The following is a 55,066-nucleotide window of genomic DNA, read 5'->3' as shown; positions in this document are numbered from 1 at the left end:
CAGGAAGAGCGACTGGCTCGCCTGCGCCGCATAGTCCTTGAAGCGCGTGTAACGGCTGGCCCGGTGCATCGCTGCGATGCCGCGGATGCCGTGCGGCGGATAGCGCAGCGACTGGACGGCGCGGGCGGCCTCCTCCGGCGTCTGCACGAAGGGCAGCATCAGCGTGGCGATGCCGGCGTCGAGATGCTGCTTGATCAGCAGCGGATCGTTCCAGAGCAGCCGCACGATCGGGACGGTCGGCGTCGCGGCGATGGCGCGGCAATGCGCCATCGCGTCATGCAGCGAGACCGGCGCGTGCTCGCCGTCGACGAGCAGCCAGTCATAGCCCGACCAGCCGAGCGCTTCCGTGGCATCGACGCTGTTCAGCATCGACCAGATGCCGACGAGCGGGCGGCCCTGGCGCATTGCCTCGCGGAACGGGTTGGGCCGGGTGGCGTGGCTGTCGCTGGCGGTCATGGGCGTCTCTCCCGGGGATGGCGAGGTCTGGTCGATGGATATGAAAAAGCTGGCGCAGGGCCTTTGGTGCGGTTTAAGCCCGCGTGAGGACGAGCCGGAGTGCTGAAGACATGGCCTACCCGTCGGATGAGGTCGTCATCACCGCCGTCAGGGCGATCGCGGTGCGCGCGCCGATCGAGACGCATGTGCGGACCTCCTTCGGCATCATGCGCGATCGGCCGGCCGTCTTCGTTGAGGTCGAGGACTCCAGCGGCAATCGCGGTCTCGGCGAGGTCTGGTGCAACTTCCCTTCGGTCGGCGCCGAGCACCGGGCGCGCCTCGTGCTGGAGACGGCCGGGCCACTGCTGCAGCAGCTCTCGCCACTGCCGATCGGCGAGGTCTTCGCGCGGCTGATGGACAAGCTGCATGTCCTCGCCATCCAGTCCGGCGAATGGGGGCCGCTGCGGCAGGTCTGCGCCGGGCTCGACATCGCCTGCCATGACCTTGCGGCGCGGCGCGCTGGGCTGCCGCTCTATGCCTATCTCGATGGGCAGGCGTCGGGCTCGGTCGGCGCCTATGCGAGCGGTATCGGCCCGGAAGCGCCGGCCGCGGTAGCAACGCGCGAGCTCGCCCAAGGTCATGAATGCTTCAAGCTGAAGGTCGGGTTTGGTACGGAGACCGACACCCGCTCGCTCGACGCGATCCGCGGCGCGATCGGCGAACGCCGCCTGATGATCGACGCCAACCAGGGCTGGGCCCTCGACCAGGCGATCGCGCACGGGAAGCGCTTTGCCGATTACCGGCTGGGCTGGCTGGAGGAGCCCTTGCGGGCTGATCGCCCGCTCGATGAATGGCTCGCTCTGCACGAGGCGATGCCGATCGCGATCGCGGCCGGCGAGAACATGAACGCAGTCGCGGAATTCGACGCGGCGATCGCCTCGGGACTCTTCCGTTTCATGCAGCCGGACGCGGCGAAATGGGGCGGTCTCAGCGGCTGCCTGGCAGTGGCCAGGGCCGCGCGCGCGGCCGGTCTCGTCTACTGCCCGCATTATCTCGGCGGCGGCATCGGCCTGCTCGCCTCGGCCCATCTGCTGGCGGCGGCGGGCGGCGAAGGCCTGCTGGAGATCGACAGCAATCCCAACCCGTGGCGCGACAAGCTCATCGCCGGCCTGATGCCGCTCTCGGGCGGCAAGGTGACGCTGAGCGAACGGCCGGGCATCGGCCTTGCCGGCGATCTCGATGATATCGTCGCGCGCGCGGCGTAGGCGCAGAGGCGAGCTCACGTGCTGCCCCGTCTCACCAGCTCGAAGCCGAGATCATGGACGCCGCCAGTCGGCAGGCGGCCGGCGATGCGCTCGCGCAGCACCTCGGCGATCTTCAGGCCGATCGCCCGCCGCGGCAGGCTGACCGTGCTGAGGCCAGGCTCGCAGGCGGCGGCGAAATCGACATCGCCGACGCCGCAGATTTTCAGCCGGTCCGGCACCGACCAGCCCAGCCGCTGCGCCTCGAACAGGGCGCCGAGCGCGACGATATCGTTGGTGCAGAGCACGGCATCGACATCTGGATGGCCCGCCATCAGCTCGGCGAAGGCCTTGGCGCCTCTGACGGAGGTCGGCAGGCCGGGAAGCTGCACCTCCGCCGGCGCCTCGTAGCCGATGCTCTGCGCGGTCTCGAAGAAGCCGGCGCGCCTGGAGTCGGCGCGATAGTCGCGCTGGTGCATGGCACCGACGAAGCCGAGCCGGCGGGCGCCGCGCTCCTTGAAATGCCGGGCGACCGCGACGCCGATGTCGCGCTGCGAGAAGCCGATCGCGGTATCGATCGGGTTGTCGGTCAGCTCCCACATCTCGACGATCGGCACGTCGGTGTCGAGCAGAGCGCGCATCGCGCCGCGGCTGTGCCGGCAGCCCGTGACGACCAGTGCGGCTGGCGACCAGGCCAGCATCGAGGTGATCAGCCGCTCCTCGGTCTCCAGCTCGTAATGGCTGTTGCCGATCAGGAGCTGGTAGCCGGCGCCGGCCAAGCCTTCCTCGATCGCTTCGAGCGTCACCGAGAAGAAGGCGTTGATCATTGAGGGAATGATCACGCCGATCGTCTTGCTGCGGGCGCTGGCGAGCGCGCCGGCCATCAGGTTCGGTCGGTAGGAGAGATGCTCAACCGCCGCCGCGATCTTGCCGCGAACCTCCGGCGAGACGAGCTCGGGCTGGCGCAGCGCGCGCGAGACGGTCGCTGTCGACACGCCGGCGATGCGCGCGACATCGGCCATGCGCGGGCGCGCCGTGCCTGACCGCTCACGCATGGCGGGCGCCGGCCTGGTCTTCTCCGCTTCCTTGCCGCCTTTCATCAGAAGATGCCCGGTTCGGCCGTCGGCGGACCCTGTTCGAGGAAGTCGAAATCGCAGCCCTTGTCGGCCTGCGTCACCGTCCGCTGGAACAGCATGCCGTAGCCGCGGCCATAGAGCGGCGGTGGCTCCTTCCAGGCGGCCCGGCGCCGGGCGAGCTCGGCCTCGTCGACCAGCATGTCGAGGCGCCGGTTCGGCACGTCGAGGATGATCTCGTCGCCGGTCTGGACCAAGGCGAGCGGGCCGCCGACATGCGATTCCGGCGCGACATGCAGCACGCAGGTGCCGTAATGGGTGCCGCTCATGCGCGCATCGGAGATGCGGACCATGTCGCGCACGCCCTTGGCGAGCAGCTTCTTCGGCAAGGCGAGGGCGCCCCATTCCGGCATGCCGGGCGCACCGACCGGGCCGGCGCCGCGCAGGATGAGCACGCTGTTCTCGTCGACGTCGAGATCGGGGTCCTCGACGCCTCTGGCGAGGGCGGCGGGGCTGTCAAAGACGACCGCGCGGCCACGATGGACCAGTAGCTCCGGCGTCGCGGCCGAGGGCTTGATGACGGCGCCGTTGGGAGCGAGGTTGCCACGCAGCACGGCTATGGCGGGCATCGCGCTGACCGGGTTGGAGAGCGGGCGGATGATGTCCTCGTCGACGATCCGCGCTCGCTCCAGTGCCTCGCCCAGCGTCTGGCCGAGGATGTTGCGGGCAGACAGGTCGAGCCGATCGGACAGCCGTGACATCAGCCCGCCGAGGCCGCCGGCGAAGTAGAAATCCTCCATCAGGAAATTCCCGGCCGGGAAGACATTGGCGAGGATCGGCGTCTCCCGGGCGATCGCGTCGAAATCGTCGAGCGAGATCGACAGGCCCGCGCGCCGCGCCATGGCGATGAGATGGATTGCCGCATTGGTCGAGCCCGACAGGGCGACATCGACATGCAGCGCGTTGCGCACCGAGCCCTGTGTCAGGATCTGCGAGGGCTTGAGGTCCTCCCAGACCATCTCGACGATCCGCTCGCCGGAGGCCGAGGCCATGCGGGTATGGGCCGAATCCATGGCGGGAATGCTGGAGGCGAACGGCAAAGTCAGCCCGAGCGCATCGGCGATCGACGTCATCGTCGAGGCCGTGCCCATGGTGTTGCAGGTGCCGGGCGAGCGCGTCGAGATGCCCTCGATCTCGACCAATTCGTCTTCGCTGAGCTTCCCGGCCCGGTACTCGTTCCAGTATTTCATGGTGTGCGTGCCGGCGCCGACGCGCGTACCGCGCCAGCTGCTGTTGAGCATCGGTCCGGCCGGGCAGAAGATCGCCGGCAGGTCCATGCTGAGCGCGCCCATCAACAGCCCGGGCGTGGTCTTGTCGCAGCCGCCGAGCAGCACGGCGCCGTCGATCGGGTGCTGGCGCAGCAGTTCTTCCGCCTCCATGGCGAGGAGGTTGCGGTAGAGCATGGTGGTCGGCTTCACCATGACCTCGCCGAGCGACAGGGCCGGCAATTCGACCGGGTGGCCGCCGGCGCGGATGACCCCGCGCTTCACCGCCTCGGCGCGCTCGCGCAGATGCGCATGACAGGGTGAGAGATCGCTCCAGGTGTTCAGGATCGCGATCACCGGCCGGCCCATGAACTCCTCGCGGCGCAGGCCCATCTGCTGCATGCGCTGGCGATGGGCGAAGGCGCGCATGCCCTCGGCCGAATACCAGCGCGCGCTGCGCAATTCTTCAGGGCGGCGGGACGGCAACGGCATGAACTCCACGGCAGGGCGATGCGTTAGATGACATCGCTTTCATAACCCTGTCAATCGAACGAAATGCGCTGAAAGTTACATATAAAAGGGAAATATGTGCGGGCTCCGAGCTGTCTTGACCAGTTGAATGTAACCGCTATCATTGCTGTCGAAGCTCGTCCGAAGAGACGAGGCGCCAGATCATTCAGGGAGGGCGGCATGGACCGCAGAACACTCATCAAGAGCGGCCTGGCTGCGGCGGGAACGGTCGCGATGCCGGCCTATCTGCGGGCGCAGTCGAACCGCAAGCTCAGCATCCTGACCTGGAACATCGCCGACCAGGAGGCACTGTTCAAAGAGGAGTTCGCCGACTTCAAGGCGCAGAATCCGGGCGTTGAGATCGAGTGGCTCGACAAGAAGGGGCCGGAGCTGCCGGCCTTCTACCAGACGCAGCTCGTCGCCGGCACGGCGCCCGACATCATCGATCTCCAGGGCGCGATCTGGGTGGAGTGGGCGGCGAACGGCGCCCTGCTCGACCTGACGCCCTATATGCAGAAGGAGCCGGACGTCGCCAAGCTCTACAACCAGGACTACCTGGCGAGCTTCGTCTACGACAAGAAGAACTTTGTCGTGCCCTTCTACATCGCCAAGACGCTGCTGTTCTACAACAAGACGATGTTCAAGGAGGCCGGCCTGACGGATGCGCCCAAGTCGTTCGACGAGATCGTCAATTTCAGCCAGGCGATGGCCAAGGGTGAGAAGACCGGCTTCCTGACGCTGAATTTCGACTGGCTCTATTGGCCGCTGATGCAGATGAACGGCGTCGAGCTGCTGAAAGCGGACATGAAGACGCCGGCCTTCAACACGCCGAAGACGATCGAGGTGCTGGAGAAGCTGGCCAAGGCGACGGCCTCGGGCGGGATCAACAAGATCGCCTGGACCGGGCGCTGGGTCGAGCCCAACGGCGCCTTCGCTTCCGGCAATGTCGGCATGCTGCAGGCCCATTCGGCCTCGTATTTCTTCGTCAAGGGCCAGGCGCCCTGGGTCAATCCCGATACGCTCGGCGCGGCCCAGAATCCCGGCAACTGGTCGACGCCGACCAATCACGGCTTCGCCATCTCGAAATCGTCGAAGAATCCGGATCTCGCCTGGGCCCTGGTCAAGCACATGACCGGCAACAAATGGGCGACCGAGTTCTCGGTGCGCCGCCGCATCCTCACCGGCAATCTCGCCGCCGACAAAATCGGGCTGGAGAAGGTCAAGGCCGAGGATCCGCTGGCCCATGCCGTGCTGCTGACGCAGCTCGAACACACCGACAAGATGTGCGGCAACTGGCCCCTGCCGAACGATGCGCAGGTCAAGGACGTCTTCTGGGCCGAGATCCAGAACGCCGTGCTCGGCCGCAAGGATGCCAAGACGGCAATGGCGGATGCAGAGCGCGCGGTCACGCGCGTCATGCGCCGGTCCTGAGCGGGGAGCGGCGCCGGTTATGGCAATGGCTATGTCCGCCGCGCCCGAACGGCGGCGTACCTCCTTCCTGCGCAGGGCGACGACGCGCCAGGCCATCCTGGTCTGGTGCTTCCTCTTGCCGTCGCTGCTGATCTTCCTGCTCTATCGCATCCTGCCGCTGGCCTGGAACATCCTGCTCTCCTTCCAGGCCTGGTCGCCGCTGAAGCCGGCAGTCTTCATCGGCCTCGAGAACTACGAGGAGATGCTGACGGACGAGGTGTTCTGGCAGTCGCTCTGGAACACGGTCTTCATCATCCTGTCGGCGCCGGTCGGGATTGCGATGGCGCTCGGCCTGGCGCTGCTGGTCAACTCCAACATCAGCGGCCGCAACATCTATCGCACGCTGATCTTCCTCTCCTATCCGCTGATGACGGTGGCGGTCGCGATCATCTGGCGCTGGATGTACGACGAGCGCGTCGGCCTGCTGAACTATGTGGCCAGGCTGCTGCACCTCACCGACACGCCGATCCCGTTCCTGAACTCGTTCTTCTGGGCGCTGCCCTCGGTCGTCGTCGCCAATATCTGGCAGATGCTCGGCTTCTACATGATCATCCTGTTGACCGGGCTGCAGAACATCCCGAGCTCGCTGTTCGAGGCGGCCGAGATCGACGGCGCCACTGCCAGCGACCGCTTCTGGCGCATCATCCTGCCGCTGCTGCGCCCCTCGATCTTCCTGTGTTTCGTCATCGGCATGCTGAACTCGGTGACCAGCTTCGACCTGGTCTATGTCATGACCGGCGGCGGTCCCGGCCGCGCCACCGAGATCCTCGTCACCTACATCTACAAGCTCGGCTTCGTGCAGACGCGCTTCGACTATGCGGCTGCGGTGACGGTCGTGTTCTTCATCTTCCTGATCACGGTCGCCTGGGCGGCGAACCGGCTCTCCGGCGGGAATGCCGGCGCCAGGGACATGGAATGATGCGCCGCTCCCCGACCTGGCCGATCCATCTGGCGCTGATCGCCGTCTGCTTCGTGATGCTGGTACCCTTCTACTGGGTGCTGAAGACATCCGTCTCGGGCGAGAACATCTTCACCTTTCCGCCGAGCATCATCCCGCGCAACCCGCACCTCTTCTATTATGTCGATGTCTGGTACGCGATCCCGTTCGCCCGCTACTTCCTGAACAGCGTCATCGTCTCGGTCATCACCATCGCCGCCAATGTCGTCTTCAACGCGATGGCGGGCTATGCGCTGACCCGCGAGTTCCGGGGCAAGGGCTTCATCCTGATCCTGTTCCTGTCCTGCATGATGGTGCCGTTCCAGGCGACGATCATTCCGGCCTATCTGATCACCGGCCAGCTCGGCCTGCTGAATTCCTATGTCGGCCTGGCCCTGCCGCAGTTCTCGACGATCATCTGCATCTTCGTGTTCAAGGCGAGCTTCGACGCGATCCCGGGCTCGCTGATAGATGCCGCGAAGGTCGATGGCCTGCCGGAATGGCGGATCGTCTGGACGATCATGCTGCCGCTGGCCAAGTCCGCCATGGCGACGAACGTGATCCTCTCCTTCATCTGGTCCTGGAACAATTTCCTCTGGCCGCTGATCATGACGCGGACGCCGGAAATGCAGACGCTGCCGCTCGGGCTGGCGCGCTTCCTGTCCTATCAGGAGGATACGACCGGGGCGCTCTATGCCTTCTGCATCATGGTGCTCGCACCCGGCATCCTGCTGTTCCTGCTGGCGCAGAAGGAGTTCATCCAGGGCCTCACCTCTGGCGCGACGAAGGGTTAGGCGATGGAAGCTTACTCCAGCGGCCGGCCAAGTGGCTGGCGGAAGTGGCTGCTCAACCGCTTCGTCCTGGTCCCCGCCGCCATCCTCGCCGTCGCGGCCGCCTGGAACCTCTATGCCTCGACCCATGATGACGGGCTTGTGCTCGGGCAGGTGCTCGACGCGCAGGGCAAGCCGGTGGAAGGGGCCCAGGTCACGCTCTGGGTCTTCAGCTTCACCACCTTCGCCGAAAATCGCAGCGTGAAGACCGGAGCAGACGGCAGCTTCCGCATTACGGGAAACCCGTCGCACCATATCCAGCTCAGCGCGGTGAAGCCGGGCGTCGGCTCGTCCGAGCGCATCCCGATCCGGCTCTTCTTCCGTTCGCAGAACACGACGCTGGCGGCTCCGCTCGTCCTTTCGGGCAGAGGATGAGTCCTGGCAGCCGCCAAAACGAAGCGCCGTCCCTTTTGACCTATCAAGATGAAACGCGTGTCGTCCCGGGCGACCGCAGGGAGACCCGGGACCCATGCCTGAGCTTGTCCGATTGAGGCTCAGGCATGGGTCCCGGATCGGCGCCGCCGAAGGCGGCTTGTCCGGGACGACCCAGATTTTTGCGCCGACAACTCGGTCGGCCGATCTCGACGACTCCTGTATCACCCCGCGAACATCGGCTCCGGCAGGCCCTTCACGCCGAGGCCGTGAATGGCGAAGAGGTTCCCGGCCTGCGGCGTACGGGCTCGCTCCTCGTCGCTCAGCATTGAGGCGGCGCTGGTGACGTAGAGCACGTCGAGTCCGTCGCCGCCGAAAGTGCACATGGTCGGATGCTTGATCGGCATGTCGATCAGCCGGTCGAAACGCCCCTTCGGATCGACCCGGGCGATCTTGCCGCCATGCACCAGCGCGCACCAATAGAAGCCCTCAGCGTCGACCGTCGCGCCGTCGCAGCGTCCCTCGATCTCGCCGGTCGAGAAGAAGACGCGGCGGTTGGAGATCGCGCCGCTATCGATGTCGAAATCATAGGCGAAGACGGTCTCGGCCCGTGAGTCCGCGAAATACATGGTGCGGTCGTCGGGCGAGAAGGCGATGCCGTTGGAGACGATGAAGCCCTGGTCCATCTGGTGGGCGCTGAGATCGGGATCGAGGCGATAGAGCGCGCCATTCGGGTCCGTCAGCGCGCCGTCGCGCGAGCCGCACCAGAACCGGCCGCGTCTGTCGCATTTGCCGTCATTGAGGACGTTGGCCGGCTTCTCCGGTTCGGGATCGACCAGCGGCGTCACCGCGCCGGTTGCAAGATCGACCGTGGCGAAGCCGGTCTGCAGCGAGGCGATCAGCCCGCCGCTGCGCCGGATCGCGAAGGAGCCGACGATCGCCGGCATCGCCCAGGTGGCAAGCCCATTCGCCGGATGCCAGCGATGGATCGCCGGCCTGAGCGCATCGACGAAATAGAGCGCGCCTTCGCCGCCATGCCAGCACGGGCCTTCGCCGAGGGCGAAGGGGCCGGGCAGGACGGTCTCGATCTCGGGCTTCATGGTATCACCAGGGCAAAGGCTGATCGTGATAGGTCTGGAAGATGCCGGTGTGGTGCCGCCCGGCGCGATGGATCACGCCGCGCATGCCGGCGACGCTCTCCGCGACCGGCACGCGCCCGCCCGGTTCGGTCGCGGCCCAGCCCGGATGCAGGGCAATGACGCTGATATGGCGCGGTGCCAGGTCGACCGCGAGGCCTTTGACCACCATGTTCAGCCCCGCCTTGCTTGAGCGGTAGGCATAGGAGCCGCCGCTCTGGTTCAGCGCAATCGAGCCCATGCGGCTGGAGACGAAGGCCATCATCTTCAGTTCGCTCGCCGCGACGTTCTCGACCAGCGTCTCCACCAGCTTCATCGGGCCGATCAGATTGGTTTCGAGGATGCGCCGCCAATTGGCGTAGTCGGTCTCGCCGAAGGGCGGGTGCGGCCGGCCGATGCCGGCATTGTTGAGGAGGATGTCGACCGGCCGCCCGCCGAGCGAAGCAGCGAAGGCCGCAATGCCGGCATGGTCGGTCATGTCGAGTTTTTTGACCTCGACATCGCCTACAATCGCGCGGGTCTCGTGTGCGGTCTCTGGCGAAAGGCAGGTCGCGAAGACCTTGTGCCCCTCGGCCGCGTATTGCCGGGCGAACTCGACGCCGAGGCCGGTGTCGCACCCGGTGATGACGATCGTTGCCATGTTGCTCCGCTAGAGGCTGGATGCGAGGGGAGTGGAGGCGCCGCCGGCGGCAGAGCTTTCGAGACAGGCCATGACGAAGGCGAGGCCGGCGACGCCGTCCTCGATCGAGGGCGTCAGCCTGGCCATGTCGGTGGCGGGCCTGAGCCCGCGCCGCGCCAGGATGAGGTCGGCGAAGCCGATATAGAGATTGGCGATCGCCTCGATCAGCCCCTCGGGATGGCCGGGGCGCGACAGCCGGGTTGCATCCCGCGCCGCCGCAGAGAGGTCGGGCCGGCCGGCGCCGGTCACGACGATGTCGCCATTGAGCCGGCCCAGCAGCAGTTCATTGGGCGCGCCATGGCTCCAAGCGAGATAGCCGGTCTCTCCGAAAATTCGGATGGTGAAGAGGTTTGACGCGCCGGCCGCGGCATTGCTGAGCTCGATCCGGCCGCGGGCGCCGCCTGCCTGCCGGAAGCGGATCTGCGCGATGTCGTGGACCTTGCGGCCGGGCACCAGCGTGCCGACCTCGGCGGAAACGCTCGCCATCGGCTCGCCGGTGACGAAGCCGACGAGATGGTGGGCGTGGGTGCCGATATCGCCGAGGATGAGCGAGGGGCCGCTGATCTCGGGGTTGAGCCGCCAGCGCGCGGCGCCTTCCGGCGTCGCCTCGACCAGCGTCGCATTGCCGCCGGCGAGGTAGTCGATCTGAATGAGACGCACGGCGCCGATCTGCCCGGCCAGGATGCGCGCGCGCATCTCGCGCAGCATCGGATAGCCGGAATAGGTGTGTGTCAGCGCCACTGCGACGCCGCTCTCGCGCGCCAACGCGGCGAGCTCGCGCGCCTCGCCGAGATCGTTGCACAGCGGTTTCTCGACCATGACGTCGAGCCCGGCCGCGAAGGCCGCCTTGCAATAGGCGGTGTGGCTGTCGTTGGGGGTGATGATGGCGAGGGCCTCGACGCCGTCAGGGCGCGCCTTCTCCCGCGCCAGCAGTTCATCGAGCGAGCCATAGCAGCGCTCTTCGGCGAGGCCGATCGCGAGCCCTTCGCGACGGGAGCGCTCCGGCTTCGACGACATCATGCCGGCGACGAGGCTGAAGCGGCCGTCGAGCGCAGCCGCCATGCGATGCGCTGGGCCGATCATCGAGGGCGGGGCGCCGCCGAGAATGCCCAAGCGGATCGGCCGCCCGAGGGCGGTGAAGACGGGATTACCTTCGCTCATGGTTTCAGCCCCAGAATGCGGTCGAGCTCGTCAGGCGGCGCGGCGCGGCGCATGCCTGCGTCGAAGTCGCGCTGCGTGGTCTGGATGATGTGGTCGGCGATGAAGCGCGCCCCCTCGCGTGCGCCGTCGAAGGCGTTCTTCAGGCAGCACTCCCATTCGAGCACGGCCCAGCCGTCATAGCCGTAGCGGGTCAGGCTGCTGAAGATGCCGGCAAAGTCGATGTCGCCGTCGCCCGGGCTGCGGAAGCGGCCTGGGCGGTCGATCCAGTCGCCATAGCCGCCATAAACGCCGCGATCCGGGCTCGGGCGGAACTCGGCATCCTTGACATGGAAGGCGGCGATGCGGCTGTGCCAGCGGTCGATGAAGCCGAGATAGTCGAGATGCTGCAGCCTGAGATGGCTGGGGTCATAGAGCAGCCTGGCGCGAGGATGGTGGTCGACGCGGTCGAGGAAGACGGCAAACGTCGCGCCGTCATGCAGGTCCTGGCCCGGATGCAGCTCGAAGCAGATGTCGACATCGAGGCTGTCGGCGTAATCGAGCAGTGGGCGCCAGCGCGCCGCCAGCGCCGCAAAGCCGCGCTCGATCAGGCCGGGCGGGGCCGGCGGGTAGGGATAGAAGAACGGCCAGAGCAGGCTGCCCGAAAAGGTCGCGAGCTTGCCGGCGCCGATGCGGGCCGCGAGCGTGATGGCGCGCCGCAACTCCTGCTCGGCCCATTGTTGGCGCGCCGCCGGGCTGCCGCGCAGCTCGGCGGGCGCGAACGCGTCCATGACTCCGTCATAGGCCGGATGGACCGCCAGCAATTGGCCGGCGCGATGCGCCGCGATCTCGCTCACCACCAGGCCGTGGCGCTCGATGATCGCGCGCCAGTTGTCGATGTAACCGCTGTCTTCCAGGCGCTCAGTGTCGATGATCGCGCTGTCGTGGACCGGCACCTGCAGCGCCTTGAAGCCTTCCTGTATCGCGAAACGGGAAACGCCATCAATATTGGAAAAGAACGGAGCCGGGCCGAGATATTGGGCGATGAACAGGCTCGGGCCGCGAATTGCTTTCAACGGCGTCACACCCCGATGCCTCCATGCAGAGAAGGGATGATAGCGCTTACACTGAGCAGGGCAAGTGAGTTTACCGCCTCGCTACTCCGGGCGCAAAGCGGCTACGCACGCGAAGTCATGAGCTGCGCCGCCTTCTCGGCGATCATCACAGCCGGTGCGTGGGTGTTGCCCGAGACGATCGTCGGCATGATCGAGCAGTCGACGACGCGCAAGCCTTCGAGACCGTGCACGCGTAGCTCAGGATTGACCACCGCCATCGCATCGATGCCCATTTTCGCGGTTCCGACCGGATGGAAGATGGTGGTGGCGATGTCGCCTGCTGCCTGCGCAAGTTCGGCAGGCTCCTGAACGGCGATGCCGGGCTTGAGCTCTTCCGGCTTGAACGCCTGCATCCGCCCTGTCGCCATCAGGCGCCGCGCCGCCGTGATCGAGGCCGCGGCGACCTCACGATCGCTGTCGGCCGAGAGATAATTCGGCGCAATGTTCGGATGCGCGAAGGGATCCGCCGAGACGATCCGGACGTGGCCGCGCGAATCCGGCCTGAGATTGCAGACCGAGACCGTGATTGCCGGAAAGGCGTCGAGCGGCTGGCCGAAGCGCTCCAATGAGAGCGGCTGGACATGGAATTCGATGTTGGGCGTGGCGAAACGCTCATCTGAGCGCATGAAGATGCCGAGCTGGCTCGGCGCCATCGCCATCGGCCCCGAACGGCGCAGCGCATATTCGAGTGCGATGCCCGCCTTGCCCAACAGGCTCGCCTGGCGCTCGTTCAGCGTTCTCGCGCCCGTGATCCTGAAGACGGTGCGGATCTGGAGATGGTCTTGCAGGTTCTCGCCGACGCCGGGCAGTTCATGCCTGACATCGATGCCGTGCTGCGACAGCAGCGCGCCCGGCCCGACGCCGGAGAGCTGCAGCAATTGCGGCGTGCCGATCGCCCCCGCCGAGAGGATCAGCTCGCCGGCGGCGTCGAGCTGGACGGGCTCGCCCTTGAGACGCAGCTCGAGCCCGCTGGCGCGCTTGCCGGAGAAGACGATGCGCTCGGCCTGCGCCTGCGTCAGCACCGTCAGATTGCTGCGATTGCGCACCGGGCTCAGGAAGGCGCGCACCGCGTTGAAGCGGAAGCCGGCCTTCTGGTTCACCTCGAAATAGGCCGAGCCGAAATTGTCGCCGGCGTTGAAATCGTCGATCTTCGGCACGCCGATCTCCTCGGCGGCCTCGCGCACGGCATCGAGGATCGGCCAGGACAGGCGCTGGCGCTCGACCCGCAGCTCGCCTTCCTGGCCATGGAACGGTCCGGTCAGATTGTGATGCCGCTCGGATTTGCAGAACAGCGGCAGGACCTCGTCCCAGCCCCAGCCGGGATTGCCGAGCTGGCGCCAGCCGTCATAGTCGGCCGCCTGCCCGCGCATGTAGATCATGCCGTTGATCGACGAGCAGCCGCCGAGGACCTTGCCGCGCGGATAGGCGAGGACACGCCCGTTGAGGCCCTTTTCCTGCGCCGTGCTGTAACCCCAATCGGTTCTGGGGTTGCCCATGCAGTAGAGATAGCCGACCGGGATATGGATCCAGTGGTAATTATCCGAGCCGCCGGCCTCGAGCAGCAGCACGCGCTTGCGCGGATCGGCGCTGAGGCGGTTGGCGAGCACGCAGCCCGCCGAACCCGCGCCGACGATGACATAGTCCCAGGAACCGAGATGGCGACGGATGCTCAAGCGACCTCCGATCGACAATGCTGCCATTGCGCTGTGATCGTCGTAGCAAGATCGTCATGGAGCCGGTAGCGCGCATCGCTCAACGTTCCGTCTGGGCGAAAGCGCGCTGCGGACCTTGGGGCCGGTCTTCTCGCTCAACGAGCCGACGATCTGCCCGATCTTGTCGGGCTCGAGGGTGCTGAAGTCGGTCAGCCTCTCTTTCAGAGCCTCGGTCGGAGCCGGACAGCGCCGGTTCTCCTTCATGCCTATGTCAGCGGCCTGCTCGCGCAGACCCAGCCGTCAGCCGAATTGCGGGCAACTGCGTCCTCGATTGTCGGGTTCTTTCGCTGGTCAGGCTGCGATGATCGGAGACGCAGCATAGGCCGGCTGGCGCAAGGGTATGCCCTCGAAGACGGTCCCTTCCTCGAACCAGCTCTTCGGCGCGGGAGCGCCCCACAGGGTCTGGCGCTGCGGATCGCGCAGGTCCCAGCGGATCGGTTCGTGGTCGGGATCGATCGTCTGATAGTCCGAGCAATAGATCTCGATGCGATGGCCGTCGGGGTCGCGGACATAGAGGAAGAAGGCGTTGGAGATGCCGTGGCGACCCGGGCCGCGCTCGATATTGCCGACATAGCCGGTGGTCGCCATCAGATCGAGCAGATCGATGATGCTGAGCGGCGTCGGCACCCAGAAGGCGACATGGTGCAGGCGCGGCCCGATGCCATGGGTGAAGGCCATGTCGTGGACGCCGCCCTTGCGATGCATCCAGGCGGCCCAGAGCCGGCTCCGGTCCTCGTTCTCGGTGTATTCGGTCACCCGGAAGCCGATCTCGTTGTAGAACGCGACCGAGGCGTCGACATCGTCCGAGAAGCAATTGAAATGGTCGATGCGCAGGGGCTTCACCCCCTTGTAGAGCGCGTATTTCTGGTGGACCGACGGCAGCTTGTCCATGCGGAAGTAGAATTCCAGCGGTACGCCAAGCGGATCGGCCGTGCGCAGGGTCCGCCCCTGATAGGGCTCCTCGACGAACTCGGCTTTGAGGCCTTTGGCCCGGAAGAAGTGCTGGGCTTTGTCGAGGTCTTCCTCGGAGAAGACCTTGAAGCCGAGATGACGGGCGCTGGGCTCGGCCGCCTTCTCAAGGACGATGCAGTGATGGCCGCGCTCCTCCATCGCCCGGAAATAGAGCCGTTCCGGCGTCTCCTGCGTGAGCTGCAGGCCGAGCGTATCGCCCCAGAACGCCTTGGCGGCGGCAAGGTCACACACCGTCAGCACGACATGGTTCAGCCGCACGACGTGAAAGGGCGGGTTGAGGACGCTGGACGGGACGGGCATGGTTCCTCCTGGAGATCGTTCTTTGCTGTTTTCTTGGCCGCAGCGTCAGGCTCCCAGCCGCGGCACCTGGTGGGTATCGAAGGCCACGGCGACGTTCTTCGTCTCCATGTAGAAGTCGAAGGAATAGTCGCCGCCATCGCGGCCGATGCCGGATGACTTCACTCCGCCGAACGGCGTCGGCAGATGGCGGACATTCTCCGAGTTGACCCAGATCATCCCGGCTTCGAGATCGCGTGCGACGCGATGGGCGCGGCCGACATCACGGGTCCAGATATAGCCGGCGAGCCCGTACTGGACGTCGTTGGCGATGGCGATCGCCTCGGCCTCGTCCTCGAATGGGATCATGGTCAGCACCGGCCCGAAGATCTCCTCCTGCGCGATCCGCATGCCGTTGCCGGCATTAAGATAGAGCGTCGGCTCGACATAGTTGCCGGCGCCGTCCAGCGCGCGGCCGCCGCCGCACGCGATGCGGGCACCCTCCCCCTTCGCCAGAGCGGGATAGGACAGCACCTTGTCGGCATGGCGGGGATGGATCAGCGGCCCGATCTCGGTCACCGGATCGAGCGGATGCCCGACGCGCAGGCGCTTTACCCGCTCACTGACCTTGGCGGAGAAGGCGTCGTAGATCGAACGCTGGACGAGCGCACGTGAGGACGAGGTGCAGCGCTCGCCATTGAGCGAGTAGATCATGAACAGGACGGCATCGAGGGCACGGTCGAGATCGGCATCCTCGAACACGATCACCGGGTTCTTGCCACCGAGCTCGAAATGGACGCGCTTCAGCGTCTCCGCCCCCTGACGCATGATGTGCTGGCCGGTCGTCGTCTCGCCGACGAAGGCGACCGCCTTGATGTCCGGGTGCTCGGTCAGCGCCTTGCCGGCGCTCTCGCCGAGACCATGGACGACGTTGACCACGCCGGCCGGAAAGCCATGGGCGCGGATGGTCTCGTCCATGATCTCGCCGAGCAGCGTGGCTGACAGCGGCGACCACTCGGCCGGCTTGTGGACGACCGTGCAGCCGGCGGCGAGCGCCGGCGCGATCTTCCAGGTCGAGAGCATGAACGGCGTGTTCCAGGGCGTGATCACGCCCACCGGGCCGATCGGCTGGCGCAGCGTGTAGTTGATATGGCCCTCATCCGGCAGCGACAGGCCGTTGCCGGCTTCCGGCGCGCGGTCGGCATAGAAGCGGAAATTCTCGGCCCCGCGCAGCGCCGCCTTCGCCATGAAGCGGATGGCCTGGCCGCTGTCGCTGCTCTCGACCAGAGCGATCTCCTCCGCCCGCGCCTCGATCGCATCGGCGATCGCGTGCAGTACGGCGCGGCGCTTGGCGCCCGAGGCGTTCTTCCAGGCGGGGAATGCCTTGCGTGCTGCTGCTGCGGCGCGATCGATTTCCGCCCTGTCGCCGGCGGCAACGATGGCCTGACGCTCGTTGGTGGTCGGATCGAGCGTCTCGAAGGTCGCGCCAGAAGCCGAGAGAACGGTCTCGCCGGCGATCAGATGCGGCACGGTCCCGCGCGTGAAGCGCGCCATTGCCTGGCTCGCCTTTGCGAGGTTGGCGGTGAGCTTGGTGTCGGTCGCGGTCATGGCTTCGCCCTCGCTTTCAGGCGGTGGTGCAGGTTGTTGGTCTTCAGCGACGCGGTTCCGTCGATCTCGGCGACATCGAGGCTGAGCGCGAGGCCACGGCGCTGGAACGTTTTGGCGGTCTCGCGTTCGAGTACCGCCATCAGGACATCGGCGACGCGCCGGCGGGTCGCGGCGTCGCGCCCCTCGCCGATCCGCACGCTCACGGCGATGAAGATGTGATCGGGGTCGCCATCGGCGATCCGATAGAGTTCCCGCCGCTCGGCGCGGGTCCTGAGGCCGGCCAGCGGGAAGACGCCGGTCTCCAGCGCGGCGGCGTGCAACGCCTCGACCAGCCGCATCGGGGCGAGCTCGTCCTCCAGATTGGCGGAGTATTCGATGACGATATGGGGCAAGCGCACCTCCCAATGCCCAAATTAGATAACATGTTAAATTAATGCACGCAAGCGCGGTTCGACTGCGTTTGGCGTGGACCGTCGGGCGGGCTAGGGTGCCGGCGACTCACGCTGGATTTCAGGTTTGACCGACGACAAGACCGCAGGCGCCAGCAGCCCCGCCGCGACCCGGCTCAGGCTGCGCCACTTCTCCAAGTCGCTGCCGATGTCGCTGCTGCGGGCGCGCGAATCGGTCATGCGGCATTTCCGCAAGTCGCTGCGCGAATTCGGCGTCACTGAGCAGCAATGGCGCGTGCTGCGCGCGCTCAGCACCAAGCCGCAGATGGAGGTGGCGGAGCTGGCGCGGGCGACCTTCCTGCTCGGCCCCAGCCTGTCGCGGATCCTTGTCGATCTCGACCAGCGCGGCCTGATCCGGCGCGAGCCCGATCCGGCCGATCTGCGCCGCTGGATGATCTCACTCAGCCCCTCCGGTACCGAGTTGATCGACACTGTCACGCCGGTGTCGGAAGCGATCTACCGCGAGATCAGCCAGCGTTTCGGCGAGGACAGGCTCGGCCAGCTGCAGGACCTGCTCGCCGAGCTCGAGGAGGCCATGGCCGGCATCGGCAATGACGGGCCGGACGCGCCAGCCGATTGACAGGCTGGGCTGCCAAGGCATCCGCTGCCTGACGATATGGGTTTGCGGATACCCTCCGCCGATCCATGTCGGCGGCCTAGCCGGCCGCCATTGGAGGCGTCGGCGGGAAGCTGGAGAAAGCTGTGATCGGAGCGCCTATCAGGGCAATGCGGCCCAAGGCGAACTGCGCCGCCCGGCTACACCGGGCGGGCGGCAGCTCATCGACGATGCGGAAGGAAACATCTTCCGTCTCAAGGGCTTGGTAGAACCCTCGAGAAAAATGGTGCCCAGGAGAGGACTCGAACCTCCACGCCCTTGCGAGCGCCAGCACCTGAAGCTGGTGCGTCTACCAATTCCGCCACCTGGGCAACGGCGGTTCGTTTACGGGGGCCGAACGCACCTGTCAACGGGCGAAGCCGGCTTTTTGACAATAGTGCATCGGCCGCGCTGCGGGCGGCGTCGCGCCGCCTTCACAGCCGCGCTGCGATGAACTAGGACAGGCATAATAGAGCCAGTTTTCAGCGCTTCCAAACGGAGCTTCGCGTCACCATGACGGTCCTGCCTCCCGCTTCGCAACTCGTCACGGTCTTCGGCGGCTCGGGCTTCCTCGGGCGCCATGTCGTGCGGGCGCTGGCGCGGCGCGGTTATCGCGTGCGCGCCGCGGTGCGCCGCCCGGACCTCGCCGGCTTCCTGCAGCCGCTCGGCATCGTCGGCCAGGTCACCGCGGTCCAGGCCAATCTGCGCTATCCCGATTCGGTCGCGGCCGCCGTCAAGGGAGCCGACGCGGTGATCAACCTCGTGGGCATCATGCGCGAGAAGGGCCGGCAGAATTTCTCCTCGGTGCAGGCGCAGGGCGCCCGCACGGTCGCGCAGGCCTGCGCGCAGTTCGGCGTCGACCGGCTGATCCAGGTCTCGGCGCTCGGTGCCGACGCTGAATCGACATCCGCCTATGCCCGCAGCAAGGCGGAGGGCGAGGGGGCCGCCCATGCCCTGGTCAAGCAGGCGATCGTGCTGCGCCCCTCGGTGATGTTCGGGCCGGAGGACACCTTCTTCAACCGCTTCGCCTCGCTGGTGCGCATGCTGCCGGTGCTGCCGCTCGCCGGTGCCGAGACGAAGTTCCAGCCGGTCTTCGTCGGCGACGTCGCCGAGGCGATCGCGCTCGCCGTCGACGGCAAGGTCGAGGCCGGCAAGGCCTACGAGCTCGGCGGTCCCGAGGTGAAGACGCTGCGCGAGTTGGTCGACTATGTCTGCGAGGTCACCGGCCGCAAGCGCCTGATCGCGCCGATGCCCTTCGGCCTCGCCCGCCTGCAGGGCCAGGTCCTCGAACTCGCCGACATGCTGACGCTTGGTCTGCTGCCGAACGAACTCATCCTGACGCGCGACCAGGTCAACCTGCTCGGGAGCGACAATGTCGTCTCGACGACGGCGGAGAAGGAAGGCCGCACCTTGCACGGGCTCGGCATCACGCCGGTCTCGGCCGAGGCCGAGGTGCCCGGCTATCTCTGGCGCTTCCGCAAGTCCGGCCAGTTCGCCACCGCCCGCGCCAGCTGAGCCCCGTCAGGGCAGCAGCACCAGCTTGCCGGCGGTTTGCCGGCTTTCCAGCGCTGCATGAGCGGCGCTCGCCTGTGCCAGCGGAAAGCTTTGGCCAGGCAGCAGCCTCAGCTCGCCCGAGATCGTCAGCCTGAACAGCTCGCCGAGCTCGCTTGCGAGGCGCTCGGGCGCCAGATGGGGCAGCAGCGAGAAGCCGGCGATCGTCCGGTTGCCGAAGATCAGGGCCTTCAGTGCCTCGGCATCCGGCCGGAAGTCGGCGAGCGACAGCGGACCGTAGAGCACGAGCCGGCCGAACGGCGCGAGCAAGGCGAGGCATTGCGCCGGGATGTTGCCGCCGGATGCGTCGAAGACCAGATCGGGACCCGCACCGTCGGTCAGGGCGCGGACCTGCTCGGGCCAATCGGCTTTCGTATAGTCGACGCCGGCATCGGCCCCGAGTTCCTGCGCCAGCGCCAATTTCTCGGCCGAGCTCGCCATGGCGATGACCCGCCTGGCGCCGCCACGCTTGGCCAGCTGGACCACCAAGCTGCCGACGCCGCCGGCCGCGGCGCTGATCAGGACAGTCTTCCCCGCCGCCGGGTGGCTGCGCAGCAGATGCAGCGCGGTCAGCCCCTGGACCTGCAGCGCCGTGGCGGCCGCAAAGGAGATCTCGTTCGGCAGGCGCACGACCACGTCGGCGCGGATCGCGACCTGTTCGGCATAGCCGCCGCTCGGCACGCCGGCGACATAGAGCGCAGCGGCGACGCGGTCGCCGACCGAGAGGCTGGTGACGCCTTCGCCGAGCGCGGCGATCGTGCCGGCGATCTCGACGCCGGGAATGAAGGGCAGCGGCGGCGTCACCGCATAACGGTCCTGCCGCATCATCACCTCGAAGAAGTTGACGCCGACGGCGCCGACCGTGATCAGCACCTCGCCGGGACCGGGCGAGGGCGCCGCGATCTCGACGATCTCGAGCACGTCGGGGCCACCGAAGCGGCTGTACTGGATGGCTTTCATGGCAGGCCTCACGCGAAGGGGATGAGCGTGGGCTGCGTTCTGGGCTAGGATGCCGGCCGGTGACTACACACCGATTTGTTTGCAGCAGACAAAGAGGTGAGCATGGCCGATCCGATGAAGCGCCTGCCGATGCTGCCGGTCGAGCGGGCGCTCAAGGTGATCTCCGGCCGCTGGAAGGCGGTGATCCTGTACCAGCTCTTCGACGGCCCCAAGCGCCTTTCGGAGCTGCAGAAGCGCATTCCGCCGATCACCCAGAAGGTGCTGATCCAGCAATTGCGCGAGATGGAGGAGCACGGGCTCGTCAGCCGCGAAGTCTTCGCGCAGGTGCCGATACGCGTCGATTATACGGCGACGCCACTCGGCCAGAGCCTCGCCCCGGTGATCGCGACCCTGTGCGACTGGGGCCGCCGCCATGCAGCCGATCTTGGCGAGCTCGATGCCCTGTCGGAATGCCGCTACCGCCCCGGAGCGCGGTCCGAGGCGGCGTGAACGATGATTTGGTTGCGAGCCAGACGTCGCCGGGGCGAGTCGACTGGCGCGGCCTCGAGAACCGGAGCGGAGCGTACATCAGTACGTGAGCACCGGAAGCGCAGACGGTCGCGTCAGGCGGCCGTCCCGGTAGACGTCTCAGAGCATGCTGGGCAGGACGCGATCCGGCGGCTTATGCCCGTCCATGAAGGTCTTGATGTTGACGATGACCTTCTCGCCCATGTCGGCGCGGCCCTCATGGGTGGCCGAGCCCATATGCGGCAGCACGACGACACGGTGCTGGCGGGCGAGCTTGAGCAGGCGCGGGTTGACCGCCGGCTCGTGCTCGAACACGTCGAGGCCGGCGCCGGCGAGTTCGCCGGCTTCCAGCATGCGCGACAGCGCGGATTCGTCGACGATCTCGCCGCGCGCCGTGTTCACCAGGATGGCGTCGGGCTTCATCAGCTTGAGCCGGCGGGCCGAGAGCAGATGATAGGTCGCCGGCGTGTGCGGGCAGTTGACCGAGACGACGTCCATGCGCGCCAGCATCTGGTCGAGCGAATCCCAGTAGGTCGCGTCGAGCGCTTCCTCGATGCGCGAGTCGAGCCGGCGGCGGTTGTGGTAGTGGATCGAGAGGCCGAAGGCGGCGGCGCGCTTGGCCAGCGCCTGGCCGATCCGGCCCATGCCGACGATGCCGAGGCGCTTGCCGGTGATGCGGCGCCCCAGCATCCAGTTCGGCGACCAGCCGGCCCATTCGTCGTCGGTGATGATGCGGGCGCCCTCGGCGATACGCCGGGCGACGGCGAGGATCAGCGCCATCGTCATGTCGGCGGTGTCGTCTGTCAGCACACCCGGCGTGTTGGTCACGGTGATGCCGCGCTGCACCGCGCTGGCGACGTCGATATTGTCGACGCCGTTGCCGAAATTGGCGATCAGGCGCAATTGCTCGCCGGCCTGGGCGATCAGCCCGGCGTCGATCTTGTCGGTCACGGTCGGGACCAGCACGTCGGCGGTCTTCATCGCCTCGACCAAAGCGGCCTGGCTCATCGGCGTGTCGTCGAGATTGAGTCTGGCGTCGAAGAGCTCACGCATGCGCGTCTCGACCACGGCTGGCAGCTTGCGCGTAACGACGACCAGGGGCTTTTTCTTCGTCATGGCGGCTCCTTGATGCCCCTCAGGCTCCGATACTGCCGGCGCTGCGCCCGGCCGGGCGCGACCAGTGGCCGCAGCGTCGCCATTCCGCCTCAACCCCCCATTAACCGAGGCGCATCAGGAATTGAGTCGGGCCGTTTCGACGGTCGGCAGCCGTTTCGTTCTCTAGCAGCGTTGCGGCGGAACACAACCTGACCCTTCGGCGCTAATGCGCCGGAAGCGGGGCAGGCGAGGAGTGGGTAGGATGACGGTTCAGACGATGCGCAGTGCGCTCGGCCTTCTGGTTGCGGTGGGCCTGGCCCTGCTGGCGATGCCGGGCTCGGCCCAGGAGGTCGCCAACGGCCCGGTCTCCGGCCTGCCGCTGCCGCGCTATGTCAGCCTGAAGTCGGACCGGGTCAATCTGCGCGAGGGGCCGTCGAAGGAGCATCGCACCAGCTGGGTGTTCCAGCGCGCCGGCCTGCCGGTCGAGATCACCGCCGAATTCGAGACCTGGCGCCGCGTTCGCGATGCGGATGGCACCGAGGGCTGGGTGCTGCACAGCCTGCTCTCGGGGCGTCGCACCGTGCTGGTCTCGCCCTGGTCGAAGAACAAGAGCGAGACCTTCTCGCTGCGCGAGACGACCAGCGAGAGCGCGCCGGTGGTGGCGACCCTCGAGCCCGGCGTCATCGCCAATGTGCAGTCATGCCAGAATGCCTGGTGCCGCGTCACGGTGAGCAAGATGTCCGGCTATATCAAGCAGGACCGGCTCTGGGGCGTCTATCCCAACGAAACGGTGCAGTAGGGGCTGTGATTTAAAGTACGCGGGTCGTCCCGGGCGACCGTATGGAGACCCGGGACCCATTCCGGAACCTCTATCGGAAAGGCTCCGGAATGGATCCCGGATCGGCGCCGCTTCGCGGCTTGTCCGGGACGACACGCTGATTGTGGTGGAAGCCCCAAACACGCCCGCGCCGTGGCAAGCCTCAGCCGCCGATCTTGCGCAATCTGACGACGACGTCGACCCGGCTGATCTCGTAGCCCTGGGGTGGCGGCGGCAATTCGGCGACGTCGACCGCCGCGGCCGGGATGTCGATGACCTTGTCCTCGCCATCGACGACGAAATGGTGATGGTCGCTATTGTCGGTGTCGAAGAAGGTCTTGGCGCCGTCGATGGCGAGCTCGCGCAGCAGGCCAGCTTGCGTGAACTGGTGCAGCGTATTGTAGACCGTCGCGAGCGAGACCGGCACGCGCGCCTTCATCGCTTCCTCATAGAGCATCTCGGCGCTGATGTGCCGATCGCCCTTGGCGAAGAGCAGCCATCCGAGCGAGACACGCTGGCGCGTCGGCCGCAGGCCCACCCGGCGCAGCTTCTGGCGCACATCATGGAAGGGGCAGCCCTGCCGTGCGTCCGCTCCGTAGCCCTGGTCCTGCGTCAGGCCGTCCATGCCGCGCGTCGTCTCCGTGAAACCGGTCCCCATGATCGGGACGTCGTCGTTTAGATTCGATGTAAGGCCTTGGCTGCCCAGCCGCAAGCATTGCGGCGCCTCTCAGAGACTGGCGCGCGGCGTCTCGGCGGGAAACGGGCTTCGGTCTTCCACGGTTCAACCGCCCCTGCGCCCTTTCGTTCCGCCGCGACACCGTGTTAGGCACGTTGCATCGGGAGTTGGCCACCGGATAACGGGCGGCCGGAATGGAGTGAAGTCGGATATGGAGCGGCAATCGTCATTCAGCTACGAGGAGATCCTCGCTTGCGGGCGTGGTGAACTCTTCGGGCCGGGCAATGCGCAGCTGCCGCTGCCGCCGATGCTGATGTTCGACCGCATCGCCGAGATCAGCGAGACCGGCGGCGAGCATGGCAAGGGCATGGTGCGCGCCGAGCTCGACGTCCGGCCGGATCTCTGGTTCTTCGACTGCCACTTCAAGGGCGATCCGGTGATGCCAGGCTGCCTCGGCCTCGATGCGCTCTGGCAGCTCACCGGCTTCTTCCTCGGCTGGCTCGGCCTGCCGGGCCGCGGCCGCGCGCTCGGCGTCGGCGAGGTCAAGTTCGCCGATCAGGTGCTGCCCTCGGTCAAGCACGTCGTCTACGGCGTCGATTTCAAGCGCGTCTTCAAGTCCAAGCTCGTCCTCGGCATCGCCGATGGCTGGCTCGAAGCGGATGGGAAGCGTATCTATACCACCACCGATATGCGCGTCGGCCTGTTCAAGCCCGAAGCAGCCTGAGCAAAATAAACCCGACGCCTTGCCTTCGCTGCCCGCGCGGTCCATTTGCGCGGGTGTCGATCTATCATAGGTCCGGGGTTGGCCTCCCGGCCCGTCACCAAAGAGCCGGAGAAGCAGCATGAGACGCGTTGTGGTCACCGGGATGGGCATCGTCTCGTCCATCGGCAACAATACGCAGGAAGTGCTGGCCTCGCTGCGCGAGGCCAAGTCCGGCATCTCCTATGCCCAGGATTTCGCCGAACACGGCTTCCGCAGCCGCGTCGCCGGCGCGCCCACGCTCGATCCCGCGACCGTGCTCGACCGCCGCGCGATGCGTTTCCATGGCGGCGGCTCGGCCTGGAACCAGGTCGCGATGGAGCAGGCCATCCGCGACGCCGGTCTCGAGGACAAAGAGATCAGCCATGACCGCACCGGCATCATCATGGGCTCGGGCGGTCCCTCGACGCGCGCGCTGATCGATGCCTATGACAAGGCCCGCGAGAGCGGCTCGTCCAAGAAGGTCGGCCCGTTCGCGGTACCCAAGGGCATGTCCTCGACCGCCTCGGCGACGCTCGCCACCTGGTTCAAGATCAAGGGCGTCAACTATTCGATCTCCTCGGCCTGCGCGACCTCGAATCATTGCATCGGCAATGCCTATGAGCTGATCCAGTGGGGCAAGCAGGACGTGATCTTCGCCGGCGGCTGCGAGGAGCTCGACTGGACGCTCTCCGTGCTGTTCGACGGCATGGGCGCGATGTCGTCCGACTTCAACGAGACCCCCGCAGTGGCTTCGCGCGCCTATGACGCGAAGCGCGACGGCTTCGTCATTGCCGGCGGCGCCGGCGTCGTCGTGCTGGAGGAGCTCGAGCACGCCAAGGCGCGCGGCGCCCGCATCTATGGCGAGATCGTCGGCTATGGCGCGACCTCGGATGGCTACGACATGGTCGCCCCGTCCGGCGAGGGCGCGGTGCGCTGCATGCGCATGGCTCTCGACGGCGTGAAGGCCAAGATCGACTACATCAACCCGCACGGCACCTCGACCCCGGTCGGCGACGCCAAGGAGATCGAGGCGATCCGCGAAGTCTTCGGCGCCGGCGAGAAGAGCCCGCCGATCTCGGCGACCAAGTCGCTGACCGGCCATTCGCTGGGCGCCACCGGCGTGCAGGAGGCAATCTACTCGCTGCTGATGCTCAACAATGATTTCGTCTGCGAAAGCGCCCATATCGGGGAGCTTGACCCGGCCTTCGCCGACATGCCGATCGTGCGCAAGCGCATCGACAATGCCGGGCTCGGCTGCGTGCTCTCCAACTCCTTCGGCTTCGGTGGCACCAACGCCACCATCGTGATGAAGCGGCTCGAAGCCTGAGGCGCGGGCCATGCTCTTCATGGTGATCGAGCATTTCGACCAGGCGCGGGTGAAGGAGATCTACGCCCGCTACCATGAGCATGGCCGGATGATGCCGGAGGGCCTGACCTATATCGACAGCTGGATCTCGGCGGATTTTGCCCGCTGCTTCCAGGTGATGCAGTGCGACGACGTCACCATGCTGCAGGAATGGGTGCTGGCCTGGGGCGATCTCGCCCGTTTCGAGATCGTGCCGCTGGCGAGCTCGAAGGACACCGCGGCGGCGGTGAAGAAGCACCTCTGACGTGACAGAGGTCGTCTAGACGATTATATGCATCGTCTAGACGGAGCATCTGATGGCGTTTCATATTCGTGATCCCGAGACAGATCGCATCGTGCGCGCTTTGGCGGCAAAAACTGGCGCGACGTTGACTGATGCCGTCCGCAAGGCGGCGGAAGAAAAGCTGGCGCGCGTCGAGCGGAACGATGAAGCAGTCGATCTGCGGCCGTTACGTGAACGCATCCGCGACATTCAGGAGCGCGTCGCGGCCCATGGCAAAACCGGGTTGAAAGCTGACAAGGCCTTCTTCGATTGGCTGTCGGGCGACGAATGATTTTCGTCGACGCTTCCGCTCTGACCGCTGTGATGGCTGGCGAGCCCTCGGCCGACCGCGTGCTTGATTGCCTGGAAAGCGACGCGGCCTTCTTCACGTCGCCCGTCGCCATCTACGAGACGGCGCTCGCCATCGCGCGGATCGCCAACTACTCGGTCGCCGAGGCTCTGGGCGAGGTGCGTGACCTGGTCGGACGTGCGCGGATCGCTATCGAGGACATTGGCGACGCTCATGCCGATGCGGCGCTGGCAGCTTTCGCCCGCTTCGGCAAAGGCCGGCATCCTGCGGCATTGAACATGGGCGACTGCTTCGCTTATGCATCCACGACGCTGCGCAATGCAGCAATTCTGTTCGTCGGCCATGATTTCAGCCGAACCGACCTCCGCGCGGCGCTCGCCGAATGATGACGTGAAAGTCCAGACATGCTCCCCCTGATGCACAACAAGCGCGGCCTCGTCATGGGCGTCGCCAACCAGAATTCGATCGCCTGGGGCATCGCCCGGACCCTGCATGCGCATGGCGCCGAGATGGCCTTCACCTATCAGGGCGATGCACTCGGCAAGCGCGTCAAGCCGCTGGCCGAGAGCATCGGCTCGAAGCTGGTGATCCCCTGCGATGTCGAGGACGTCACGACGGTCGATGCCGCCTTCGCCGCGATCGACGAGGCCTGGGGTGGCGATCCCGAGCGCAACACGCTCGATTTCCTGATCCACGCCATCGGCTTCTCCGACAAGAACGAGCTCAAGGGGCTCTATGCCGACACCACCCGCGAGAATTTCTCGCGCACCATGGTGATCTCCTGTTTCTCGTTCACGGAAGCTGCGAAGCGCGCCGCCGAGCGCATGCCGCAGGGCGGCAGCATGATCACGCTGACCTATAGCGGCTCGACCCGCGTGATGCCGAACTACAATGTCATGGGCGTCGCCAAGGCGGCGCTCGAAGCCAGCATGCGCTATCTCGCTGCCGATTACGGGCCGAAGGGCATCCGTGTGAATGCGCTCTCGCCCGGGCCGGTGCGGACGCTTGCCGGCGCTGGCATTTCGGATGCGCGCGCCATGTATTCCTGGCAGCGCGCCAACTCGCCACTGCGCAAATCGGTGACGCTGGACGAGATCGGTGGCTCGGCGCTGTATTATCTCTCGGACCTGTCCGGCGGCGTCACCGGCGACATCCATCATATCGATGCCGGCTACCACATCACCTCGATGCCGGTGCTGGACGGACTGCGTGCCGCGGATACCGGCAACGGCGACTGAGTCGGCCAGGCCCTTCCGCCGCTCGCGCGGCAGGGCTATCCTCCTCTCCGGTGGAACCTTGGGCGCATGCCGTCGGTTCGATCAGTGAGCCATGGAGGACGCTCATGGTCATGGTGAAGTACGAGATCGTCCAGCACGATGGCGGCTGGGCCTACAAGGTCGGCGAAGCTCTCTCCGAAACCTTTCGCTCGCACGATGCGGCGCTCAAGGCAGCCAATAAGGCGGCTGCCCGCCAGAAGCGGCCCGGTGTCACCGATGGCATCGTCTATCAGGACGCCAAAGGCGAATGGCACGAAGAGCTGGCCGATGGCCGTGACCGACCGAACACAAGGATCGTCGACGGCGGCTGACCGGCGCCTCTCACCTCTGCGTGAAGAAGGTCAACAGGACCTTGCCCTTCTCGCCGATGAGGCAGAGGAAGCGGCGCGGCTTGTCGGATTTGTCGGTCTTCAGATAGGCCTCGCCCATGATGATGCGCGTCACCGGGGTATCCTCGACCTTGGTCTCGGCCACAGCGATCGTCAGCCCGTCCTCGTCGATATAGATGTCCTTGATCTCGGGCTCGCGCGTCGTCAGCGCCGCCATCGCGGTCGCCTTGCAGGCGGACAGTTCCGGCGAGGACGGTTTTTCGACGGGCGCCGGAGAAGCAGGCGCGGCGTTCTGAGCGAATACCGGAGTGGCGAGCAGGGCGAGAAGCGCGGTGGTGCAGGCGGTCTTGCAGGTGGTCTTGCGGATCATCGTTGAACCTCGGTTGTTGCCGAGGTTCAAACGCACGGCCGCGAAACTGGTTCGAATCAGCCGTCGAGGGCCTGCCGGAGATCGGCGATCAGGTCGTCGGCATGCTCCAGTCCGATCGAGAGGCGGACCAGCCCGTCGCCGACGCCCATGCTGGCGCGTACCTCCGGGGTGAAGCGCTGATGCGTCGTCGTCGCCGGATGGACGATCAGGCTCTTGGCGTCGCCGAGATTGTTGGAGATGCGGATCAGCCTGAGCCGGTTGAGGAAGCGGTAGGCCGCGTCCTTGCCGCCCGCGACGTCGAAGGCGATCAGCGTCGAGGGTCCGGTCATCTGCCTGGCGATGATGTCGGCCTGGGGATGGTCGGGATCGCCGATGAAGGCGACATGCGGCAGGTCCTTGCGGCCCTTGAGCCAGGTCGCGACCGCTGTCGCGTTCTGCGCCTGCTGGCGGATGCGCAGGGGCAGCGTCTCCAGCGCCTTCAGCATCACCCAGGCGTTGAACGGCGACAGGGCCGGCCCGGTCTGGCGCAGATAGGTCTGGATATCGGCCTCGATCAGCGCCTTCGAGCCGAGGATGAGGCCGCCGAGGCAGCGGCCCTGGCCGTCGATGTGCTTGGTGGCGGAATAGACGACAAGATCGGCACCGAGTTCGAGCGGGCGCTGGAACAGCGGCGTCGCGAAGACATTGTCGACCACGAGGATGACGCCGGCCTCCTTGGCGATTGCGGCGACGGCGGCGATGTCGATCACCTCCAGCGTCGGATTGGCCGGGCTTTCCAGGAAGAAGAGCTTGGTGTTCGGCCTGATCGCGGCGCGCCAGGCGGCAGGGTCGGTGCCGTCGACCAGCGTCGACTCGACGCCATAGCGCGGCAGATGGTCCTCGATGACGTAGCGACAAGAGCCGAACAAGGCGCGCGCCGCGACGACATGGTCGCCGGCCCGGACCGGGGCCATCACGGCGGCAGTGACGGCAGCCATGCCGGTCGCGGTGGCGCGGCAGGCCTCGGCGCCCTCGAAGGTCGCCATGCGCTGCTCCAGCATGGCGACGGTCGGGTTGGAGAGGCGCCCGTACTGGAAGCCCGGATCGGTGTTGAGGAAGCGGCCCTCGGCCTGCTCGGCGCTGTCATAGACATGGCCTTGGGTCAGGAAGAGAGCTTCCGAGGTCTCGCCGAACTGCGAGCGCAGCGTGCCGGCGTGGACGAGCTGGGTTTCAGGGTGCAGCGCTGCCGCGCCGGTCGCGTCGTTCGCCATGATATCTCGTCCGGTTCGTTCGGTATAACGGACGAAGGGAATATCACTGCCGCTTGCGTTCGTAAAGGCGAACGAATTTTCTGCATGGGGAACGCCGAAGCGCGCGTTCGGCGTCCCTCCATTCCATGGCCGATGCGCTCAGGCGGCGAGGGTGCGCTCGCTCTCGGTCATCGCCTCGCCGATGTTCGGGCGGCCCTTGCCGGTCATGATCAGGTCGCGAAGGCTGCCTTCGACATACATGCGCCAGCCCTGCGAGCAGGCCTCGAAGCATTCATAGGTCGGCACCAGGCCGCGATGCGTGAAGGTGATCTCGGTGAGATCGCCCTTGCCGGCGATGTCGAAGACGATGTCCGTGCCCTTCCACTCGGTCTCGTCCTGCGTGAAGCTGAAATAGTTGTCGAGCACGTGCCAGACGATCTTCCGGTTCGGGGTCGCCTCGATGACTGCGATCCTGCAGCGATGCAGGTCCTGGTAGCGGTAGGCGAAGACGTCGCCGACATGCTCGGTGCTGCCGCTGATCTCCTGCGACCACCAGCCGCGCACATTGGCGATGGCGGCGAAGACGGTGTCCGGCGACTGCGGGACGGTGAAGCTGAGGGTGTAGTTGCTGTCGGTCATGGCGTTCTCCTCTCGTGTGGTGCGATGGGGAGAACCGTAGCCGGATGCTTCAGCCGGCTGAGAGTAACAAGTCGGGCGCGAATTCGCGTAAGCGCCGAGGCGCGCCGCTCAGATCGCGGCGCCGTCGCTGACGATGTCGGCGCCGAGATCGACGCGCACGGCCCGCACGATCTGCGCCTCGGCTTCCGCACCGCGCCGGCGTGGATGAGCTGCCGTGATCCTGTGCTCGGCGATGATCTGGCCGGGAGCACCCGAGAGCACCACGACCCGGTCGGCGAGATAGGCGGCTTCGTCGATGTCGTGGGTGACGAACAGCACGGTTTTGCCGGTGCGCCGGCGAACCTCGATCAGTTCGTCCTGCAAGGTCTCGCGCGTCAGCGCGTCGAGCGCCGAGAAAGGCTCGTCCATCAGCAGGATCTCGGGCTCGACCGCGAGCGCGCGCGCCAGCGAGACGCGCTGGCGCTGGCCGCCGGAGAGCTGGTGCGGCCAGCGCTGGGCGAGATGGCCGAGGCCGACGAGATCGAGCATCTGCTGCGCCTTGGCGAGGCGCTCGGCCCGCGGCTTCTGACCTTCGAGGCCGAGGCCGACATTGGCGATCACGCTGCGCCAGGGCAGCAATCGCGAATCCTGGAAGACCAGCGCGACCGGGCGCCTCGTATTGTCCCTGGCGTTGACCACGACCTCGCCGCCGCTCGGACGGGCAAGGCCGGCGATGACGCGCAGCAGCGTCGACTTGCCGACGCCGGAGGGGCCGACGATGGCGAGGAATTCGCCCGGTGCCACCGAGAGGTTGAGCTTGCGCAGGACCTCGGTCGCTTCGCCGTCGCGGGTGAAGGTGAGCGACAGCTCCTTGATGTCGATCACGCTTTCCAACGCAGCACCCATCCCTGGAAGGCGACGAACAGCGTGTCGAGCAGGCCGTAGAGTGCCGCCATGGTCAGCATGTAGATCACGACGAGATCGGTCGCGAGCAGGCTGGAGGCCTGCATCATGCGCTGGCCGACGCCGGCGACGCCAAAAATCTCGGCTGCGACCACCGCCATCCAGGCCTGGCCGAGCGCGGTGCGCACGCCGATCAGGATGCCGGGCAGCGCCGCCGGCAGCAGGATCTTGCTGAGGCGCTGCAGCGGCGAGCGGAAGCCGAAGGCGTCGGCGACTTCGATCAGGTCGCGGTCGACGCCGCGGATCGCGCCCTGGGCGGCGAAGAAGACGATCCAGAACACGCCGATTGCAATGATGAACACCGCAGCCTGCGGGTTGACGCCGAACCAGATGATCGCGAACGGCACCCAGGCAAGGCCGGGGATCGGCCGCAGCAAACGGACCACCCAGGCGGTCGTCTCCTCGGCGATCCGGGACATGCCGGTGAAGACACCGAGCGCGATGCCGAGGCCGGCGCCGGTGAAGAGGCCGATGAAGTAATGGCCCAGCGAGCCCATGATCGCCGAGAGCCAGGCGCCGGACTTGACCTCGCGCAGGAAGGCGCTGGGCAAGGCGCTCGGCCCCGGCAGGAAGGCCGGGTTGACCAGGCCGAAATAGGGAATCGCCTCCCACAGCAGGAGGAAGGCGACGAGGCCCGTCAGGGCAAGGGCCGGAGCCCGAAGTGAACGCAAGTCCTTAAGCCCCGTCAGCCCTTGATCGCGCGCTCGTAATACTGCGTCTCGAACAGGCCGTCGAACGGAAGTTCCTTCTCGAGCGAGCCAAGCTTGACCTGATAGGCCTGCATGGCGCGGGCCGGCTCGATGATCTTGCGCGGATCGATCTCGAAGCGGGTCGCCGGCGAGGTCAACGCCTTCTCGATCAGAGCAGGGTCGACGATGCCCTTCCCGAGCGCAGCCCCGACATGGGGGGCAGCCTTCGCCGGCGCCTTGATCAGGACATCGGCGGCCTTGACCAGGCCGGAGACCAGTCCTTGCACGGCGGCGGCATTCTTGGTGGCGAAGGCGCCGGAGACGGCGACGACCGTGCCGGGCTGGCCGGGGAAGACGTCCTCGCCGCCGGCGATCAGCTTGATGCCGGGGTTGCGGGTCTGGATGATGGTGAGAGCCGGCTCGCGTACGATCGCGCCTTCGACGGCGCCGGCGAGCACCGCCTGCTGGGTCGCGTCGATGCCCATCGGCACGATCTCGACATCGCTTTTGTCAGCCTTGGCGACCTCCCAGAGCCAGTATTGCAGCACTGTGTTGGGCACCGAGCCGGCCGGCTGGGTGGCGAGGCGCGCCGGCTTGCCGGTCGCGGCCTTGTGCGCCTTGAAGGCGGCGGCCGCGCTGGTACCGGTGGTGAAGAACTTCGCCAGAGCAGGCGCGGCGACGAAGACGTTCTCGCCGGTCGCGGTCGAGGCGACGACGCGGATGTCGACGCCGCGCGAGCGGGCGACGGCGAGCGGGGCGACGCCGGCGACATAAAGGTCGATCGTGCCCGAGGCGAGCGCCTGGATCATGTTCGGGCCGGATTCGAACACCGTGAATGTCGGGGTGATGCCGGCCTGCTTCAGCCAACCCTCGCCACTGGCGACGAAGATCGGGGCGGTGCCGATGACCGGGATGTAGCCGATCCGAGCCGCGACCGCCTCCTGGGCGCGAGCGCCAAACGGCAGCGTGGCGGCGAGCGACGAGCCGGCAAGCAGGAACTGGCGGCGGTCCATGATCTAATTCCCCAGATGGTGTGTGATATCTAACCTATTGACGTCTGATAAAAGGATTTTCTATCTAAAGACAAGCATCGCCCTTCAAAAAGAAGAAAATTCTCCATTGCCTCGGTGTGGCAAAGAGTTTTTTCTCTATCGCTATGGATCGAGAGATGGACGCCATTGATCGCAAGATTCTGACCGTGCTGCAGGCAGACTCCAATATCTCGATTGCGGAGCTCGCCGATCGGGTCGGGCTGTCGCAGACTCCATGCTGGAAGCGCATCCAGCGCCTCGAGCAGACCGGGGTGATCATCAAGCGCGTCGCCCTCGTCGCGCCCGAGAAGATCGGATTGGGGCTCACCGTCTTCGTCCAGATCGAGACGGCCGATCATTCCGGGCCCTGGCTGGAGAAGTTCGCGCAGAGCGTCGCGGCCATGCCGGAGGTGATCGAGTTCTACCGGATGGCCGGCGATGTCGATTACATGCTGCGCGTCGTCGTCGCCGACATGGCCGCCTACGACACCTTCTACAAGAAGCTGATCGAGACGATCCCGCTCAAGAACGTCACCTCGCGCTTCGCCATGGAGCGGATCAAGGCGACGACCGCCTACAAGGTGCCGGATCTGCCGAAGGCGTCGTAGGCTTCATTGCGAGGAGCGCAGGCCCGCCATCGCATGCCCGCCACTTGCCCCGGCGGGCGTGCTCCCGCATGAACGATCCCGGATTTCTCGAACGGGGCGCACCCATGTCCAGCTATGTCATCGACCAGCCGAAGGTCGCCGCCATCCCGGTGGCCGGTGGCGGGCTCTTCCCGGTGCGCCGCATCTTCTGCGTTGGCCGCAATTACGCCGAGCACACACGCGAAATGGGCGGCGATCCCGATCGCGAGGAGCCGTTCTTCTTCACCAAGCCGTCAGACGCCGTGCTGACCGGCGGTGCTGACATGCCTTATCCGCCCAAGACCGCCGATCTCCATCACGAGATGGAGCTGGTCGTCGCGATCGGTAAGGGCGGCAAGGACATTACTGAAGCCGACGCTCTCTCCCATGTTTTCGGTTATGCCGCCGGCTTCGACATGACCCGCCGCGACCTGCAAGGCGCTGCCAAGAAGGCCGGCAAGCCCTGGGACATGGGTAAGGGCTTCGACTCTTCCGCGCCGATCGGCGAGATCGTCCCTGCCGCCAAGGTCAGCCATCCCGATAAGGGCCTGATCGAGCTCAAGGTCAACGGCACGGTCCGCCAGAGCTCGGACCTCGCCAAGATGATCTGGAACGTGCCTGAGACGATCGCCTATCTCTCCAATTTCGTCACGCTGGCGCCCGGCGACCTGATCATGACCGGCACGCCGGAGGGCGTCGCCGCCGTCGTCAAGGGCGATCTGCTCGAAGGCGTCATCGCCGGCGTCGGCACCGTCCGCACCAGGATCGTCTGAGCTGCCGGCTCCAGGAGAAACACCATGCCTTTGACCACCGAAGCCTCCGGCGTCTTCCCGATCGCGCCGACCCCGTTCAACCCGGATGGCAGCGTCGACTGGACCTCGGCCGACCGGCTCTTCGAGTTCTACCATGGCATCGGCTCGGACGGTGTCACCGTACTCGGTATCATGGGCGAGGCGCCCAAGCTCGAGCCGGAGGAATCGATCGGCCTGGTCAAGCGTGCGGTCGCGAAGATGGGCGGCAAGCCGATCATTGTCGGTGTGTCCGCCCCCGGCTTTGCGGCGATGCGCTCGCTGGCGCGGCAGGTGATGGAATTGGGCGCCGGCGGCGTGATGATCGCCCCGCCGACGAACCTGCGCACCGACGACCAGATCACCGGCTATTACGCGCAGGCGGTCGAAGCGATCGGCACGGATATTCCCTTCGTCATCCAGGATTACCCACTGACGCTTTCGGTGGTGATGACGCCGGCCGTGATCCGCAAGATCATCCAGGACAACCCCTCCTGCGTGATGCTGAAGCATGAGGACTGGCCGGGCCTCGAGAAGATCTCGGCGCTGCGCAAGTTCGAGGTCGAAGGCTCGCTGCGTCGCGTCGCGATCCTGACCGGCAATGGCGGGCTCTTCCTCGATTTCGAGATGGAGCGCGGCGCCGACGGCGCCAATACCGGCTACGCCTTCCCGGAGCTGCTGATCGACGTGGTCAAGGCCGGTAAGGCCGGCCGCCGCGACGATGCCCACGACATCTTCGACGCGCATCTGCCGCTGCTGCGCTATGAGCAGCAGCAGGGCGTCGGCCTTGCCGTGCGCAAATATGTGATGATGAAGCGCGGCATCCTGGCGAGCGACGCCCAACGCAAGCCGGGCCCCGGCCTGACCGCTGCCGCCAAGGCCGAGGTCGACTACCTGCTCGGCCGCCTCGCCAAGCACGATCCGCGCGCCAAGATCTGAACGGCCTCACGACGGCCGCGCCGATCCCGATCGACAACACCTGGTCCCGAGCGTCTCGATGGAGATGCTCGGGACATTCGAAAATCGCGCCGATGGCGCTTCAATTCGCCAGCTGCACCAGCCGGTCGAGCGCCGGGCCGAAGCCGTTCAGCGCGATGTTGAACGAGACCACGTCGTTGCTGGACAGGTTGAGGGCCGCCGCGGTCAGCGTCTTGCCGCCCTTTATCGCGTCGGTCGCCACGGTCGGGAAGGAAATCGGCAGCAGGCAGCCGGCCGGGACGCAGGTCGAGAAACGCAGGCCCTGGCCGAGATCCTTCTCGTCGAGCTTGAGCACGGCGCCGTTTTCGAGCTTGACCCCGAAAGGCATGAGGATCGTGCCTTCGGCGCGGCCATCCTTGGGTGCGCGCAATTCGATCGCGAAGACACGCTGGTTGGTGCGGCTGTCGCCCTGTGACTGGGTCAGCAGGCAGAGCTTCTGGCCATCATTGATGCGGCAATCCACGGTCCAGTCGCCATAGACCTCGTTGACTGCAGAGGCGCCGTTCGGCAGCCGCGCCGTCGCGGTGGCAGACTGGCTCACGCTCGGCGTGGCCGGAGCCTGCGCGGTCGCGGGACGGGCGGGAGGATTGGTCGGGCGCGCAGCAGGGGCAGCCTGGCGTGGGGCGGGCCGGGCAGGGGCCGGGCGGGCGGCTGGTGAGCGCGGCACCGGCTCGGCGTCCTCGGCTTGCTCGGTCGCCGGCGGTTCGGCCTGGGCGAGGGCGGAGACAGCCGGCAGGCTGATCCAGCCAGCAAGCAAGGCGGTACCGAGAAGAAGATTTGCTTTGGTCACGTCAAGGTTCTCGTTGCAGTAGCCGATTGGCGCGGCCGAGATGCGGTTAGGGCATTCGCCCGATATGCGCAAGTTGTCGTGACAGAAGATGAGCCTTGTTGCTCTTGATTGAACGCTCTGATCTTGTTTTTAGTTATTTTAAGGAGAATTCTTGTTGCCTGGACAATTGTCTTAACCGCGTCGGACACGGTTCGAGCCAGCCTTGCGTCACGGCTCGCTGGTGGTCGCCGATCTCGGCCCCGCGCCGGCCGACCAGGCCGGCGCCATATCGCGATAGTGAGAGCCGCAGTCGGCTCAGCCCTTCGTCTCGTCGGCGAGCTTCGCCACCCGGCGCAGCGAGAGCAGATAGCCCTGCGTGCCGAAGCCGGCGATGACGCCGTCGGCGCGCAGCGACATGTAGGAATGGTGCCGGAAGCTCTCGCGCTTGTGCACGTTCGAGATATGGCACTCGATCACGGTGCCATCGAAGGCGTTGAGCGCATCGAGGATCGCGACCGAGGTGTGGGTGAAGGCGCCGGGGTTGATGACGATGCCGACGGCCTGCTCGCGCGCCTCATGGATCCAGTCGATGATCTCGTATTCGCGGTTCGATTGGTGGAAGCGGATCTCGAGATCGAGCTCCTTGCCCAGCGCCCGGCAGGCATTCTCGACATCGGCCAGGGTCTCCGAGCCGTAGATGTGCGGCTGGCGTTTGCCGAGCAGGTTCAGGTTGGGGCCGTTGAGAACATAGACGAGACGGGACATGGAAACTCCTGAGGTCGCGGCTGCATGTTGCCGCGATCAGCGCATGAAGCAAGATCGGGTATCGACAGCGAAGGTTAGCCGCCGGTTTGCCGCTCGCTGGCGACGCCGAAATGGCAGATCGCCTCGCCGAGCTTGGGCGCGGTGTTCGGGAAGATGATGTAGCCGTCTCCAGGCGCCGTCACCTTGGAGCCGTCGGCGCGATGAGCGAGCGTGGCCCCGGCCTTGACCGCATCGCCGGTGCGCCAGCCGGTCTCGGCGCGGTCGCCCTCGTATTCGCAGAGCAGGACCTCGACCATCTCGATCACGTCGCGGAGTGCGGGCTTCGGCAGTGGCGCATCGACCAGCTGCAACTGCGCCAGCGTGTTGCGGATCGCGGCATAGCCGATATCGGCGGCCTTGGGGTCGTCATGCGTGCCGCATTCCAGCGTCACCGCGTAGCCGCCACTGAAGCGCATGAACTCGGTCGTGCCATAGCCCTCGGTGACGTTGAGCCTGGGCACCGGCAGGCGGGCGCGGATATCCAGAAGGCGGGCGTAGTTGTCGAGCCAGCCGTGGATGGCGGTCGAGACGCCGAGGCAAGAGGCGAGCGCCAGCTCCTCCTCCGCCCGGGCGAAGGGTTCGAGCGCGCCGCGATTGTTCGAGGGGCCGAAGAAGACGAAGGGCTCGCCCTCCTGCCGGAAGGAGTGGATGTCGAGCAGCGCATCGTGCCGGCGCAGCAGGGCGCAGACCGGATTGCCGATCCGGTCCTCGTAATCGCCGGCCAACGGCCGCTCGCGCAGGTCGCGGTTGAAGTTGCGGTCGCCCTCGCGCGTCTTCAGGCGGAAGGCTTTTGGATTGGTGACGGGCAGGAAGGTGACCTCGCCGCGCAGGATCTTGATCTTGCCTGCCCGGCACTCCTCGATGACACGGCGGATCGCGGTCGGCCCGCAGGGCTCGTTGCCGTGGACGGCACCGGTCACGATCAGCTTCGGGCCAGGCTTCAAGCCGATGAAGCTGACGGTTTCGAGCGGGCCGTCGTCGAGGTCGGTGGCAGTCACGGGCAGGGTCTTTCGTCGGAAGGAAGGCTCAGGCCTTGCGGGTCTGCGAGTGCGGATCGAGGATGTCGCGCAACCCGTCGCCGAGCAGGTTGAGGCCGAGCACGGTCAGGAAGATGGCGAGGCCCGGGAAGATCGAGATCCAGGGCGCGGTCGAAATCTGGTCACGCGCGTCGGAGAGCATCGAGCCCCAGCTCGGGAAGGGCGGGCGGATGCCGAGACCGAGGAAGGAAAGCGAGGCCTCCGCCAGAACGGCGCCGCCCATGCCGAGCGTGCCGATCACGATGATCGGGCCGGCGATGTTCGGCAGGATCTGGGTGAACATGATCCGGAAGGTGCCGTAGCCGAGCGACCTTGCCGCCTCGACATAGCCGAGCTGCTTGACCGAGAGCGTCGCGGCCCGCGTCAGCCGGCAGGTGAAGGACCAGTTGGTCAGGCCGAGCGCGATCAGCAGGCTGGTCAGGCCGGGCTGCAGGATCGCCATGATCGCCAGCGCGAAGATCAGCGAGGGGATGGCGAGCATCATGTTGGTGAGACCGTTGACGAAATCGTCCCACCAGCCGCCCCAATAGGCGGCGGAGAGGCCGAGCGCGACGCCGATGCAGGTGTTGATCAATTGCGAGACGATGCCGACCGTCAGCGAGATGCGGGCGCCATGCAGCACGCGGCTGTAGATGTCGCGGCCCTGCGCGTCGGTGCCGAACCAGAATTCGGAGCCGGGCGGGACTTCCGCGTTCATCAGATTGGCGTCCATCACCGGGTCGGTATGGGCGAGCCAGGGCGCGAAGACGCCGCCCGCGACGACGAGCGCAAAGCAGGTGGCGCCGATCCAGAGGTTGGCACGGAACTTCATCGGTGAGCCTAGCTGTACTTGATACGCGGATCGACGACGGCGCAGAGCACGTCGACGGCGATGTTCACGACGAGGAAGAAGAGCACGATCGTCAGGATGCAGCCCTGCACGGCCGGGATGTCGCGCCAGGTGACGCTGTCGACCAGGAGCGAGCCGAGGCCCGGCCAGGCGAAGAGCTTCTCGACGACGACGGCCTGGCCGAGCACCGAGCCGAACTGCAGGCCGAGCGTGGTCAGGACGATGACCAGCGCGTTGCGGGCGACATGCCAGCGCATGACGCGATAGGCGCTCGCGCCCTTGGCCCGGGCGGTGCGGACGAAGTCGGCATGCAGGATCTCGAGCACGGCAGCCCGGGAGGTGCGGGCGAGGAGGGCCAAGGGCGAGACGCCGAGAGCGATCGCCGGCAGCACGATGTAGCGGGGATCGCCATCGCCATAGCCGAAGCTCGGGAACCAGTTCAGCGTCAGCGCAAAGCCATACATCAGGAGCAGGCCGAGCCAGAACATCGGCAGGGACAGGCCGGAGACGGCGAAGACCATCGAGAGCATGTCGACCCAGCCTCCCGGCTTCAGCGCGGCCACGAAGCCGAGCGGCACGCCGATGACGATGGCGAAGAGCATCGCTGCGAGCGCGAGCTGCAGGCTCGGCCAGAGCCGCTCGCCGATCAGCGCGGTGACAGGCTGGCGGGTGCGAAAGGAGTCGCCAAGATCGAAGGTCGCGAGCCCGCCGACATATTTGGCGAAGCGCAGCGGCAGCGGATCGTTGAGGCCGAACTGCTGGTTCATCCGCTCGATCGTCGCAGCGTCGATATTGCTGCGGCCGTCAGCCATCTGGCTGGTGGCGAAATTGCCGGGGATGACGCTGAACAGCACGAAGATCAGCGCAGCGACCGCGAGCAGGATCGGGATGGCCTGCAGCAGTCGGCGGAAGACGTAAGGCAACATGACGATAGGCTCCTGAGCGCCGGGGCATTGCCGACGGGCGGAGGCGGGCAAGCCCCCGCCGCCTGTGACGGCGGGGGCTCGGGAGGGGTTTACTTCGCTGCGGGCGAAGTGGTGTCGACCCAGAGCTCCTCATAGCGCTGCAGCGCAAGCTCGGTCGAATTTGGCTGGAGGCCGTGCAGCCAGGGTTGATAGGCCAGCACTGCCTTGTTGTAGTTGAAGAACCAGACCGGCGCTTCTTCCTGCAAGAAGGCGTTGGCCTTCTTCAGGAGGTCGAGCTGCTTGGCCGGATCGGCCTCGTTCGAGGCGTCGTCGATCAGCTTGTCGTAGGCCGGATTCTTGAAGGTGGTGTAGTTGCAGGACGAGCGCGGCGTCGAGGAGTGGAAGCACTTCAGCGCCGTCAGCGAGTCCGGGCCCGAGGTGTTCGACCAGATATAGGCCTGGAAGTCGCCGCCCACGACGACGCCACCGAGCGCCGAGGTCTCGACCGGCTTGACCTTCACCTTGATGCCGACCTTGGCGAGCATCGGGATCGTGGCTTCGACGATCGGAACGCCCCAGCTCTCGTTCGGCGTCGCGGTCCATTCGAACTCGAAGCCATCGGGATAGCCGGCTTCGACCAGCAGCTTCTTGGCCTTGTCCGGATCGAAGGCGTAGGGCTTGGCGTCCTTGTCGAAGGCCGGCGAGGACAGCGGCAGCCAGCTCGCGGCGCGGTAGGCCTTGTCGCGGACGAGGCGCTTGATGATCAGCTCGCTGTCGATGGCGTAGTTGACCGCCTGGCGCACCCGCTTGTCGGAGAAGGGCTTGAAGGTCGGGTTCATGCCCATATTGCGGGTGAAGACCTCGGCGACCTCCAGGATGCCCTTCGACAGGTTCGGGTCGGCCTTATAGGCGACATACTGGGTCGAGCCCAGGATCGAGACGTCGACTTCCTTGTTGCGGAAGGCGACGTCGCGCGCCGCGGCCTCGCCCATCGGCGAAATGACGAGCTTGTCGGCGTAGGGCTTGCCGGTCAGGTAGTATTTATCCCAGCGCTCGAAGGCCATGCGCGAGCCCGGCACGTGCTCGACGAACTTGAAGGGGCCGAGGCCGATGGGCTTGTCGAAGAAGCCGGCGGCTTGCGCTTCCTTGGCCGGCAGGATCGCGGTCTGCGCCTGGAACAGGAAGTAGCCGGGATCGGCCTTGTCGGTCAGCGTCATCGAGAAGCTGGAATCGTCGATCTTCTTCAGGCCGGAGATCTCCTTGGCCTGGCCCTTCTGGACCTCGGTCGCGCCGACGATGCGGGCGACATAGCGCGCGCCCGGATAGTTCTTCGCCCCGTCCATGATGCGGGTATAGGACCAGATGACGTCGTCGGAGGTCAGCTTGCGGCCGTTGTGGAAGAGCGCGTTGTCGCGCAGCTTGTAGGTGTAGGTCTTGCCGTCGGCCGAGACCTGGACGCTCTCGGCGATGTCGAGCACCGGCTTGCCGTTCTTGGCATCCCATTTGTAGAGCATGCCGTGCAGCGCATAGCCGTAGATCTCGTCCTGGATCTGGTTCGAGACATGGCTGTCATTGCTGACGAAGGAGGCGCCATAGGGCGCGGTGAAGCGGATCGTGCCGCCGCGGCGCGGCTCCTGGGCCTGCGCCTGCAGGGTGAAGGCCGCGAATGTCAGCGCGGTCGTGAAGGCAAGCTTTTTCAACACGTCGAAACCTCCCAATTTGTCGGTGAACTCTTTTGAGGTCGGCGCCGTTGATCGGCGCCGGTATTTGTTCCATCTGAGACCTTAGCGGGGTTTTCCGCCCTGTCTTCTTGTTTCCATTGTGCAGCGCGTTCAGGCGGTCCCTGAACGCTCGTAAACCACCTTGCCGCCGCGAATGGTGAGGTCGCAGCGCGTGTCTTTCAGGATCGCTTCCGGCGAAGCCGAGAGCAGATCGCGCGAGAACACGGCGACGTCGGCGAGGAAGCCTGGCGCGAGCTTGCCCTTCACCGCTTCCTGCTTCTGCGAGAAGGCGCCGTATTCGGTGTAGGCCTGCAGTGCTTCCTCGATCGAGACGCGTTGGCGCTCATCCATCACCGTGCCGCGCCAGGTCTGGCGCGTCAGCATGGTGTGGAAGTTCGGGAACGGGTCGGGATCGCAGACCGGCGCGTCGCTGCCGGTCGCCGGCTTCAGGCCGAGATCGAACCAGGTCCGGAACGGATAGCTCGGCAGCGCCCGCTCCTCGCCGAGCACCTTGACGTAGGCGTCGCCGAAATCATGGATGAAGACCTGCTGCGGGCAGGGGTAGATGCCGGCCTTGACCATGCGCTCGTGCTGCTGCGGTGTCGAGAAGCCGCAATGCTCGATGCGGTGGCGCCGGTCGGGATCGGGATAAGCAGCCAGGGCCTTCTCATAAGCGGTGATCAACTGCTCGATCGCCGCATCGCCGATCGCGTGGCAGGCGAGCTGGTAGCCCTTGGCGTGGGCGTCGAGCACCTGCCGCTCCAGATCCTCGTCCGAGAGCATCTGGACGCCGGTGGTCTTGTCGTCGCCGAGATAGGGCTCGTTCATCCAGGCGGTGCGTCCGCCGGCCGAACCATCGAGGAAGATCTTGACCGCGCCGATCATCAGCATCTCGTCGCCGGTGCCAGAGATCAACCCGGCCTCGTGGCATTGCGGCACGATCGAGCGACCTTCGTCGCCGAGCAGGGCGAGCCAGGTGCGCACCGGCAGGCGGCCGTCGCGCTTGGCCTTGTGATAGGCGGCGATCTCGTTGAAGCCGGTGACCATCCCGACCGCCGCATCCATGCAGCTGGTGATCCCGAGCGAGAGCAGGTACTGCCCGCCGCGCTCGATCGCAGCCAGGAGCTGCTCCTCGCTCGGCGCGGGGATCGCGGCCTTGACCGGGGCGCGAGCATTTTCCGCCAGCAGGCCGGTGAGGCGGCCATTCTGCTGCTCGATCAGCCCGCCCGGCGGTGTCAGCGAGGTCTCGTCGATGCCGCCGAGCTTGAGCGCCAGCGAATTGACGATCGAGATGTGGCCGCAGGTCCGGACCAGCATCACCGGGTTGTTCGGGGAGGCGCGGTCGAGCTCCTCGCGGAATGGGTGGCGGCCGGTATCGAGCTTGGTCTGGTCATAGCCGCGTGCCAGCACCCACTCGCCGGGCTTCGACTTGGCGGCGCGCTCGGCGATCTGGCCGAGCAAAGCCTCCAGCGTCGGCGCTGCGGCGGGGCGAGCATCGACCCAGTCCATGGTCAGGCCGACCGAGATCAAATGGAGATGGGAATCGTTCAGCCCCGGCGTCGCCAGCCGGCCGGCGAGATCGATGACCTTGGTCGAGGGTCCGATTAGATCGGCAAGCTCGGCTTCCTTGCCGGCGGCGAGCACCTTGTCGCCCCAGAGCGCCAGCGCCTCGACCACGCCTTCCTCGCGGCCGCACCAGATCGGCCCGCCGCGCAGCACGATATCGGCCTTGACGCTCATGCTCTTCGCTCCGTCATCCCTGCATCCTCCGGTCTTGTCGCTGCCGGCGCTTTCGGCCGGTCGTGATCTTTAATCCCGCTCAGATGTCGTCGAGCGGGAAGATCGGGCGGCGCACCTTCTTGTAGGGGCGCTCCTTGAAGTTCTTGGTCGAGAGCGCGCCGGTGTCGACCTCGATCACCTCGCGGGCGATCGGCTCGAAGGCGGCGCGGAAATGCTGCATCGACTTGACGATGACGGTCGATTTCCGCGTGGGCTCGACGCCCAGCGAGGTGAACTGGGCAAGGTCGGTCGCCTGGCCGTTATGGGTGATGACGATGATCTCGACATCGTCGACCCGCAGCAGCGCCGAGAGGCCGTAATTGCGCCAGACGCCGCCGGCCATCGGCCCGTAGCAGATGAAGTGCCCGTCGGTCAGCGCCACGACATGAGCGTCGAGCTCGAGCGGGCCGCCGCCGGTATTCGGGTCGACCTTACCGCCGAGCTTCAGTCTGACGCGGTTGCCGACGCCAGCCGCCTGCGCCGCGAGCGCGGCCTCGGGATCACGGATCGCATGGAAGCCGACATTCCTGAGGCCGGCCTCGAGCACAGCGCGCAGCAAGTTGGTTGCATCGCCATAGGCGCCTGAGCCTGGATTGTCGGAATAGTCGGAGATCACCAGCGGCTTGCCGCCGGCCTCGGGGCCGAGCCTGCCTTCGCCGGCCTTGGCCCTGGCCATCGCCTCCTTCAGCGGAGTGAAGTGGATCGAGGAGAAGTGCCGCTGCTCCCAGGCATAGTCCATCAGCTCCTCGGCGATGGCTTGCGCCTTGCCGCGATCGTCATGGGTGACGGCGATGGAGGGGCCGATATCGTGCACATCGGCCGAGGAGAAGCCGGCCTGGACGCTGACGACGAGCGCCTCGCCCGCCGCCTCCAACGCGTCGCCGCGGCGCAGCAGCTCCATGAAGGGCGGCGAGGTCGTGCGCCCGCCATCGAGCGCGTAGAGGATCGGCCGGCGCGCCACCGCGACGCGCGGCCTGATCTCGCCCCGCATCGCCCGCTCCAGCAGTTCGGCGCCCTGCCAGGTCCGTTCATACTGGTCGATATGCGGATAGGTCCGGTAGGAGATCAGCGCATTGGCGTTGTCGGCCATGAGCTGCGTCAGCGTCGCGTGCAGGTCGAGGATCGCGACGACGGGAACGTCCGGCCCTATCTTGGTGCGGATGCGCTTGAGCAATTCGCCCTCGCCATCATCAGAGCTTTCCGTCGCCATCGCGCCGTGCAGGTGCAGCAGCACGCCGTCGAGCCGGTCGCAAGCGGCGAGGATCATGCCGGCGAAGACGTCAAAAGCCGCGTCGGTGACGCGGCCTGACGGGTTGGCTCCGGTGACCAGCGGGTGGACGAGGCTCCAGCCGAATTTCTCGGCGGCTTCGAAGGCGGCGCCCATCGAGGTCCGCGTGCCCTGGAAGGCGGCGGGAACCTCATTGTCGCGGAAGACGCCGTGATGGCGGAACACCGCCTCATCGGTGAGCTGAACACTGAAGGTGTTCGTCTCGTGCATGAATTCCGCGATCAGGACGCGTCTGGCCATCGTGCGATCGTTTCCCCGAAAACGTTCCCTATGGAACCATTTTTTGTTTTGTAGCGTGGGTCCGGGCGTTTGCCAGCCCGGACCCGTTCATGCGTCCCCTCACATCGGCCCGCTTGCGGGGCAGGGGCGAATATGCTTGGCGCGAATTCAGGCGGCGCGGGCCGCGTGGGTCTCGCCGGGGGCGTGGCCGAGATCCTCGGGCCGGGCATAGGCGCGGCCGAAGCGGTTGGCGAGGAAGGCGTCGAAGCCGATATCCTCCTGCTTGACGAAGCCCTTCTGCGGCAGCTTGCCCTCGGCGAGCAGGTCGAGCACGGCGCAGATGCCCGAGGCCGTGGTGATCTGGATGGCGCTGCGCATCACGCCGCCGACCACGGCGCTGTAGACCTTGTTGGCATAGGTCTGCTGGGTCAGGCGCCCGTTGAGGCGGCCGCTGGCGGTGACGAAGATCACGACCACGTCCTGCAGCGTGCTCGGCAGGGCGTTCTCAAAGATGTCTTTCAGCACATCGCGACGCTCGCTGAGGCGCAGATCCTGCAGCAGCGCCTTCATGATCGCGCAATGGCCGGGATAGCGGATGGTGCGGTAGTTCAGCGTGCGCACCTTGCCGGCGAGCGTGTCGCAGAGCGTGCCGAGCCCGCCCGAGGTGTTGAAGGCCTCGTAGGTGATGCCGTCGAGCGAAAACTCCTCGCGTTCTTCCATCGCCGGCACCAGCACGCGCTCGCCGTTGACGACCGCTTCGCAGGGCTCGCAATACTCGTTGATGACGCCGTCCGTGCTCCAGGTCAGGTTGTAGTTCAGCGCGTTCGACGGGTACTGCGGCAGCGCGCCGACGCGCAGCTTCAGGCTGTCGAGCTGGTCGAAATCCCTAGCGAGATCGGCGGCGACGATCGAGATGAAGCCTGGCGCAAGCCCGCATTGCGGAATCAGCGCCGCCTTGGCGGTCAGCGCGAGCTCCTTGACGCGGCGGGTCGAGGCGACGTCCTCGGTCAGGTCGAGATAGTGCACGCCCTGGGCGGCGGCGGCCTCGGCGATGCGCGTCGTCAGGTCGTAAGGGGCGGCCGAGAGCACGGCGAAGGCGCCGTTCAGGATCTGAGCGAGCTCGGCGGCATCGGTGATGTCGACCCGGCGGGTCGAGATCGTCGGGCTGGTCTTGATCGCGGCGAGCTGTTCGTTGGAGCGGTCGGCGATCACCACGCGGTAATCCCCGGTTGCGCCGAGCAGGTCGGCGATGGTTGCGCCGATCTTGCCGGCGCCGATGACGACCACGTTTTTCATGGTTCCCCCGATGAATCTGTTTCTGAAGGACAGATTCACCGAAGGCTTCGTCGGATAGAAGCCGGCGACACGACGATTCATATGGGATTTTTCAGCGAAACGCCGTAAGCTTTCGGCGCTATGCCGATAGACCCGACAGATCGCCATCTCCTGACCCTGCTCACCGAGAACGCCCGCGCTCCGGTGGCCGAGCTCGGCCGCAAGCTTGGTCTGTCACGCACGACGGTGCAGAGCCGGATCGAGCGGCTGGAGCGTCGCGGCGTCATCGCCGGCTACACCGCGCGGCTTTCGGAGGATTACGAGAAGGGCCAGGTCAAGGCGCATGTCCTGATCACCGCCCTGCCGAAGCTTGCGGCGCGCGTCGAGACGGAACTGCGCCGCATCCCCGAGATCAGGACGCTGCATTCGATCAGCGGCCAGTTCGACATGATCGCTGTGGTGGTCGCGCCCTCGATCGGTGAGCTCGACGGGCTGATCGATCGGATCGGCGGGCTCGAAGGCGTCGAGCGCACCATGTCGTCGATCATCCTCTCGACCCGGATCGAGCGCTAGCCTCAATCCGGCAGGACGCGTCCTCCGATCCGCGCCGCGGCGTCGCGCAGCGCGTCGAGATGCACCGGGCGCCCTTGTGGCGCGACGATCGAGGTCAGCGAGGAGATGCTGAGCGCGCCGGCGAGCGCGCCCGAGCGGTCGAAGATCGGCACGCCGACGCCGGTCAGGCCGATGAAGAAATCATCGGCCGCCAGCTCCCATCCCTGGGCGCGGATGCGCTCGGCCTCGCGCCAGAGCAGCCTGGGATCAGTCTGGCTCGCCGGCGCGCGCTTGGGCAGATCGAGCGAGAGGGCCAGCCGGCGCTGCTCGTCGTCGAGATAGGCCAGCAGCACGCGCGGGCCGCCGCCGCAGTTCAAGGGCGCCTGCGCGCCGACGGCGAACCAGGTGGCGTCGACATGCGGCAGCGAGGCGCGCACGCGATCGACGCAGAGCCCTCGCCCGGCGATATGGACCCAGAGGAAGGCGGTGGCGCCGGTCTTCTCGGCGATCTCGGTCAGATAGGGGCCGGCGATGTCGCGCAGTTCGCGGCCGGTCGTCACCGCGCTGCCGAGCTCGATCAGTCCGACGGCCAGCGCATAGCTCTGCGAATGCTCGTCGTATTCGACGAGTTCGTTGAGCTGCAAGGTCAACAGCAGACGTCGCGTCGTGCCCTTGTCGAGGCCGACCTGCCGGGCCAGCTCACTGAGGCCGAGCCGCGGATGCTCCGGGCGGAAGGCCCTGAGCAAGGCGATCGCACGGTCGACGGCTCGGACGATCGGCACGCCCGGCGGCAGTTGTGCGGCCCTGTCCTCGTCTTTCTGGTTCATCGCAGCTGAAGGGTACGCCATGTTCGTTTGCTGAGCGTGTCGCCTAATAACACGGCATGTCAATCCTTGACACGGAATTTGTCTCTCGCTTTCATTGCGGCGGAGCTTGCCAATGGACGCCTGATCGGGTGCGATCGGCCTGAGCTGGCTGGTGAACGAAAAACGGGGACGCCTGGGCCGCTGCATGCCGCGGACCTCGGCGCTGGGAACGGAGAACGACGATGACCGGATTGAGATTTGGCCTGGCGCTCGCCGCCTCCGTCCTGGCGCTCGGCGTAGCGCAGGCTCAGGAACCGAAGAAGGGCGGCACGGTCCACGTCGTCGTCCAACCCGAGCCGCCGATGTTGATGCAGGGGCTCAACCAGAACGGCCCGACCAACATGGTCGCCGGCAACATCTACGAGTCGCTGCTGCGCTATAACGAGAAGCTCGAGCCGCAGCCCTCTCTCGCCAAGAGCTGGGAGATCTCTCCCGACGCCAAGGTCTACACCTTCAAGCTGCAGGAGGGTGTGACCTGGCATGACGGCAAGCCGTTCACGGCCGACGACGTCGTCTTCACCCTCGACAAGTTCCTGCGCGAGGTCCATCCGCGCTGGCGTCCGATCGTCAACGCCCAGGTCGAGAAGATCGAGAAGGTCGACGACCTCACCGTGAAGATCACGCTGAAGCAGCCCTTCGGCCCGCTGATCATGACGCAGGAGGTCGCCTCCGCGCCGATGATCCCGAAGCACATCTATGACGGCACCGATTATCGCGCCAATCCGGCCAACAACACGCCGATCGGCACCGGCCCGTTCAAGCTGAAGGAGTGGAAGAAGGGCTCCTACATCCACCTCGTCAAGAACGAGAACTACTGGCTGAAGGGCAAGCCGAATCTCGACGAGATCTACTGGCAGATCATCCCGGACGCGGCGGCGCGCGCCGTCGCCTACGAGACCGGCAAGGTCGACGTGCTGACCGGCGGCTCGGTCGACGTCTACGACGTCGCCCGCCTCGCCAAGCTGCCCAACACCTGCATGACCACCAAGGGCTGGGAGATGTTCGCCCCCCATGCCTGGCTGACGCCGAACGTCCGCAACGGCATTTTGGGCAACAAGCAGTTCCGCCAAGGGCTGATGTACGCGATCGACCGCGAATTCGGCCGCGAGGTGGTCTGGGGCGGGCTCGGCAAGCTGCCGACCGGCCCGATCTCGTCGAAGACCAAGTTCTATTCGGCGGACGTGCCGAAATACGCCTTCGATCCGGCCAAGGCGAAGGAGCTGATCAAGGCCTCCGGCTACAAGGGCGAGACGATCCGCCTGCTCAACCTGCCCTATGGCGAGACCTGGACCCGCTGGACCGAGGCGATCAAGCAGAACCTCGAGGATGTCGGGGTCAAGGTGCAGGTCGAGAACACCGACGTGCCGGGCTGGACCCAGAAGGCCAGCAACTGGGACTTCGACCTCAACTTCAACTTCCTCTACCAGCTCGGCGACCCCGCCATGGGCGTGGCGCGCAGCTACATCACCAGCAACATCGCCAAGGGCAACCCCTTCGCCAATGTCGGCGGCTACTCGAATCCCGAGGTCGACAAGCTCTTCGCCGAGGCGGCGATCGCGCCGACGGACAGCGCGCGACAGGAGCTTTACACGAAAGTGCAGAAGCTCCTGGCCGACGAACTGCCGGTGCTCTGGCTGCTGGAGATGGATTTCCCGACCATCTATCGCTGCAACGTCAAGAACCTCGTCACCACCGGCGTCGGCGTCGACGACGGCTTCCGTGATGCCTGGAAGGAGTGATGTGATCCGATAGGATCACGTCATGCTCGGGCCTGACCCGAGCATCTCCTGCAAGAGATTCTCGGGTCTGCGCTTCGCTTCGCCCGAGAATGACGCCAGCGGAGCCTGAATGAACCTCGCGCAATTCCTCGCCGGCCGGCTCGCGAAGGGGATCGTCGTCCTCTTCGCCATCGCGGTGCTGAACTTCTTCCTGATCCGGGCTGCGCCGGGCGATCCGGCGCAGGTGCTGGCCGGCGAGGCCGGCGCTGCCGACGAGCAATTGCTGATCCAGTTGCGCGAGCGCTTCGGCCTCGACCAGCCGCTGCTCACCCAGCTTTGGGTCTATCTCAAGGGCTATCTGACCTTCGATCTCGGCTTCAGCTATCGCCAGCAGCAGAGCGTGCTGAGCCTGATCCTCGACCGCCTGCCTGCGACGCTGCTGCTGACCGGCGCCGCCTTCATCGTCTCGCTGGGCCTCGGCACGCTGATGGGCGCGCTTGCCGCCCGTCGCGCCGGTCGCTGGCAGGACAGCGTCATCACCACGCTGGCGCTGGTCTTCTATGCAACGCCGCTGTTCTGGGTCGCGCTGATGAGCCAGATCGTCTTCTCGCTGAAACTCGGCCTCGTGCCCAATGTCGGCTATGAGAGCATCGGCGCGAACTATACCGGGCTCGCCCGCGCGCTCGACATCGCCAGCCATCTCGTCCTGCCGGCCCTGACGCTCGGCCTGTTCTTCACTGCGCTCTACGCCAGGATGATGCGGGCCTCGATGCTCGAGGTCGCCGGCGCCGATTTCGTCAAGACGGCCCGCGCCAAGGGGCTCAGCCCCGGCGTGATCTCGCGTCGCCATGTCGCCCGCAACGCCATCCTGCCGGTGGTGACCCTGGCGGGCTTGCAGGCTGGCCAGCTCGTTGGTGGCGCCGTGCTCACCGAGACCGTCTTCGCTTGGCCCGGCATCGGCCGCCTGATGTTCGATGCCCTTGTGCAGCGCGACTATTCGGTGCTGCTCGGCGTCTTCTTCATTTCCTCGGCCATGGTCGTCGGCTTCAACATCCTGACCGATATCGTCTACCGGCTGGCCGATCCGCGCATCGAGGCGGTGTCATGAGCTTCCTCAAGCGCTTTTCCCGCAATCGCGGCGCCCTGATCGGCCTTGCCATCCTGATCGCGGTGGTGCTCTTCGCCATCCTCGCGCCCTCGCTCTATCCGCAATCGCCCTGGCGCACGGTGGCGCGGCCCTTCCTCGCCCCCTTCGTCATGGACCGCTTCCCGCTTGGCACCGATACGCTGGGACGCGACATCGCCTCCGGCCTGGCACATGGCGCCCGCGTCTCGCTGACGATCGGGCTGGTCTCGACGATTGTCGCGCTGCTGATCGGCGTGCCGCTCGGCGCCATCGCCGGCTATGCCGGCGGCTTCATCGACGATGCGCTGATGCGCTTCACCGAGTTCTTCCAGACCATCCCCTCTTTCGCGCTCGCGATCGTCCTGGTCGCGATCCTGCAGCCCAAGCTCGGCTCGATCGTGCTCGCGATCGGCGTGGTGAGCTGGCCGCCGGTGGCGCGGCTGGTGCGCGGCGAAGTGCTCTCGCTGAAGACGCGCGAATATGTCCAGGCCGCGATCACCATCGGTCAGCCGACCGCGCGGATCATCTGGAGCCAGGTCCTGCCCAACACGATCGCACCGATCATCGTCATGGGCTCGCTGATGATCGGCTCGGCGATCCTGCTCGAATCCTCGCTCTCCTTCCTCGGCCTCGGCGATCCCAACCTGATGAGCTGGGGCTACATGGTCGGCGCCGGGCGCACCCGCCTGCTCGACGCCTGGTGGATCAGCTTCTTTCCGGGCGTCGCGATCTTCCTGACCGTGCTGGCGCTCAATCTTGCTGGCGAAGGGCTGAACGATGCGCTGAACCCGCGCCTCGCCCGGGAGAGGGAATGATGGCCGACCCCGTTCTCTCGATCGAAGGGCTGAAGCTCGCTCTGCCTGTCATGGCCGACCGCCCCTATGCGGTCGAGGATGCGACGCTTCGCATCGCCGCCGGCGAGACGCTCTGCGTCGTCGGCGAGTCCGGCTCCGGCAAGTCGATGATCGCCCATGCCGTGATGGGGCTCTTGCCCAAGGCGGTGAAGCCGGTCGCGGGTGCGATCAAGCTCGCTGGCCGCGACCTGCTGGCGCTGTCGGAAGACGCGATGCAGGACGTGCGCGGCCGTGAGGTCGGCATGATCTTCCAGGAGCCGATGACCTCGCTCAACCCGGTCATGCGCGTCGCCGACCAGATCGTCGAGACCTTCGAAGCGCATAAGCTGCTGAGCAAGCCGGAGCGCTATGCGAGAGCCGTCGCGCTGCTGACCGAGGTTGGTCTGCCCGAGCCCGAGCGACTGGCGCGCGCCTATCCGCACGAGCTCTCCGGCGGTCAGCGCCAGCGCGTGATGATCGCGATGGCGCTCGCGCTCGAACCCAAGCTGCTGATCGCCGACGAGCCGACCACCGCGCTCGACGTCACCACGCAGGCGCAGATCCTCAAGCTGATCGACAATCTCCGCCACAAGCACGGCACCGCGGTGCTGTTCATCACCCACGACATGGGCGTCGTCGCAGAGATCGCCGACCGCATCGCCGTACTGGAGAAGGGCGTGCTGGTCGAGGAGGGCACCGTCGATCAGGTGCTGGGCTCGCCTGTTCATCCCTATACGCAGAAGCTGCTCGCCGCCGTCCCTTCGTTGACGCCGCCGGAGCGGCCGCCGCTGCCGGAGAGCAAGCCGGTGCTCACTGTCGAAAAGCTCGGCAAGGTCTATCGCAAGCGCGCCTTTTTCCGGCCCGGCCGCGAAGTGAGGGCAGCCGACGATGTCAGCTTCACGCTGGCGCGGGGCGAGACGCTCGGGCTCGTCGGCGAATCCGGTTCGGGCAAGTCGACGGTCGGGCGCTGCTGCCTGCGCCTGATCGAGCCGGATTCCGGCCGCATCACTCTCGGTGATCTCATCATCACCGACCTCAGCGTCGCGGCGCTGCGCCCGCATCGCAAGCGTATCCAGATGGTCTTCCAGGACCCGTTCGCCTCGCTCAATCCGCGCCAGACCGTCGGCCGGATCATCTCGGACGGTCCGGTCGCGCATGGCGTCTCGCGCAAGGACGCGCTGGCGCGGGCTAGGGAATTGCTCGAGCTGGTCGGGCTCTCCGCCAATGCGATCGACCGCTACCCGCACGAGTTCTCCGGCGGCCAGCGCCAGCGCATCGGCATTGCCCGGGCTCTCGCCCTCGAACCCGACGTGCTCGTCGCGGACGAGGCGGTCTCGGCGCTCGACGTCTCCGTGCAGGCGCAGATCCTCAAGCTGATCAAGGACATTCAGCAGCGGCTCGGTCTCGCCATCCTGTTCGTCACCCACGACCTGCGCGTCGCCGCCCAGATCTGCGACAAGATCGCGGTGATGCAGCGCGGTCGGATCGTCGAGAGCGGTCCGACCGCCGCGCTCTTCGCCGCTCCCCAGCACGACTACACCCGCCAATTGCTCGCCGCCGTCCCGGGTGGGGAGCGGTTCGGGCGGTGACCACACCTCGTCATGGTCGGGCCTGTCCCGACCATCCACGCCTTCGTTGGGCGCAGGCCGTGTCCAAGACGTGGATGCTCGCCACAAGGGCGAGCATGACGGCGTAACCCTAGGACTGCCGGAGACCCTCACATGCCGCTCGATCCCGCCTTGCGCGACCGCATTCTCGCTTCCGTCGAAGCGGGCTTTGCCGAGCAGATCGCCTTCACCCAGGAGATGATCCGCTTTCCCTCGACCCGCGGTGACGAGCACACCGTCCAGGATTTCATCTTCCGCGCCTTGAAGCAGCGCGGCTTCACCATGGACCGCTTCCCGATGGACCGCGAGGCGATCGGCCGCCACCCCGGCGGCGCGCCGTTTTCGGACACGCATTCGGACGCACCGATCGTCGTCGGCATCCACCACCCGCGCGAGGAGAAGGGCCGCTCGCTGATCCTGCAGTCTCATGTCGACGTGGTGCCGACCGGCCCGGCCGAGCTCTGGACGCATCCGCCCTTCGATCCCGTGATCGACGGCGACTGGCTCTACGGCCGCGGCGGCGCCGACATGAAGGCCGGTGGCGCTGCCAATCTCTATTGCCTCGATGCGCTCCGGCGCATCGGCCTGCAGCCGGCGGGAACCGTCTACGTCCAGTCGGTGGTCGAGGAGGAATCGACCGGCAATGGCGCGCTGATGACGCATTTGCGCGGCTACGAGGCCGATGCGGTGCTGATCCCCGAGCCGGAAGAGGAGATGCTGGTCCGGGCCAACACGGGCGTGCTCTGGTTCCAGTTCGAGGTCCGCGGCGTGCCGATGCATGTGCGCGAGATGGCGGCCGGCGCGAACGCGATCGACGCGGCCTATCGCGTCATCGGCGCGCTGCGCGAGCTTGAGGCGGCGCTCAATCGCGAGAAGCATGGCCGCAAGCATTTCGAGGACATTGCTCACCCGATCAACCTCAACATCGGCAAGATCGAGGGCGGTGACTGGGCTTCCTCCGTGCCGTGCTGGTGCAGGGTCGATTGCCGCATCGGGCTTTATCCCGGCATGTCGGCCGAGGAGCTCGGCCAGCGCATCGAGGCCAAGGTGCTGGCCTTCGCGCGCTCCGACAGCTTCCTCTCGAACAACCCGCCCAAGGTCGTCTTCAACGGCTTCTGGTCCGAGGGCTATGTGCTCGAACCCGGCAGCGAGGCCGAGGCCGTGCTCGGCCGCGCCCATCAAGGCTCGACCGGCAAGGCACTGAAGAGCTTCATGACCCCCGGCTATCTCGATACCCGAGTCTATGCCCTCTACGACAAGGTGCCGGCGCTCTGCTACGGGCCGATCTCGCAGAACATCCACGCCTTCGACGAGCGCGTCAGCCTGGCGTCGCTGAAGCGCATCACCGGCACGATGGCGCTCTTCGTCGCCGAATGGTGCGGCGTCGAGCCAGTTGCTGGCTGAAGGGGGCAGGCCGGGTGCACGCCCGTCGTGCATCCAGCCTCCACTGAAATCACATGACGCCGCCAACGCATCCTCCCGCATAGTCGCGCCATGCCGCAAGCTTCTGCCCGCTCGCTCCTGCTCGTCCCGCTGCTCGGGCTGCTCTGGGGCTTCAACTGGCCGGCGGTCCGGATCTCGCTGACCGAGATCGCGCCCTGGACCTTGCGGGCCGGCGGCATGACCTTCGCTGGCCTCGCTCTGGTCGCGGTCGCTCTGGCGCGGGGCGTCAGTCTCAAGGTGCCCACGGCGCACTGGCCGAGGCTGATCGTCGCCGGCATCCTCTCGATCGCCGCCTTCAACATCCTGCTCGCCTTCGCGCAATTGATGGCGCCGACCTCGCGGGCCGCGATCCTGACCTTCACCATGCCGGTCTGGGCGACGCTGATGGCCTGGCCTGTGCTGGGCGAGCGCTTCGACCGGGCGCGGCTGATCGGCCTGGGGCTCGGCATCGCCGGACTGCTCTGCCTCGGCCTGCCATTGATCCAGGCCGGGCAATTGTCGCCGGGACTCGGGCTCGCCTTGCTCGCCAGTCTGAGCTGGGCGCTCGGTACCATCGTCACCAAGCGCTGGCCGGTCGCGGCGCCGACGCTGTCGATCGCCGCCTGGCAATTGCTGATCGGCGGCGCGGCGGCCGGCATCGGCATGCTCACCTTCGAGGGCATTCCGGTCCCGAAGGCCCTGTCGCCGCCGGTTGCGGCGGCACTGACCTTCCATATCCTCGGCGCGCAGGCGCTCGCTTATTTCCTCTGGTTCACCGTGATCGCCCGGCTTCCGGCCGGCATCGCCAGCCTGGGAACGCTGATGGTTCCGGCCGTCGGCGCGCTCGGCTCCGTGCTGCTTCTCGGCGAGAGACCGGCGGCCAGCGACTGGCTCGGGCTCGTGCTTGTCGTCGCGGCTTCAGGCGCGATCCTGGTCTCGCCGAAACCGGGTCGTTGACCCTAGGTCAATTTTTCTTCGTCCCACCCGGAACCTTTTGCGCAACGCCGCGTTCAGCGCGTTCGACATGTCACATGCCAAGGTTCCAAACGTGCCTGAGATTGCGGAAGGTCCGGTGACCGCCGAGCGTTATCGATTGCTGGTGGAGTCCGTCACGGACTACGCGATCTACATGCTCGATCCGCAGGGAACCGTGATCAGCTGGAACCCGGGCGCCCGGCGCTTCAAGGGCTATGAGGACCACGAGATCATCGGCCAGTCCTTCTCGCGCTTCTACACCGAGGAGGATCACGCTGCCGGCTTGCCGGAGCGCGCCTTGCGTCAGGCTGCGGAGGAGGGCCGCTTCGAGAAGGAAGGCTGGCG

57 protein-coding genes and 1 tRNA gene (2 of these 58 running past the window's edge) are annotated in these 55,066 nt (G+C 66.4%); 27 read left to right on the top strand and 31 right to left on the bottom strand.

Features of this window, described 5'->3' with window-relative positions; translation table 11 throughout:
• Positions 1–456, bottom strand: the 5' portion of a protein-coding gene (locus GV161_RS08970; protein WP_152015041.1) for an HpcH/HpaI aldolase/citrate lyase family protein. 357 nt of this gene lie to the left of the window's left edge; 456 of the gene's 813 nt are visible here — the first part of the coding sequence; the start codon lies at positions 454–456; the stop codon falls past the left edge of the window.
• 110 nt (positions 457–566) lie between these two features.
• Between GV161_RS08970 and GV161_RS08965 the strand changes: the two genes are divergently transcribed.
• Positions 567–1,700 carry a mandelate racemase/muconate lactonizing enzyme family protein gene (locus GV161_RS08965; RefSeq protein WP_152015042.1) on the top strand — a complete coding sequence of 378 codons (1,134 nt, stop codon included), beginning with the start codon at positions 567–569 and terminating at the stop codon, positions 1,698–1,700.
• A 14-nt stretch (positions 1,701–1,714) separates the two neighbouring features.
• On the opposite strand, the gene GV161_RS08960 is transcribed toward GV161_RS08965, so the two are convergent.
• Both GV161_RS08960 and araD read right to left on the bottom strand, forming a co-directional pair.
• Positions 1,715–2,731, bottom strand: coding sequence for a LacI family DNA-binding transcriptional regulator (locus GV161_RS08960; RefSeq protein WP_159650147.1), 1,017 nt, complete (start codon positions 2,729–2,731; stop codon positions 1,715–1,717).
• 44 nt (positions 2,732–2,775) lie between these two features.
• On the bottom strand, positions 2,776–4,506 hold the full coding sequence (araD, locus tag GV161_RS08955) for an L-arabinonate dehydratase (RefSeq protein WP_152015044.1): 1,731 nt from the start codon (positions 4,504–4,506) through the stop codon (positions 2,776–2,778).
• 198 nt (positions 4,507–4,704) lie between these two features.
• Here araD and GV161_RS08950 point away from each other — a divergent pair, with 198 nt between their 5' ends.
• From GV161_RS08950 to GV161_RS08935, 4 genes are read left to right on the top strand one after another with little or no spacing between them, the layout of a single operon-like run.
• Complete coding sequence (locus GV161_RS08950; RefSeq protein WP_152015045.1) at positions 4,705–5,955, top strand: sugar ABC transporter substrate-binding protein; 1,251 nt, start codon at positions 4,705–4,707, stop codon at positions 5,953–5,955.
• Positions 5,956–5,980: 25 nt separating this feature from the next.
• Complete coding sequence (locus GV161_RS08945; protein ID WP_159650146.1) at positions 5,981–6,913, top strand: sugar ABC transporter permease; 933 nt, start codon at positions 5,981–5,983, stop codon at positions 6,911–6,913.
• Positions 6,913–7,725, top strand: a complete 813-nt coding sequence (locus GV161_RS08940) for a carbohydrate ABC transporter permease (RefSeq protein ID WP_159650145.1) — start codon at positions 6,913–6,915, stop codon at positions 7,723–7,725. The genes GV161_RS08945 and GV161_RS08940 overlap by 1 nt, the downstream gene beginning before the upstream one ends.
• Before the next feature lie 3 nt (positions 7,726–7,728).
• Complete coding sequence (locus tag GV161_RS08935) at positions 7,729–8,136, top strand: carboxypeptidase-like regulatory domain-containing protein (RefSeq protein ID WP_152015047.1); 408 nt, start codon at positions 7,729–7,731, stop codon at positions 8,134–8,136.
• A 221-nt stretch (positions 8,137–8,357) separates the two neighbouring features.
• Here the strand turns inward: GV161_RS08935 and GV161_RS08930 are convergent, their stop codons facing one another.
• The 8 genes from GV161_RS08930 to GV161_RS08895 all read right to left on the bottom strand — a co-directional run bounded on the left by GV161_RS08930 (position 8,358) and on the right by GV161_RS08895 (position 17,160).
• Positions 8,358–9,233 (bottom strand): SMP-30/gluconolactonase/LRE family protein, encoded by an 876-nt coding sequence (locus tag GV161_RS08930; RefSeq protein WP_152015048.1) that lies wholly within the window; start codon positions 9,231–9,233, stop codon positions 8,358–8,360.
• A 4-nt stretch (positions 9,234–9,237) separates the two neighbouring features.
• Positions 9,238–9,909, bottom strand: coding sequence for an SDR family oxidoreductase (locus GV161_RS08925; protein ID WP_152015049.1), 672 nt, complete (start codon positions 9,907–9,909; stop codon positions 9,238–9,240).
• 9 nt (positions 9,910–9,918) lie between these two features.
• The gene (locus tag GV161_RS08920) at positions 9,919–11,109 is read right to left on the bottom strand and encodes a Gfo/Idh/MocA family oxidoreductase (protein WP_152015050.1); all 1,191 of its coding nucleotides are present in this window, start codon (positions 11,107–11,109) and stop codon (positions 9,919–9,921) included.
• Complete coding sequence (locus tag GV161_RS08915) at positions 11,106–12,170, bottom strand: sugar phosphate isomerase/epimerase family protein (RefSeq protein WP_348521251.1); 1,065 nt, start codon at positions 12,168–12,170, stop codon at positions 11,106–11,108. Before GV161_RS08915 ends, GV161_RS08920 begins: the two co-directional genes overlap by 4 nt.
• Before the next feature lie 92 nt (positions 12,171–12,262).
• The gene (locus GV161_RS08910) at positions 12,263–13,873 is read right to left on the bottom strand and encodes a GMC family oxidoreductase N-terminal domain-containing protein (RefSeq protein WP_244624120.1); all 1,611 of its coding nucleotides are present in this window, start codon (positions 13,871–13,873) and stop codon (positions 12,263–12,265) included.
• A gap of 330 nt (positions 13,874–14,203) precedes the next feature.
• Positions 14,204–15,184 (bottom strand): 3,4-dihydroxyphenylacetate 2,3-dioxygenase, encoded by a 981-nt coding sequence (hpaD, locus tag GV161_RS08905; RefSeq protein ID WP_152015052.1) that lies wholly within the window; start codon positions 15,182–15,184, stop codon positions 14,204–14,206.
• A 45-nt stretch (positions 15,185–15,229) separates the two neighbouring features.
• On the bottom strand, positions 15,230–16,768 hold the full coding sequence (hpaE, locus tag GV161_RS08900; protein WP_152015053.1) for a 5-carboxymethyl-2-hydroxymuconate semialdehyde dehydrogenase: 1,539 nt from the start codon (positions 16,766–16,768) through the stop codon (positions 15,230–15,232).
• Positions 16,765–17,160, bottom strand: a complete 396-nt coding sequence (locus GV161_RS08895) for a 5-carboxymethyl-2-hydroxymuconate isomerase (RefSeq protein WP_159650144.1) — start codon at positions 17,158–17,160, stop codon at positions 16,765–16,767. Before GV161_RS08895 ends, hpaE begins: the two co-directional genes overlap by 4 nt.
• Positions 17,161–17,365: 205 nt before the next feature.
• Between GV161_RS08895 and hpaR the strand changes: the two genes are divergently transcribed.
• Positions 17,366–17,797 carry a homoprotocatechuate degradation operon regulator HpaR gene (gene hpaR, locus GV161_RS08890; RefSeq protein ID WP_152016191.1) on the top strand — a complete coding sequence of 144 codons (432 nt, stop codon included), beginning with the start codon at positions 17,366–17,368 and terminating at the stop codon, positions 17,795–17,797.
• A 260-nt stretch (positions 17,798–18,057) separates the two neighbouring features.
• On the opposite strand, the gene GV161_RS08885 is transcribed toward hpaR, so the two are convergent.
• Positions 18,058–18,144 (bottom strand) — tRNA-Leu (locus GV161_RS08885).
• Positions 18,145–18,325: 181 nt separating this feature from the next.
• Between GV161_RS08885 and GV161_RS08880 the strand changes: the two genes are divergently transcribed.
• Positions 18,326–19,327: a complex I NDUFA9 subunit family protein gene (locus GV161_RS08880; protein ID WP_152015055.1), complete on the top strand. Its 1,002-nt coding sequence runs from the start codon at positions 18,326–18,328 to the stop codon at positions 19,325–19,327.
• A 6-nt stretch (positions 19,328–19,333) separates the two neighbouring features.
• Here GV161_RS08880 and GV161_RS08875 read toward each other — a convergent pair whose 3' ends face one another.
• Positions 19,334–20,323 (bottom strand): zinc-binding dehydrogenase, encoded by a 990-nt coding sequence (locus GV161_RS08875; protein ID WP_152015056.1) that lies wholly within the window; start codon positions 20,321–20,323, stop codon positions 19,334–19,336.
• Positions 20,324–20,425: 102 nt separating this feature from the next.
• Here GV161_RS08875 and GV161_RS08870 point away from each other — a divergent pair, with 102 nt between their 5' ends.
• Complete coding sequence (locus GV161_RS08870; protein WP_152015057.1) at positions 20,426–20,812, top strand: helix-turn-helix domain-containing protein; 387 nt, start codon at positions 20,426–20,428, stop codon at positions 20,810–20,812.
• A gap of 138 nt (positions 20,813–20,950) precedes the next feature.
• Here GV161_RS08870 and GV161_RS08865 read toward each other — a convergent pair whose 3' ends face one another.
• Positions 20,951–21,946, bottom strand: coding sequence for a D-glycerate dehydrogenase (locus GV161_RS08865; protein ID WP_152015058.1), 996 nt, complete (start codon positions 21,944–21,946; stop codon positions 20,951–20,953).
• Between the two features lie 307 nt (positions 21,947–22,253).
• Between GV161_RS08865 and GV161_RS08860 the strand changes: the two genes are divergently transcribed.
• Positions 22,254–22,724 carry an SH3 domain-containing protein gene (locus tag GV161_RS08860; RefSeq protein ID WP_244624191.1) on the top strand — a complete coding sequence of 157 codons (471 nt, stop codon included), beginning with the start codon at positions 22,254–22,256 and terminating at the stop codon, positions 22,722–22,724.
• 181 nt (positions 22,725–22,905) lie between these two features.
• Here the strand turns inward: GV161_RS08860 and irr are convergent, their stop codons facing one another.
• On the bottom strand, positions 22,906–23,367 hold the full coding sequence (gene irr, locus GV161_RS08855) for a Fur family transcriptional regulator Irr (protein ID WP_193219569.1): 462 nt from the start codon (positions 23,365–23,367) through the stop codon (positions 22,906–22,908).
• Between the two features lie 262 nt (positions 23,368–23,629).
• Here irr and fabA point away from each other — a divergent pair, with 262 nt between their 5' ends.
• The 7 genes from fabA to GV161_RS08820 all read left to right on the top strand — a co-directional run bounded on the left by fabA (position 23,630) and on the right by GV161_RS08820 (position 27,686).
• Entirely contained in the window at positions 23,630–24,142 is a 513-nt protein-coding gene (fabA, locus tag GV161_RS08850) for a 3-hydroxyacyl-[acyl-carrier-protein] dehydratase FabA (RefSeq protein ID WP_152015061.1), read from the top strand.
• 118 nt (positions 24,143–24,260) lie between these two features.
• Entirely contained in the window at positions 24,261–25,487 is a 1,227-nt protein-coding gene (gene fabB, locus GV161_RS08845) for a beta-ketoacyl-ACP synthase I (RefSeq protein ID WP_152015062.1), read from the top strand.
• Between the two features lie 10 nt (positions 25,488–25,497).
• Complete coding sequence (locus tag GV161_RS08840) at positions 25,498–25,770, top strand: DUF3303 family protein (protein WP_152015063.1); 273 nt, start codon at positions 25,498–25,500, stop codon at positions 25,768–25,770.
• Positions 25,771–25,822: 52 nt separating this feature from the next.
• On the top strand, positions 25,823–26,080 hold the full coding sequence (locus GV161_RS08835) for a type II toxin-antitoxin system VapB family antitoxin (RefSeq protein ID WP_152015064.1): 258 nt from the start codon (positions 25,823–25,825) through the stop codon (positions 26,078–26,080).
• Positions 26,077–26,484, top strand: a complete 408-nt coding sequence (locus tag GV161_RS08830) for a type II toxin-antitoxin system VapC family toxin (RefSeq protein WP_244624121.1) — start codon at positions 26,077–26,079, stop codon at positions 26,482–26,484. The genes GV161_RS08835 and GV161_RS08830 overlap by 4 nt, the downstream gene beginning before the upstream one ends.
• A gap of 18 nt (positions 26,485–26,502) precedes the next feature.
• Positions 26,503–27,336 carry an enoyl-ACP reductase FabI gene (gene fabI, locus GV161_RS08825; protein WP_152015065.1) on the top strand — a complete coding sequence of 278 codons (834 nt, stop codon included), beginning with the start codon at positions 26,503–26,505 and terminating at the stop codon, positions 27,334–27,336.
• Positions 27,337–27,440: 104 nt separating this feature from the next.
• On the top strand, positions 27,441–27,686 hold the full coding sequence (locus GV161_RS08820) for a DUF2188 domain-containing protein (RefSeq protein ID WP_152015066.1): 246 nt from the start codon (positions 27,441–27,443) through the stop codon (positions 27,684–27,686).
• A gap of 10 nt (positions 27,687–27,696) precedes the next feature.
• Here GV161_RS08820 and GV161_RS08815 read toward each other — a convergent pair whose 3' ends face one another.
• The 6 genes from GV161_RS08815 to GV161_RS08790 form a co-directional block, all read right to left on the bottom strand.
• Positions 27,697–28,074, bottom strand: a complete 378-nt coding sequence (locus tag GV161_RS08815; RefSeq protein WP_152015067.1) for a hypothetical protein — start codon at positions 28,072–28,074, stop codon at positions 27,697–27,699.
• Positions 28,075–28,130: 56 nt separating this feature from the next.
• Complete coding sequence (metZ, locus tag GV161_RS08810; protein ID WP_152015068.1) at positions 28,131–29,324, bottom strand: O-succinylhomoserine sulfhydrylase; 1,194 nt, start codon at positions 29,322–29,324, stop codon at positions 28,131–28,133.
• 138 nt (positions 29,325–29,462) lie between these two features.
• Positions 29,463–29,942 (bottom strand): SRPBCC domain-containing protein, encoded by a 480-nt coding sequence (locus GV161_RS08805; RefSeq protein WP_152015069.1) that lies wholly within the window; start codon positions 29,940–29,942, stop codon positions 29,463–29,465.
• 108 nt (positions 29,943–30,050) lie between these two features.
• Positions 30,051–30,827 (bottom strand): ABC transporter ATP-binding protein, encoded by a 777-nt coding sequence (locus GV161_RS08800; RefSeq protein ID WP_152015070.1) that lies wholly within the window; start codon positions 30,825–30,827, stop codon positions 30,051–30,053.
• Entirely contained in the window at positions 30,803–31,555 is a 753-nt protein-coding gene (locus GV161_RS08795) for an ABC transporter permease (RefSeq protein ID WP_152015071.1), read from the bottom strand. The genes GV161_RS08800 and GV161_RS08795 overlap by 25 nt, the downstream gene beginning before the upstream one ends.
• 14 nt (positions 31,556–31,569) lie before the next feature.
• Positions 31,570–32,586, bottom strand: coding sequence for an ABC transporter substrate-binding protein (locus GV161_RS08790; protein WP_152015072.1), 1,017 nt, complete (start codon positions 32,584–32,586; stop codon positions 31,570–31,572).
• 155 nt (positions 32,587–32,741) lie between these two features.
• Between GV161_RS08790 and GV161_RS08785 the strand changes: the two genes are divergently transcribed.
• The 3 genes from GV161_RS08785 to GV161_RS08775 all read left to right on the top strand — a co-directional run bounded on the left by GV161_RS08785 (position 32,742) and on the right by GV161_RS08775 (position 34,957).
• The gene (locus GV161_RS08785; protein ID WP_164547550.1) at positions 32,742–33,212 is read left to right on the top strand and encodes an Lrp/AsnC family transcriptional regulator; all 471 of its coding nucleotides are present in this window, start codon (positions 32,742–32,744) and stop codon (positions 33,210–33,212) included.
• A gap of 104 nt (positions 33,213–33,316) precedes the next feature.
• Complete coding sequence (locus GV161_RS08780; RefSeq protein ID WP_152015073.1) at positions 33,317–34,003, top strand: fumarylacetoacetate hydrolase family protein; 687 nt, start codon at positions 33,317–33,319, stop codon at positions 34,001–34,003.
• A gap of 24 nt (positions 34,004–34,027) precedes the next feature.
• On the top strand, positions 34,028–34,957 hold the full coding sequence (locus tag GV161_RS08775) for a dihydrodipicolinate synthase family protein (RefSeq protein ID WP_152015074.1): 930 nt from the start codon (positions 34,028–34,030) through the stop codon (positions 34,955–34,957).
• A gap of 100 nt (positions 34,958–35,057) precedes the next feature.
• On the opposite strand, the gene GV161_RS08770 is transcribed toward GV161_RS08775, so the two are convergent.
• The 9 genes from GV161_RS08770 to GV161_RS08730 form a co-directional block, all read right to left on the bottom strand.
• Entirely contained in the window at positions 35,058–35,786 is a 729-nt protein-coding gene (locus GV161_RS08770; RefSeq protein WP_244624122.1) for an invasion associated locus B family protein, read from the bottom strand.
• A gap of 294 nt (positions 35,787–36,080) precedes the next feature.
• Entirely contained in the window at positions 36,081–36,530 is a 450-nt protein-coding gene (gene aroQ / locus GV161_RS08765; protein WP_152015075.1) for a type II 3-dehydroquinate dehydratase, read from the bottom strand.
• Between the two features lie 74 nt (positions 36,531–36,604).
• Positions 36,605–37,567, bottom strand: a complete 963-nt coding sequence (locus GV161_RS08760; protein ID WP_159650254.1) for a succinylglutamate desuccinylase/aspartoacylase family protein — start codon at positions 37,565–37,567, stop codon at positions 36,605–36,607.
• Positions 37,568–37,595: 28 nt separating this feature from the next.
• A complete protein-coding gene (locus tag GV161_RS08755) occupies positions 37,596–38,417 on the bottom strand; it encodes an ABC transporter permease (RefSeq protein ID WP_092155420.1) in 822 nt (273 codons plus the stop codon).
• Positions 38,418–38,425: 8 nt separating this feature from the next.
• Positions 38,426–39,361: an ABC transporter permease gene (locus tag GV161_RS08750; RefSeq protein ID WP_152015077.1), complete on the bottom strand. Its 936-nt coding sequence runs from the start codon at positions 39,359–39,361 to the stop codon at positions 38,426–38,428.
• An 89-nt stretch (positions 39,362–39,450) separates the two neighbouring features.
• Positions 39,451–41,040 (bottom strand): ABC transporter substrate-binding protein, encoded by a 1,590-nt coding sequence (locus tag GV161_RS08745; protein WP_244624192.1) that lies wholly within the window; start codon positions 41,038–41,040, stop codon positions 39,451–39,453.
• Positions 41,041–41,172: 132 nt separating this feature from the next.
• On the bottom strand, positions 41,173–42,801 hold the full coding sequence (locus tag GV161_RS08740; RefSeq protein ID WP_152015079.1) for an amidohydrolase: 1,629 nt from the start codon (positions 42,799–42,801) through the stop codon (positions 41,173–41,175).
• Positions 42,802–42,880: 79 nt separating this feature from the next.
• Positions 42,881–44,368, bottom strand: a complete 1,488-nt coding sequence (locus tag GV161_RS08735) for a M81 family metallopeptidase (protein WP_152015080.1) — start codon at positions 44,366–44,368, stop codon at positions 42,881–42,883.
• 147 nt (positions 44,369–44,515) lie between these two features.
• Positions 44,516–45,643 carry a saccharopine dehydrogenase family protein gene (locus GV161_RS08730; protein WP_152015081.1) on the bottom strand — a complete coding sequence of 376 codons (1,128 nt, stop codon included), beginning with the start codon at positions 45,641–45,643 and terminating at the stop codon, positions 44,516–44,518.
• A 120-nt stretch (positions 45,644–45,763) separates the two neighbouring features.
• On the opposite strand from GV161_RS08730, the gene GV161_RS08725 reads away from it, so the two are divergent.
• Positions 45,764–46,195 carry an Lrp/AsnC family transcriptional regulator gene (locus tag GV161_RS08725; protein ID WP_152015082.1) on the top strand — a complete coding sequence of 144 codons (432 nt, stop codon included), beginning with the start codon at positions 45,764–45,766 and terminating at the stop codon, positions 46,193–46,195.
• A 2-nt stretch (positions 46,196–46,197) separates the two neighbouring features.
• Here the strand turns inward: GV161_RS08725 and GV161_RS08720 are convergent, their stop codons facing one another.
• On the bottom strand, positions 46,198–47,022 hold the full coding sequence (locus GV161_RS08720) for an IclR family transcriptional regulator (protein WP_201303016.1): 825 nt from the start codon (positions 47,020–47,022) through the stop codon (positions 46,198–46,200).
• A 200-nt stretch (positions 47,023–47,222) separates the two neighbouring features.
• Between GV161_RS08720 and GV161_RS08715 the strand changes: the two genes are divergently transcribed.
• From GV161_RS08715 to GV161_RS08685, 7 genes are all read left to right on the top strand, one after another.
• Complete coding sequence (locus tag GV161_RS08715; protein WP_152015083.1) at positions 47,223–48,779, top strand: ABC transporter substrate-binding protein; 1,557 nt, start codon at positions 47,223–47,225, stop codon at positions 48,777–48,779.
• A gap of 109 nt (positions 48,780–48,888) precedes the next feature.
• On the top strand, positions 48,889–49,866 hold the full coding sequence (locus GV161_RS08710) for an ABC transporter permease (RefSeq protein ID WP_152015084.1): 978 nt from the start codon (positions 48,889–48,891) through the stop codon (positions 49,864–49,866).
• Complete coding sequence (locus GV161_RS08705; protein WP_152015085.1) at positions 49,863–50,699, top strand: ABC transporter permease; 837 nt, start codon at positions 49,863–49,865, stop codon at positions 50,697–50,699. Before GV161_RS08710 ends, GV161_RS08705 begins: the two co-directional genes overlap by 4 nt.
• On the top strand, positions 50,699–52,306 hold the full coding sequence (locus GV161_RS08700) for an ABC transporter ATP-binding protein (protein WP_152015086.1): 1,608 nt from the start codon (positions 50,699–50,701) through the stop codon (positions 52,304–52,306). Before GV161_RS08705 ends, GV161_RS08700 begins: the two co-directional genes overlap by 1 nt.
• Positions 52,307–52,438: 132 nt before the next feature.
• Complete coding sequence (locus GV161_RS08695) at positions 52,439–53,728, top strand: ArgE/DapE family deacylase (RefSeq protein WP_152015087.1); 1,290 nt, start codon at positions 52,439–52,441, stop codon at positions 53,726–53,728.
• Positions 53,729–53,818: 90 nt separating this feature from the next.
• Positions 53,819–54,703 (top strand): DMT family transporter, encoded by an 885-nt coding sequence (locus GV161_RS08690; RefSeq protein ID WP_152015088.1) that lies wholly within the window; start codon positions 53,819–53,821, stop codon positions 54,701–54,703.
• 115 nt (positions 54,704–54,818) lie between these two features.
• Positions 54,819–55,066, top strand: partial view of a PAS domain S-box protein gene (locus GV161_RS08685; protein ID WP_280179053.1) — the start only. Its footprint extends 1,687 nt past the window's final position; 248 of the gene's 1,935 nt are visible here — the first part of the coding sequence; it begins with the start codon at positions 54,819–54,821; its stop codon lies off the right edge, out of view.

The sequence above is a fragment of the Bosea sp. 29B genome (genome assembly GCF_902506165.1).
Classification (GTDB): Bacteria; Pseudomonadota; Alphaproteobacteria; order Rhizobiales; family Beijerinckiaceae; genus Allobosea.
This window is presented reverse-complemented; position numbering and strand designations above follow the sequence as displayed.

Bases quoted from the DNA above. Each gene is read 5' to 3' on its own strand.
- GV161_RS08965 (WP_152015042.1), top strand. From the start codon at position 567: ATGGCCTACCCGTCGGATGAGGTCGTCATCACCGCCGTCAGGGCGATC.
- GV161_RS08960 (WP_159650147.1), bottom strand. From the start codon at position 2,731: ATGCGTGAGCGGTCAGGCACGGCGCGCCCGCGCATGGCCGATGTCGCG.
- araD (WP_152015044.1), bottom strand. From the start codon at position 4,506: ATGCCGTTGCCGTCCCGCCGCCCTGAAGAATTGCGCAGCGCGCGCTGG.
- GV161_RS08950 (WP_152015045.1), top strand. From the start codon at position 4,705: ATGGACCGCAGAACACTCATCAAGAGCGGCCTGGCTGCGGCGGGAACG.
- GV161_RS08945 (WP_159650146.1), top strand. From the start codon at position 5,981: ATGGCTATGTCCGCCGCGCCCGAACGGCGGCGTACCTCCTTCCTGCGC.
- GV161_RS08940 (WP_159650145.1), top strand. From the start codon at position 6,913: ATGCGCCGCTCCCCGACCTGGCCGATCCATCTGGCGCTGATCGCCGTC.
- GV161_RS08935 (WP_152015047.1), top strand. From the start codon at position 7,729: ATGGAAGCTTACTCCAGCGGCCGGCCAAGTGGCTGGCGGAAGTGGCTG.
- GV161_RS08930 (WP_152015048.1), bottom strand. From the start codon at position 9,233: ATGAAGCCCGAGATCGAGACCGTCCTGCCCGGCCCCTTCGCCCTCGGC.
- GV161_RS08925 (WP_152015049.1), bottom strand. From the start codon at position 9,909: ATGGCAACGATCGTCATCACCGGGTGCGACACCGGCCTCGGCGTCGAG.
- GV161_RS08920 (WP_152015050.1), bottom strand. From the start codon at position 11,109: ATGAGCGAAGGTAATCCCGTCTTCACCGCCCTCGGGCGGCCGATCCGC.
- hpaD (WP_152015052.1), bottom strand. From the start codon at position 15,184: ATGCCCGTCCCGTCCAGCGTCCTCAACCCGCCCTTTCACGTCGTGCGG.
- hpaE (WP_152015053.1), bottom strand. From the start codon at position 16,768: ATGACCGCGACCGACACCAAGCTCACCGCCAACCTCGCAAAGGCGAGC.
- hpaR (WP_152016191.1), top strand. From the start codon at position 17,366: ATGTCGCTGCTGCGGGCGCGCGAATCGGTCATGCGGCATTTCCGCAAG.
- GV161_RS08880 (WP_152015055.1), top strand. From the start codon at position 18,326: ATGACGGTCCTGCCTCCCGCTTCGCAACTCGTCACGGTCTTCGGCGGC.
- GV161_RS08875 (WP_152015056.1), bottom strand. From the start codon at position 20,323: ATGAAAGCCATCCAGTACAGCCGCTTCGGTGGCCCCGACGTGCTCGAG.
- GV161_RS08870 (WP_152015057.1), top strand. From the start codon at position 20,426: ATGGCCGATCCGATGAAGCGCCTGCCGATGCTGCCGGTCGAGCGGGCG.
- GV161_RS08865 (WP_152015058.1), bottom strand. From the start codon at position 21,946: ATGACGAAGAAAAAGCCCCTGGTCGTCGTTACGCGCAAGCTGCCAGCC.
- GV161_RS08860 (WP_244624191.1), top strand. From the start codon at position 22,254: ATGCCGGGCTCGGCCCAGGAGGTCGCCAACGGCCCGGTCTCCGGCCTG.
- irr (WP_193219569.1), bottom strand. From the start codon at position 23,367: ATGGACGGCCTGACGCAGGACCAGGGCTACGGAGCGGACGCACGGCAG.
- fabA (WP_152015061.1), top strand. From the start codon at position 23,630: ATGGAGCGGCAATCGTCATTCAGCTACGAGGAGATCCTCGCTTGCGGG.
- fabB (WP_152015062.1), top strand. From the start codon at position 24,261: ATGAGACGCGTTGTGGTCACCGGGATGGGCATCGTCTCGTCCATCGGC.
- GV161_RS08840 (WP_152015063.1), top strand. From the start codon at position 25,498: ATGCTCTTCATGGTGATCGAGCATTTCGACCAGGCGCGGGTGAAGGAG.
- GV161_RS08835 (WP_152015064.1), top strand. From the start codon at position 25,823: ATGGCGTTTCATATTCGTGATCCCGAGACAGATCGCATCGTGCGCGCT.
- GV161_RS08830 (WP_244624121.1), top strand. From the start codon at position 26,077: ATGATTTTCGTCGACGCTTCCGCTCTGACCGCTGTGATGGCTGGCGAG.
- fabI (WP_152015065.1), top strand. From the start codon at position 26,503: ATGCTCCCCCTGATGCACAACAAGCGCGGCCTCGTCATGGGCGTCGCC.
- GV161_RS08820 (WP_152015066.1), top strand. From the start codon at position 27,441: ATGGTCATGGTGAAGTACGAGATCGTCCAGCACGATGGCGGCTGGGCC.
- GV161_RS08815 (WP_152015067.1), bottom strand. From the start codon at position 28,074: ATGATCCGCAAGACCACCTGCAAGACCGCCTGCACCACCGCGCTTCTC.
- metZ (WP_152015068.1), bottom strand. From the start codon at position 29,324: ATGGCGAACGACGCGACCGGCGCGGCAGCGCTGCACCCTGAAACCCAG.
- GV161_RS08805 (WP_152015069.1), bottom strand. From the start codon at position 29,942: ATGACCGACAGCAACTACACCCTCAGCTTCACCGTCCCGCAGTCGCCG.
- GV161_RS08800 (WP_152015070.1), bottom strand. From the start codon at position 30,827: ATGGGTGCTGCGTTGGAAAGCGTGATCGACATCAAGGAGCTGTCGCTC.
- GV161_RS08790 (WP_152015072.1), bottom strand. From the start codon at position 32,586: ATGGACCGCCGCCAGTTCCTGCTTGCCGGCTCGTCGCTCGCCGCCACG.
- GV161_RS08785 (WP_164547550.1), top strand. From the start codon at position 32,742: ATGGACGCCATTGATCGCAAGATTCTGACCGTGCTGCAGGCAGACTCC.
- GV161_RS08780 (WP_152015073.1), top strand. From the start codon at position 33,317: ATGTCCAGCTATGTCATCGACCAGCCGAAGGTCGCCGCCATCCCGGTG.
- GV161_RS08775 (WP_152015074.1), top strand. From the start codon at position 34,028: ATGCCTTTGACCACCGAAGCCTCCGGCGTCTTCCCGATCGCGCCGACC.
- aroQ (WP_152015075.1), bottom strand. From the start codon at position 36,530: ATGTCCCGTCTCGTCTATGTTCTCAACGGCCCCAACCTGAACCTGCTC.
- GV161_RS08755 (WP_092155420.1), bottom strand. From the start codon at position 38,417: ATGAAGTTCCGTGCCAACCTCTGGATCGGCGCCACCTGCTTTGCGCTC.
- GV161_RS08750 (WP_152015077.1), bottom strand. From the start codon at position 39,361: ATGTTGCCTTACGTCTTCCGCCGACTGCTGCAGGCCATCCCGATCCTG.
- GV161_RS08740 (WP_152015079.1), bottom strand. From the start codon at position 42,801: ATGAGCGTCAAGGCCGATATCGTGCTGCGCGGCGGGCCGATCTGGTGC.
- GV161_RS08735 (WP_152015080.1), bottom strand. From the start codon at position 44,368: ATGGCCAGACGCGTCCTGATCGCGGAATTCATGCACGAGACGAACACC.
- GV161_RS08730 (WP_152015081.1), bottom strand. From the start codon at position 45,643: ATGAAAAACGTGGTCGTCATCGGCGCCGGCAAGATCGGCGCAACCATC.
- GV161_RS08725 (WP_152015082.1), top strand. From the start codon at position 45,764: ATGCCGATAGACCCGACAGATCGCCATCTCCTGACCCTGCTCACCGAG.
- GV161_RS08720 (WP_201303016.1), bottom strand. From the start codon at position 47,022: ATGGCGTACCCTTCAGCTGCGATGAACCAGAAAGACGAGGACAGGGCC.
- GV161_RS08715 (WP_152015083.1), top strand. From the start codon at position 47,223: ATGACCGGATTGAGATTTGGCCTGGCGCTCGCCGCCTCCGTCCTGGCG.
- GV161_RS08710 (WP_152015084.1), top strand. From the start codon at position 48,889: ATGAACCTCGCGCAATTCCTCGCCGGCCGGCTCGCGAAGGGGATCGTC.
- GV161_RS08705 (WP_152015085.1), top strand. From the start codon at position 49,863: ATGAGCTTCCTCAAGCGCTTTTCCCGCAATCGCGGCGCCCTGATCGGC.
- GV161_RS08700 (WP_152015086.1), top strand. From the start codon at position 50,699: ATGGCCGACCCCGTTCTCTCGATCGAAGGGCTGAAGCTCGCTCTGCCT.
- GV161_RS08695 (WP_152015087.1), top strand. From the start codon at position 52,439: ATGCCGCTCGATCCCGCCTTGCGCGACCGCATTCTCGCTTCCGTCGAA.
- GV161_RS08690 (WP_152015088.1), top strand. From the start codon at position 53,819: ATGCCGCAAGCTTCTGCCCGCTCGCTCCTGCTCGTCCCGCTGCTCGGG.